Below are 47,929 nucleotides of genomic sequence, written 5' to 3' on the forward strand. Positions count from 1 at the left end.
TCTGGAGTTAGAAGTCGACCATCGCTTCGGCGTAACTCAACGCTCACCGGCCGGCGGCTCGGTTAAACAGCGTCCTCCCAACCACGCCACACCGCTCGAAGATCCGCCGTTCCCTCCCCATTAGCGTGACATTGGGATGCGTGACATTGGGATGCGTGGCACTCGGATGGCGTGACAACGTCCTGATGGGATGGGCCTGCAATCGGTTTGGGCGCGGTGGGGTCAACCTGCTGGGCCAAGATGGCCCGCTGTTGGAGCGGCTGCAGGGGCGTCACTCCGTTTTGGGCACCAGCTTCAGTGAGATCGAGTTGATGCAGTACCGCTGGTCGGTCGGGGTGGGATACCCCTCGCCTTCGAACACGTGCCCCAGGTGGCTGTGGCAGTTCGCGCACAGCACCTCGACACGGCGCATCCCCAATGACGTGTCCGATCGCAGAATCACCGCAGCGGAATCGGCCGGATCGAAGAAGGACGGCCAGCCGCAATGGGATTCGAACTTCTCGGTGCTGCGGAACAACTCGGCACCGCAGGCCCGGCACTCGTACACACCCTCGGTCTTGGTGTCGGTGTACTCGCCGGTGAAGGGCCGCTCCGTGCCCGCGCGGCGCAGCACCGCGAACTCCTCGGGGGTCAGCTTCTCGCGCCACTCGTCGTCGGTGAGCTGCAGCTTGGGGCCGTCGGTTGTCATATCCCCAAGTTACGTTCTGCTCGGTGGTCAGCGCCACCGATCCCGGGCAGACCGCCGTTACGCCCACACCAGGTCTCGGCTCGCCGCACTCGGCGAGAGGCCGAACATCTCATGGCACACCCGATTGGCGTGTGCGCTGTCGGTGAACCCGGCCGCATGTGCCGCGTCGGTGAGTGACGCGCCATCCCGCACCGCCTCGACGGCGCAGCGCAACCGTGCCCAGCGCACGTACGTCGGAATCGACTGTCCCACCTGATCATTGAACAACCGGCCAAGTCGCCCCGGGGACAGGGCCGCCTGTCTTGCGACGTCGGTGAGCCGGACCTGGCCCGGAAGCAGGCGCGGGATCAGCTCGACCGCGGCGAGCACGCTGGGATGCCAGATGTCCGCCGTCGGCCGGGCATACCCGTCGGGCGGTGCGGCCATCAGCTCGTCGAGTAGTTGTTCTGGAGGTAGCGGGCTTGTCCAGCAGGGCAGTTGGCGGCCGGCCGACACCCACTCGGCCACATCGTCACTGACGGGGCCGGTGCGGCCGAACACGGTCGGGTCGAGGAAGACCAGTACACCGGAGGTGGGTTCGAGAATGCGGATGCCGTGGTCAACTCCGGGCGGAATGACAGCGGCCGAGGTGACGGCGCGGCGTCCGCGCGCATCGGACAGCTCGAACGTACCCGCGAAGGCCCGCACCACCTGCGCGGCGACGTGGTGGTGTGGTCGCGCGTCGGACAATGTGCCGGTGTAGCAGAGCGCGCCCGCGACGACCGCCACCGCGCCCGACCATGCCCCGTCGCGATCGCCGCTCACCCGCTCAATCTCTCATACGGCCGATCTGTACAAGCTGCGTCCGTCACGGATCGGCCATGCTGGAAGTCCACCAAGACAAGGGAGCTCAGATGCCGGCAATGTCACAGATCGAGCGTGCCTTCTGTCAGACCGCGTTGTGGCGCGGCGGGACCGGCAAGGCGGTGTTCGGCAGCATTCCACTGGATCGACTGGGCCGTGATGTTCTCGAAATCGGTTCGGGCAGTGGAGATATCGCGGAGCGCCTGCGGCGGGCCAATCCTGAGCTTGCCATCACCGCGACCGATTTCGACCCGGTGATGGTGCGTACCGCGGCCCAGCGGCTGCAGTCCTATCCGGAGGTGACCGTGCGCGGCGCGGACGCCACCGACCTGCCGTTCGCCGACGACTCGTTCGATTCGGTGCTCAGCTGCCTGATGCTGCACCACATCGTCGAGTGGGAGCAGGCGATCGCCGAGATCGCCCGGGTGCTGCGGCCCGGCGGGGTGTTCACCGGCTACGACCTGACCCGCACCCCGATGGCGACGGCGATCCACCGGCTGGACCGGTCACCGTTTCGGCTGGTGAATCCCGACGAACTCGATCAGGTGTGTGCGCGGCACGGTCTGGCGATGCGGACCCGGACCCGGCTGGCGGGACAGGTCATGCAGTTCACCTCAGACTGATTCGGCTTCTTTGGCCCGGCTCAGCCACGGCGGGTCGATGCCATCGTCGAGCCGGCCGTCCTGCTTGGCGTCCAGATAACGGAAATACAGCACACAGAACACCACGACCAGCATGAGCGACCAGCCGTAGGTGATCTTCATGTACTCCAGGAACCGGCCGGTGGTGGGCCACCTCCACAACAGCCAGCGGTCCATGGTCATGAACCCGTAGACCGCCAGCCACGCCGGCCAGTTGCGGATCACCGAGTTCGGTAGCACCACCGTCATCAGGAACGGGAACAGCATCATCGAGTAGTAGCCCTGAGCGAGTCCGAGCACCAGCCACGAACCGATCAGCAGCACACCCGACGAGGTGAGCATCCAGAACAATTGGTCGCGTTCGCGGTAGTAGCGGTACAGCAGCCACAGGCTGATGACCGTCAGCACCACCGCCGCCACCCGGAACACGATGATCAACCACATCGGCAACCCGTAGTAGATGCCGTTGCCCAGGATCGAGGAGTTGAAGTAGTCCCGCGTCTGCAGGATGTAGGGCGCGGTGTTGCGCACGAAGCCCATCGGGTCCGCGGACAGCGGCCAGGCCACCGCGTTGAACACCAGGGGTACCCCGAACGCGGTGATCATCGTGCGCCACTGACGGTTGAGCAACGGCAACAAGAGCAAGGGCGCCAGCGACGGTTTCACCACCAGCGTCAGGCCGATCGCCGCCCCGGCCAGCAGTTCGTTGCGGCTGCCGGATTTGAGAAGGAACCAGAAGAACAGCACCTCACCCAGCAGAATGCAGCCGTTGATGTTGGTGAAAACCAGTGTGTTGGTGACGGATTCGGTGCAGAACATGGCCAGCAGCAGGGCCGGGAGCGCAACCGAGGTGAGCGAGAACTTGAAGAGCCGCACCAGAACGGCGGCCGCGATGATGACGGCCACGGCGTTGATCGCCACGAACCAGAACCGGGAGGCGAACTCCGGCAGGAAGCCGAACGGCGCCAGGAGCAACGTGCCGCCGGGCGGGTACAGATAGTGCGGGTCGACGTAGCTGAAATGCTCGTTGTAGATGGCCCAGTGCCGCCGGAAGTTGGACACCGCGCGGTACACCGGACCGAAGTCGTCGGTGATGTAGCCGTTGGTGGCCAGCACGTAGCTGCGGTGGATGATCGACAGGATCGCGAGCGGCCACAGCACCGAGCGCAGCACCGTGGCGGTGCTCGGCGCAGAGGTGCGGGGACGGAAAATATTCAGAAGACCGACTCTGGCGGCATTGGTCGGGGATTCTGCTTCGGCCACCAGCGAACCTTATACCGACGCCGATCGCGCCCGGCGTCAGGCAGGACAGTACGTGTCGGTCTCGGGCAGGTTGCCGCTGTCGAGATAACCGGTCAGCGGGGGCAATGCGCACGCGGTGTAGATGCTGGCCCCGTGGCCGACGCCTTGCCACATCACCCGACGGTTGTTGGAGCCGGCGTTGATGACGGTCGCGGCCACGGCCGCGACGCCCTCGTTGCCGACGATCGGGTCATTGCGCACGCCGAGCAGCAGCACCGGAATCTTGAGGTCCTTCGGGTCTTTCGGTGCCGTGCTGCTGGGCCAGTTGAGGCATTTGACGAGGTTCAGCGCGCCGACCGCGCCGAACTGCGGGTAGAGCTTGCCCCAGGCGACCACGAGTTCGCGAACGCGGTCCGGGGTCGGTCGGTTCAGCGCGTCGCTGCAGGAGTTGACGAACTGGCCGTCGGTCTGGCGCAGGTTTTCGGCCTGGGTGATCAAGCCCGAGATCGGGCCGGCGTCACCGGCGCGAGCCGCGGCGAGTGCGGTCGCCAAATTGTTGGTGGCGGCCAGCCGGTCGCCCTGAGGGAAGCCCATTCCGGTGGTGATGGCGTCGGCCAGCGTGGCCACCGAGGCCCCGGCGGGCCCTCGGCCGGCGCGCGCATCGGCCAGCAGGGAGTCGACGGCACCCTTGGGGTCGGGCGCCAGTGGGCAGTTGGTGGCCACGCACTGCGCGGCGAACGCGTCCAGTGCGGCCTGCTGGCCTTTGACCCGCTGCTCGGCAGCCGCCTCGGCGCCGATTGCCAGCGGCAGCGGGGAGTCCAGGACCAGTCGCGACACTTTGTTGGGGTGCGAACCGGCGTAGGCCAGGGCCACCTGGGCGCCGTTGCCGACACCGAGCAGGGCCAGGGTGGGCACGTCCCAGGTGCTGCGCAGCCGCTCCAGGTCTTCGGCGGCATGCGCGTTGTCGTAAGCCGAGTCGCCCGGGGCAATGGTGTCGGTGCAACTGGTGGTGGCGGTCATGGTGACTTCGCGCAGATTGGCCACCGGATCGTCGCCGGCCTGAAACTGGGTCTGGTCCTGCATTTCCTGGCGGTCGTAGACGTCGCGGCAATCGAGTGCGTCGGACATGCCGATGCCGCGCCGGTCCACGGCGACGATGGGATGGGTCTTGAGGATGTCGGTTCCCGAGCGCGCCAGCCAGGTCGGCAGCTGCACCGAGGTGGGGATGTCGGTCCCGGTGGTCATCACCAGCGGGCCGGCGTCGGGCGGGGTCTGCGTCGAGCGGGCCCGCACGACGCCGATGCTGACCGTGCCGGTGGCCCCGCTGATCGGGTCGAGATCGGCGTCGTAGGTCGCGCAGTCCAGCGTGACGCCGGTGGGCGGTTGCACGCCGGCCCCGCTGAACACCCGAGGCGTGCAGTCGCGCCAGGACAGGTCGTTCTTGGGGGCTTCGATGCCGGGCGGACCGGGTGGGGCCGCCGACGTGCTCACGGGTTGTCCCTGCGGGTGAGCGCCGGAATCGGTGGCATACCGCGGATCTGCGGCGAACAGCGGTGCGCAAGCGGTGAGCACTCCCAGTGACAGAACGGGCGCGGCGACCGCGGACCTTCTCAGGGCTTTCACCAGCTGATGACGCATGCTGACCACAGTAGCGACAGACAGTGCCGATGCTCCTCGCGCCAGCGCTCGTCGGCGCATCTACCCGCGGACGTAGCGGGTGTACAGGTAGCCGTCGTCATCGGTGAGCAGGTGTGACGGCCGCATCCGGGTGTGTGCCTGGCCCGGGCCGGTGGCGATGCGCCGTGCCACGCCGCCGACCAGGATCGGAGCCACCGTCAGGCACAACTCGTCGAGCAGGTCCTGCTCGATCAGCAGGCTCAGTAGTTGGGGACCGCCCTCGGTCAACACCCGGAAGAGTTTGCGTTCGGCGAGGATTCGCAGTGCCACCGCCGGGTCCACTCGGGTTGGATCGGCACCGGAGGCGTCGAGTACCTCGGCGACGGTACCCAGCCGGTGCCGTGCCTCGCCGACGGTCTTGGTGGCGGTGAGGATCAGTGGTGCCACCTCGGTGCGGGTGAAGAACTTGGCGTCATGCTCGAGATCGGCCGACGCGGTGACGACGGCGATCGGCGGCACCTCGGCCTGGCCGCGACGTTGCCGCTCCTGGCGTTGTGCGACCGTCAGCTGGACGCCCGAATAGTTCTCGATCCGTACGGTGGCGGCGCCCATCAGGATGACGTCGGCGGTGTGGCGCATGAGATTGAACACAGCCCGGTCACCCGGACCGCCCAGTCCGCCGGACTTGCCGTCGTCGGTGGCGCCGCCGTCCAGACTGCTGATCATGTTGCCGCGAACCCAGCATCTCTGCAGGTCATCGGGATAGGCGTAGTAATCGGCCAGCCGGCCGTCGGTGATTTTGTCGACATTTCCCAGCACGGTCAGGTCTGTTCCGGCGGTGTCATCGGACATGAACTGAATTGGAGCACGTCGTTACGCTGCCTCCATGCACGGGTCCAGCGGCGTCGCTCATCTTGCCGATCGTCATCCCACCGTCACGCCCGAGCGGCTGGTCGCACAGTTGGTTCCGCCGCCGACGTTCGCCGACGTCAGCTATGACAGCTATCGCCCGGACCCGTCCGAACCGTCTCAGGCCGCCGCGGTGCAGTCGTGCCGCGATTTCTGTGAGCAGGCAGCGCTGAGGCGGGCCGGCAAGAAGAAGCTGTTCGGCAAGCGCGAGGTGCTGCCCGGGGTCGGGTTGTACCTGGACGGCGGGTTCGGCGTCGGCAAGACCCACCTGTTGGCCTCGACCTATTACACACTTTCCAAGGACGAGGCGGCCGCGGGATATCCGGCGGCGTTCGCGACGTTCGGCGAGCTGACCCAATTGGCCGGGGTGTTCGGCTACAACGAGTGCATCGACCTGCTTTCCGAGTATGTCGTTGTGTGCATCGACGAGTTCGAGCTGGACGACCCGGGTAACACGACGTTGATCTCGCGGTTGCTCTCGGCGTTGGTGGAGCGTGGGGTGTCGATCGCGGCCACCTCCAACACCCTGCCCGAACAGTTGGGTGAGGGCCGGTTCGCCGCGCAGGACTTCCTGCGCGAGATCAACACGCTGGCCCAGATTTTCACCACGGTCCGCATCGAGGGCCCCGACTATCGGCATCGCGATCTGCCGCCGGCGCCCGAGCCGCTCTCCGATGAGGAGGTGGCACAGCGGGCCGAGGGTGTCGACGGCGCGACGCTCGACGACTTCGATGCGCTGTGCGCGCATCTGGCCACCATGCACCCGTCGCGCTATCACGCTTTGGTCGAAGGGGTGACCGAGGTGTTCATCACCGGGGTGCATCCGATCGAGGATCAGAGTGTGGCACTGCGGCTCGTGGCGTTGACCGACCGCCTGTACGACGCGGGTGTTCCGGTGCTGGCGTCAGGGACCAAGCTGGACACCATTTTCAGTCCGGAGATGGTGGCCGGTGGGTTCCGGAAGAAGTACCTGAGGGCCACCTCGCGGCTGCTCGCCTTGACCGCCGCGGCGCAGAGGACCGTTTAGACCGGCCGGGTCATCACGTAGTCGTCCTCGGTGCGGGTGCCGAGCCGGAAGGTCTTGGTGCCGCTGATGGTGAAGCCGTTCTTGGTGTAGAAGCGCTGGGCGCGGTGGTTGTGCTGGTTGACCCCCAGCCACATGCAGCCGGCCCCGGATTCGGTCCCGGCCTCCAGGGCCGCCGACATCAACGCCTGGGCCACACCTTCGCCGTGCCGGCCGGGCAGCACGTAGATCTTCGACAGTTCCAGTGCGGGCCGCAAAGTCACCGCCCGCTGGACATCGTGGTCGTCGGGCACACCGTGGATCAGCATGGCGTATCCCGTGATCGAATCCTCCCGCGTCACCAGCACGATCCGGTTCGGATCGGTGAGGTACTCGCCGAAGCGTTCCTCGGACAGGTTTTCGGCGATGAATGCGGCGACGTTTTCCGGGGTCACCGACGGGGGACAAGCCAAGGGAAATGTGGCGGCCGCGACCGCGGCGAGTTCCGGAAGATCAGCTGCCGTGGCGGGCGCTACCTGCATGGCTCCGTACGCGGCCGCTCGTCGGTGATCACGGCAGGGGAGCGCCCGGCTGCCACAGATTCCATTGCGCCAGGTGCTTTCCCGACTTGGTGTCGGTCAACACCACATTGGTGACCAGTGCGCGGTAGACGTCCCAGTAGACGTCGCCGTTGACGGTGGCGCCCGGGGGCGCGTTGCGCAGAGCCGCTTCGAGCCGGTTGGGCGCATCGGTGTGCTTGGGCTCGTACGCGTCGGCGTAAGGGGTGACGCCGTTGAACGTGAACGCCAGTGCCATCGCGTACGGGTTGGGCGCAGCGATGGTGGTCACCGTGACCGGGGCCCGCCACGGGCCGCCCTGGGCGCGCCAGCGGGGCGAACCATTCCAGCCCCAGCCTGGCGGAACGTCGCTGGCGAGCACGTCGTGCACGGTGACGTCGGCGACGATGCCGTTGTCGGTCTGCACCCGCAGGGTCTGGCCGATGTTGCCGATGGGTGTGCCTTCGGCCGAGGCCGCCGGCGGAGCCACAAAGGCGGTAACCGACACCACCAGGGCCGTGAACATGAGCGCAAACCAGCGAGGCATGCCAGGCATGATCGCACAGACTGAAACGTGTTACAGCCGGTTGGGTCAGGACACCCACGGCCCGACGCCGCCGACCTTGTCGATCCGGATGCGGGTGAGCCACCCCGGCGGCGCATCCTTCGGCGGGAACGAAACGTCGGGAGCGGCCAGGGTTTGCGCCAGGTCCTTGAGGAGTTCCGGTGCGCCGCCTTCGAAGATGCGGGCGGTGCCGGTGATCGCCAGATAGGGGCGCATCACCTCGCCCACCCGGCCCGGGTCGAGGATCGTCACCGCGACACGGGGATCGCGGCGGACATTGCGGACCTTCTTGTGTTCGGACAGGTGTGCTGTGACGAGCTCGTCACCGTCGGGAGTGGACTGCAACGCCACCCAGACGAGGGTGACCTGTGGGCTGCCGTCCGGGTTCAGCGTGACGAGCGTGGCGTCGGCCCCTGCGCCGATCAGTTCGCGTGCGGCGTCGTTGAGTATCACGGTTGGTTCTACGGATGGGTGACCGCTTTCATTCCCGGCTCATTCCCCTTCGGTGTCCTCGGCCGTCGTCATGAACGGTGCCAGTGCTTCGGCCAGTTCGGTCTCGAACCGCTGCGGGTCGGCACCGAGGTGGTGCAGTGGCCCGTCGGAGTCCTCGGCCTCGGTCAGGGCGAGCAGGATGTGTTCGGTGCCGATGTAGTTGTGGCCGAGTCGAAGTGCTTGCCGGAACGTCAGTTCCAGCGCTTTCTTGGCGCCCCCGTTGAACGGGATCAGTGCCGGAACCTCGCCTGCCGGTGGCGGAAGGGTGATGGCAGCACGAGCGGCTTCTTCGGTGATGCCTTGACTCACAAGGAGTTTGGCGGCAATCCCGTCGGGTTCGGCGAACAGGGCCAGCAGTAGGTGCTCGGGGGCGATTTCGGCATTGCCTGCCGCGTGGGCGGTGTTCTGCGCGGCGACGACGACGTTTCTGGCCCTTGGGGTGAACCGGCCGAATCCGGCACTCGGGTCGAGCGCGGCGGGGTCGAAATCGGGGACCTTGGGGACGAAGCGTTTCTGGGCGGCTTGCTTGGTGACACCCATTGCCTGGCCGATGTCGGTCCAGGAGGCGCCTGAGCGCCGCGCTTGGTCGACGAAATGTCCGATGAGGTGGTCGGCGATGTCGCCGAGGGCATCGGCGGCGATCATCGCGTCGATCAACTGCTCGAGGGGTTCGGTATGGGCCTTCTTGATTGCGCTGATGAGGTCGTCGAGGCGGACGGGGTTGGTGAGGGTGACGTTTTGGACCATGCGTCAACCCTAGGTTGACGATGCTGATGCGTCAACCACAAGTTGACGGCGGCGAGTGGGGGGTGGCGCGGTGCCCGGGGACCCGCCCTCGCGGATCGGGCAAGATAGCGCCGGTGAATCTTGAAGAGCGCGTGCTCAACCTGTTGCGGCCCGTGCTGCGGCCGGTGATGCGGGTGCTGTCGCTGCGCACGATCGTCATCGTCGGTGCGCTGTCGGTGGTGGTCACCGTGATCACGCTGGGAACCTGGGTGTGGATCGGCGTCACCAATGACCAGTACAGCCAGCTCGACCGGCGCCTGGATTCGCTGAGCAGCCTCGGCGACGTGAGCACGCTGCTCAGTGCGACGAAGCAAGGTGCGGCGGACAACTCCACGCATGACGACGGTGGCTTGGTCCGCACCGCGCACATCGGCGGCGTCAGCGTCTCGGTCCCCAGTGACATCGTCTTGCCGAGACTGGAAAACGGCTATGCCAACACCACGATCGACGGGGTCGAGTACCGGGTGCGGACGTTCACTGCCGGGCCGGCCAGCATCGCACTCGGTGCACCGCTGGCCGAGACGCAGCGCCGGATCGACGAGCTGCACCTGCGGGTGTTGCTGATCTGTGGCGGCGTCATCGGCAGCACCATCGTGGTGGGTTGGATGATCTCGCTGGTGATGATCACGCCGTTCCGCCTGCTCGCGCAGCAGGCACGTGCCATCAACGCCCAGTCCAAACCCGATGAGGTGCAGGTGCGCGGTGTACGGGAGGCCGTGCAGATCGCCGAGGCGGTCGAGGGCATGCTCGCGCGCATCGGCAATGAGCAGGAGCGCACCAAGGCCGCGCTGGAATCGGCCCGCGACTTCGCCGCTGTCGCTTCCCACGAGCTGCGCACCCCCCTGACGGCGATGCGTACCAACCTGGAGGTGCTGTCCACCCTGGACATGACCGCCGAGCAGCGTCAAGAGGTGATCGGCGACGTGCTGCGTACCCAGAGCCGCATCGAGGGCACCCTGACCGCATTGGAGCGGTTGGCGCAGGGGGAGTTGACCACCGTCGAGGACTTCGTGCCGATGGATGTCACCGAACTGCTCGATCGCGCGGCCCACGACGCGCTGCGCACCTACCCGGGCTTGCGGGCCACCTTGATGCCCTCTCCGACGGTGCTGATGCTCGGCATGCCCGCGGGCCTGCGTCTGGTGATCGACAACGCCATCGCCAACGCCGTCAAACACGGTGGTGCCACCGAGATCCGGCTCAGTGCGGTCAGTTCGGCCGATGACGTGCAGATCGTCGTCGACGACAACGGTTCAGGGGTGCCCGAGGCCGAGCGCGCCGAGGTGTTCGAGCGGTTCGCCCGCGGCACTACCGCGTCGCGTTCGGGATCTGGGCTGGGCTTGGCCCTGGTGGCTCAGCAGGCCGAATTGCACGGCGGCACAGCGGCTTTGCTGGAGAGTCCACTGGGCGGTGCACGGCTGTTGTTGCGGCTGCCGCTCAGGCCGGCCCGGGTGGAGGATGCGCCGTTCTGACCTGACGGCGGCTCAGCAATCCTGAATCGGTGTCCGCGCCAGGAGCTCGTCGAGGAAGCCCGCGGCCTCGCGTGCGGCGCGCTCCACATCTCCGGCAGCGATCGCCTCGACCAGCTCGTCGTGCGGGAACATGCCGCCGGGGGCGGCGCTGGCGGTCGCGACGCTGGCCGTGATCGCCTCGAGTAGCCCGCGGTAGATCTCGATCAGCACCGGGTTGTGCGATGCACGCACGACTGCCAGGTGGAACTCGGTGTCGGACTGGGTGAACTGCGCGTGATCGGTGGTGTCGGTGTGTGCCAGGTGAGCGCGTAGCTCGGCAAGGTCTTCTTCGGTGCGGGCGGTCGCGGCCAGCCGGGCACCCTCCACCTCGAGGCAGCGCCGGACCTGTAGCACATCGCGCAGCTCGGATCCGCACAGCCGGCGCAGCGCTGCCGACACCTCGCTGGTGGCCCGCACGTAGGTGCCGTCGCCCTGGCGGACTTCGAAAATGCCGTTGTGTGCCAGCGCCCGAATGGCTTCCCGCACCGTGTTGCGCCCGACTCCGAGCGCCTCGACCAGTTCGGGTTCGGTGGGAATCCGGCTGTCCACCGGCCATTCGCCCGAGGTGACCAGGGTGCGCAACTGCTCGATGACCTGGTCGACCAGGCCCGTGCGCCGTGTTGTGGCCAGAGGCACTTTTGGCCCTTCCTTTCTCGGCCTTTCATCCAATCATAGGATGTATGGCATCATAGCCGGGTGAGTAGGACCCTGCGCAACGAATCCACGGACAGCTACGAGCACGATCTGGAGCTCGAGCTGGACGGTGCGGTAGAGGTCCGTCCCGGTGCGATGGCGGCAGGCGGAGCGCTCCTGGTCGTCGCGGTGATCCTGACGGCGCTGAACCTGCGCCCGGCGATCACCAGCATCGGACCGGTCCTCGGCGAGATGCGTGAATCTCTCGGCGCCTCGGCCGTCTGGGCCGGCGTGTTGACCACGCTGCCCGGGCTGTGTTTTGCCGCCGCGGGCCTGACCGCGCCCTGGTTGGCCCGCCGCGTCGGGCTGGGCCGGGCGATCTCGATCGCCCTGGTGATCCTCAGCATCGGCCTGGTGGTCCGCGTGCTCGACGGCCCCTACGTGGTGATCGGCGGGACGCTGGTGGCCACGGGCGGCATCGCGCTGGTCAATGTGCTCATCCCGGTGGTGATCAAGGGTTCGTTTCCCGCCCAGATCGGTCTGATGACCGGTGTTTACACGGCTGCCCTGCAGGGCGGCGGCGCGCTGGGATCCGCGGTCACCCCGCCGCTGGAGCCTCTGCTCGGCGGCTGGCGCGGTGCGCTGGGCTCCTGGGCGCTGGTGGCGGTTGTCGCGCTGCTGTTCTGGCTCGTCGGCTCTCGGGGTATCAGTCAGGCCCGCACCGAGGAAGCCACCTCCGGGAGTTCGGCACGGTCCCTGTTGCGCAGTCCGCTGGCCTGGACCATCACGTTGTTCTTCGGCTGCCAGTCGTTCCTGGCCTACGTGGTGATGGGCTGGCTACCCGAGGTGTTCATCGACAACGGGGTCAGCAAGACCGACGCGGGCCTGTTGCTCGGGCTGGTGTCGATCCTCGCGGTGCCGATCAGCCTGATCGTGCCGCCGCTGGCGGCCAAGCAGAAGAACCAGAGCGGGTGGATCGTCGGCCTCGGCGTGATCGGGATGGTCGGCATGATCGGTCTGCTCGTCGATCCGGGAGCGGCGCCGCTGCTGTGGAGCTTCTTCGTCGGCATCGGGATGAGCGTGTTCTCGTTGGCGCTCACGGTGATCGCGCTGCGGGCACGCAACGCCGAGGACACCGCGAGGCTGTCGGGGATGGCCCAGGGCTTCGGGTACCTGCTGGCCGGCGTGGGGCCGTTCACGTTCGGGTTGCTCCACGACATGTCCGCGGGCTGGACCGCGCCGTTCGTCATGGTTCTGGCGGTCTATCTGGTGCAGATGGTGGCGGGTGCGCTCGCCGGCCGTAACCGCTACGTCTGAGTCACAAGCCCACATTGTGACGCCACAACATCGCGGCGCCTACCGGTGATCGGAACCGACCACCAGCATTGGTGAGGTGACCACGTGTACCGCGCCCTATACCGCGGAGAGGCCGTTCCACACCGCGCTGCTGGCCGAATTGGACAGTGCGGGTTCGGCCTTCGGGCACATCACCCCGAACTGGTTCGCTTCGGTGATGGGCACCGGCATCGTCGCGACCGCCGCCGCCACCCTGCCGCTGCAGCTGCCCGGCCTACATGGATTCGCCACCGCAGTGTGGATCCTCGCAGGCACGGTGTTGGTGGTGCTGACCGCGGCGTTCACCGTGCACTGGATCCGCCATCGCGAGCAGGCCAAGGCCTATGCCGCCCATCAGGTGGTGGGTCAGTTCTACGGCGCACCGGCCATGGCACTGCTCACTGTCGGTGCGGGGGCGCTGCTGCTGGGCCCCCCGATCATCGGTCCGGCCGCGGCGCTGGCCCTGGACGTGATGCTGTGGACCGCGGGCACGGCGCTGGGATTGGTTGTTGCCCTGTGGCTTCCGTTCGCGATGATCACCCGTGAGGATCATGCCGACGTCGAGGCGGTCCCGGCCTGGATGATGCCGGTGGTGTCGCCGATGGTCTCGGCCTCCACCGGCGCCCTGCTGCTGTCGCATCTCGGACCCGGGCAGGCCGGAATGACCTTGTTGGTGGCCTGCTACGCGATGTTCGGCCTGAGCCTGCTGGCCGGACTGATCACCACCACCATGGTGTATTCGCGGCTCATGCACGGCGGCTTCAGCCAGGTGCAGGCGGTCCCCACGGTGTGGATCGTGCTGGGTGTCGTCGGCCAGTCGATCACCGCGGCCAATCTGCTGGCCGCCCATGCCAGTTCGGTGCTCACCGACCCCGCCACGGTGTCGGCCCTGCGCGCCTTCGGCATCGTGTACGGCCTGGTGATGGGGGGCTTCGGAGCGTTCGTGTTCTGCCTCGCGGCGGCGCTGACCGTGCATGCCGCGCGACGGGGGTTGTCGTTCAGCCTGACGTGGTGGAGCTTCACCTTCCCGGTGGGTACGTGTGTGACGGGTGCCTCCGCGCTGGGCGCGGCCACGGGTGCCGTTGCGATCTCCTGGCTTGCGGTCGCGTTGTACGTGCTGTTGTTGGGCGCCTGGGCGACGGTCGCCACCAACACCATGCGCGGTGTGCGGTCCGGCCGGCTGCTGCGCGGCTGATGCACAAAGGTGGCGCCGAGTGCGACGCAGGGCTCGTAGATCCTTCGCGGCAACGACCTTTGCGTCACTCTCGGCGGTGTTGATGGGACCCGATGTGACCGAGCAGCTCGCGCACCGCCCCCGCCGGTGGGGTGCGGCCTCCCGACCAGATCGCCCGCAGTTCCCGGCACAGGTCCAGCCCGGTGATGGGCACCGCGCACAGCTGGCCGAGGGTGAGGTCGTCGTCGACGGCCAGCCTGCTCATCACGGCCGGTCCGGCACCGGCCAGCACCGCGGCGCGCATGGCGGCCGCAGAGGACAGTTCGATCACCGGATCGGCTTGCCGGCTCGAGGGGCCCAGCGTGGACCGCAGCGCGGAGCTGAGGGCTTCCCGTGTGCCCGAACCGGGTTCGCGGGACACCAGCGCGGTCGCGTTGAGTTCGCCGGGGTCCACCGGTGCCGACCGGCGTGCCCACTTGTGCTCCGGCGGCACCACGGTCACCAGTTCGTCATGGGCGATCACCCGGCTGCGTAAACCGGCTGGGGCTCCAGGGGATTCGATGAACCCGAGGTCGGCGGACCCGTCACGCACCGCGGCGATCACCTGATCGCTGTTGGTCGCGGTGAGGATGACTTGCGGTGCGGCGACGCCTCGGCGTGCCGCGTCGGCCTGCAGCGACACCAACCACCGTGGCATGAGTTGCTCGGCGATCGTCAGGCTGGCCGCGACGGTGATCCGGCTGTGGCTTTCGTTGCGCATCGCGGCCAATCCGGCGTCCACGCGTCCGGCGACATCGAGCAATTGATCGGCCCACTCGGCGACGACCGCCCCGGCCGCGGTCAGCCGCGAGCCACGGGGACTGCGCTGCACCAGCCGCACCCCGGTTTGGGCTTCGATGGAGGCCAGGCGGGCCGATACCGCTTGCTGGGTGAGGCCCAGTTCCCGGCCGGCGGCGCCGAGGCTGCCGGTGCGCGCGATCGACAGCAGCACTTCGAACGCTGCCAGCTCGGGCATCCGTGCGCTCAGCGGCATGTTCAGGATCGTAGGTCGCGGTCACAAACCACGCCTGTGAACGCCCGGTTGTGGACTGCGTGCGGCCGTGGTGTAGCCTGGCCGACGTGACTATCGGTGTGTGTGCCAGCTATTGGCGCTTTATCAAGGCTCCGGGCGGAGCCGATAAAGCGCAGCACTAAGCACGCATCCACCCGGAGCCCAGGCAGTGACCATCGGTCGCTGCCTTTCGTCGTTACAGGGCGCCGGACCTCTGACAGGTGCCCACCACCAGGAAGGCACCTGAAAATGAATTTGGCGCAGATCGCCAACGCCCCCGCCACATCGGATCGACGGGTCCGCAGTTTCAGCGCGATTCCCAGCCCGCACGACGTGCTGTCCGAGTTCCCGCTCGGGGAACGGCGTGCCGAGCGGGTGGCCCGCGACCGCGACCAGATCGCCGACATCCTGGCCGGCCGGGACGACCGGCTGCTGGTGGTCGTCGGTCCGTGTTCGGTGCACGATCCCGCCGCCGCGCTGGAGTACGCCAGCCGGTTGGTCAAGGTGGCCGACGAGCTCAAAGACCAGCTCAAGATCGTGATGCGGGTGTACTTCGAAAAGCCGCGCACCACCATCGGCTGGAAGGGTCTGATCAACGACCCGGGCATGGACGGCACCTACGACGTCGCGCGTGGCCTGCGGGTGGCCCGCCAACTGCTGCTCGACATCATCGACATCGGGCTGCCGGTCGGGTGCGAGTTCCTGGAGCCGACCAGCCCGCAGTACATCGCCGACGCCGTCGCCTGGGGTGCGATCGGCGCTCGCACCACCGAGTCGCAGGTGCACCGCCAGTTGGCGTCGGGCCTGTCGATGCCGGTCGGGTTCAAGAACGGCACCGACGGCAACATCCAGGTCGCCGTCGACGGCGTGAAAGCTGCTGCAGCTCAGCATGTTTTCTTCGGTATGGACGATATGGGCCGGGGCGCGCTGGTCAGCACGGTGGGCAACGAGGACTGCCATGTGATCCTGCGTGGCGGCACCGGCGGACCGAACTACGGGGCTGACGCGGTGGCCGAGACCGCGACCAAGCTGGCCGGTGCCGGGCTGCCAGGCCGTGTGGTGATCGATTGCAGCCATGCCAATTCCGGCAAGGATCACATCCGTCAGGCATCGGTGGCAGCCGAGGTCGCCCAGTTGGTTCGGGACGGGTTGCCGGTCAGCGGGGTGATGCTGGAGAGCTTCCTGATCGCCGGTGCGCAGTCGCCCGACGCCCGCCCGCTGACCTACGGTCAGTCGGTCACCGACAAGTGCATGGATTGGGACGCAACGGATCTGGTGCTGCGGGAGTTGGCCAAGCGCGACGGCTAGGTCCCGCTCGGCTTGCGGTACCGGCCGCCGGGATCGCGGTCGAACTTGGGCGGGTTGGCGGGGTCGAGTTCGATGAGGACATCGTCATCGGCGTCGCGAGGCGCACTGAAGACCACGACGTGGGACCCCGCCAGCGGAACCCGGGCGTGAGCGGCCACCATGTTGGCGGTCACCACTCGGCGCCCGGCCGGCCCCTCGAATGTGACGGTGACGCTGAACTGCGGGTCCTCGGCGGTCCAGCGCTTCAGGAATTCCACGTTGCTCAACACGCCCGGTGAGCGAACACCATGACTGCGCAGGGTCGCCATCCGGTGTTGGCGCCGCCGGATGTATCGCACACCCCGCCACGCCGCGAGGGTGGCGGTCGCCGCGCCGGCGGAACAGGCCACGCTGGCCAGGGCGACGACCCCGCCGCTGAAATCCCTGAACCACAGGGCGGCGCCGAGCAATCCGACCGCGACACCGGCCAAGGTAGGTATCAGGGCGATCCAATTGCCGGTCCTGCGTTGCCCGAACGTGTCGCGGGCCTCGTCGGCAACGATGCTCGCCAGGATGGCCGGCAGAAACGAACCGATGATCGCGGCGATGCCCAACCATGGTGACGGGCCGTGGCTCGGCTGGTCGTGGCTGTGCAGGCTGCGAAACCAGAAGGCGGCCGCGACCGCGATCGGCACCCACAGGATGAACGTCAGCACAGCGAAGAATCGCAGCGTCTCCGATGGCTGGGAGGCCGGCACGGTGATGCGGCTGTGCTTCTCCACGGTCGAGAAGTGGGGGAGCGAACCTTCCCAGCTGTCCGGCTGGACGGTGGTATCGCCGGTCATGAGGTGCTCCCTTCACTCGGAGTCACCAGTATCGGCTACGTGTCCGAGCCTTCGGGTAGGTCGTCTGCGTCGCGCTGCCAGCTTCCGGGCATCATCGGGGTAGTGGTTCCGCTGCCGAACGTGTCATCGGCGAGCGTGGTCAGCCCGGCCGGACCGGCAACGGCGGATTTCACTGCGGTGCCGGTGAATCCGAGGTTGCCGGCGCCGCTGCCGGAAGCACGGGTGGCGGTTTGCTCAGGCGGTGCCGTGGTGGCGTCACCGTCTGCGGTCATGAACTCGTAGCGGTAGCCGCGATCTTTGGCTGTCCCGCCGCGACGCTTGCGCGCCTGCGCCCGTCGCTGGTTGATCGCGGCCGCTGTTGCCGCGGCTGCGGCTGATGCGCCGACGGAGTCCGAGGCCTTGGCGGTGGCGCTGTACTTCGACGTCGCGCCGAAACCGTATCCTGCACCGCCGCCGGGCACTGCATAGAGGGTGGTCTCGGCCCCGGTAGGCATCGGAGTGGGAGGTGACGGTGCAGGCCCGGCGGGCGCCGAGGCAGGTGTGCTCGTCGGTGCGGCGCCCGCAGCCACTGACCCGGGTGCCGGCGAGCCGGGCAGCGCGGCGGCCGCGGGTTGTTCGGCGTTTGGGGCGATGTCCTCGGCGGGCGCGTCGATCGGAACGTCGTAGGCCTGTGCCAGCCCGACGAGTCCGAGCATGCCCAGCATCGCAGGTGAGGCGGCGGCGACCGCCGCGGCGTACAACGGGGTTCCGAGTACGGCGAACACCGCTGTGTAGGCGCCGAGGAAGAACACGTTGATGTAGGTGCTGAACAACAACGACGGATCGGCGATGATCTCGGCGAGGACCTGCGGAATCCGCCATGGTTCGAGGATGAATTCCCTGAGCTGGTCGTACATTCCGTAAAAGTGCTCAGACTCTCCGGCCAACCAGTTCCCGATCGGATCGTTTGCCTTGATCCACTCGATGAACTCCTCATACGAACTGATCACGTCACTCAAGCTGAGGGACGAGCCAGACTCGGTGGCCCGAGCGACCGCCGCGGACTGCGCCATGGTGGCTGACGCCGAACGGGCCTCGGCCACACCGGGAGCCAGCAGCATCGGTGCCGCCGTGGAGGCCGGTGTGGTTGCCACGGCGACGTCGGACGCGGCTTGGTAGACGGTCATCGTGGTGGCGGCCTGGACCCACATTCGGACGTAATCGGCCTCGTTGACGGCGATAGGAACGGTGTTGATGCCGAAGAAGTTCGTCGCCACCAGCACGCCGAGGGTGGCACGGTTGGCGGCCAGCTCGGCGGTCGTCGGCATCGCCGCGAGTGCGGCGGCGTAGGAGGCGGCGGCGGTCTCGATCTGCGCGGCGACCCCGGCAGTGCTCGCACTGGTCTCACTCAGCCAGGCCAGGTAGGGGAGATGCGCCGAGGTGTAACGGTCGGCACTCGGGCCCTCCCAGGCACCGGCCCGCACGGTGCCCATCAGCGCGGTCAATTCATTTGCGGCCAAGGAGTATTCGGTGCTCAGCGAGTTCCACGCGCCGGCGGCGGCCAGCAGCGGCCCAGCGCCGGGTCCGCTGCTGAGAAGCGCCGAGTGGATTTCGGGGGGAACGGCCATCCAGACGGGGGCGGTCATCGCGCACCTCGCGGGAAGCCGCTACGTGACGTGGCGGGGCTATTTGCTGTGGTGGGGGTGGGGTCGCAGGTGGTCATCGGTGTTGTTCCGGGTGCGGTGCATGCAGGCGGCCCGGCGTCTCCTTTCAATCACTTCGCCCCCCGGTAGCTAGGTATGGTTAGCATAAGCTAACTTCATCGTATTTAGGGTATTAAGTTCCTATGTCTTGACTGTCTTGGCGGAATCGTCGTCGCGGGCCAGCTGGCCGGGCTCAGCGACGGTAGGCGGGCAGCTTCTCGGCGAGCTCGTCGAAGACGCGCTGGTTGAGCCCGAAGGCGAGTTTCACCTCGCCGACCACGCGGTCGATCTGCTTCTCGTCGAGGTCGAGTCCGTCGAGGCGGGCCCGGTAGGCGTCCTTGTACGGCTTGGGCCGCATCGGAAAGTCGTAGAATGCAAGGCCTTTGGATTCGAGGCCGAACGAGCGCGCCAGAATTCGGCCGATGGTCTGGCCGCCGGAAAGGTCGCCGAGATAGCGCGTGTAGTGGTGGGCCACCAGTGCGCCTCCCCATGGGGAGTTGGCGAACCGATCGCAATACGCGCGTACCGCGGGGGAATCGACATCACGGTCCGCGCCGGGTGCCCAGTGGGTCAGATCGGCGTCGATGGCATCTAGCCGCTCGAGTGCCGGGTCGTAAACCGCGCCGACCAGTGGGTCGTGGCGGTGCTCCCGGACGGCGGACTCCAGGGCGGCGTAGATCGCCCGCAACCGCAGCAGGTAGTCGACGTAGCCCTGTTCGTTGACCCGGCCGTTCAGCAGTTCGGTGACGAACGGCGACTGCTCGGCGGCGTCGTGCTGGTCGGTCGAGTCCTGACGCATTGCCGCGGACAGCGATCGGACGGACTCGGTTGCGACGGCGCTCGGCGGCATATTTGGCTCCACTTGGTAGGGCTCAACTTTGACAGCTTGTCAGCATCATGCTGACAAGCTGTCGGAAACCTAACACGGTGCCGACGGGTTCGGGGGCCTACGGATTCAAGGCGGGTCGCGCTTAGGCGGTCGCGCCCAGGGCGCGCAGGACAAATCGTTCGATTGCCTCGACCGGGAGATGCCGGGGCGCCAAGCAAGCGTGAATCAACGACATGGTGGCGGGCTCATCGTCGATGACGAACTGCCCGGTGGCCACCCCCTGGGCCAGGATCTCGCGCAGCACGTCCTCGACCGCCACTACGTGGTCGCGGATGGCCAGCATGGTTTCGGCAGACAACGCGCCGTACAGCTGCATGCCCATGCCCATGTGGAATTCCTGGCCCGCCTCCAGCTGATGGCGGATGTAGATGCCCAGGCGCCCGACCGGATCGTCGACCTCGGACAGGGCAGCCCGCAACCCGTCGAGGTACCGGGTGGTCTCATGGGAGGCGAAGGCGATCACCACGGATTCCTTGTCGGGGAAGTGGTGATAGATCGCGGTCCGGCCGATGCCGGCCTCGGCCGCCAGCTTGGCCATCGTGATCGCGTCGAAGCTGTGCTCGGCCATGAGCGTGGCGAACGCTTCGAAGATGCGCTGTTGGACCAGCTCGCGGTGTTCTCCTACCGATGAGGCACTGATCCTGGGCACGCTCGACTCTAACGCCCTCCACACAATCCGAAGCCGTTGGTCCAGCCGTAGAAGGAGATTTCCGAGTAGGGCACTACTCTATTGCGGCCGCAACCACCGGACGATGATTCGATCAGTCGACCAGTACCTATGAGTGGGGTGGCGAATGAAGGTGGCGAGCACGGCCGACCGTCGAGGGGTTCATTCAGCTGTCCGCGACGTCTGCGGTGGGTGACGGTCATGGACGACGCCGGCGTGGCATTACGGGTCCTGGGCCCGTTTCAGGTCTGCAAGTGGGGGCGGCCGGTGCCGCTGCGGTCCGGGGGCAAGGCCGAGAAACTGTTGAGCAGTTTGGCGATTCGGCACCGGTCCGGGATCGGCCGTGAGGCGCTGATCGAGACGATCTGGCCCGACAGCTCGCCCGAGCTGTCGACGCAGTGCCTGAACACCCTGGTTCACGGGCTCAAGACCCAGTTCGCCGATGCGCTCGGCGGCCAAGCGCCCGTCGTGCACCAGCACGGTCACTACGTGCTGAACTTGGACGGCGGACTGAAAGTCGACTCGCTGGAGTTCGAGTCCGCCGTCGACACCGGGCATCGTCTGCTGTTGACCGGGGCCACCGAAGCGGCCATCGAAGCGTACGAGCGGGCGGTCAACTTCTACCGCGGGGATCTGTCGTCGGAGCCGGGCATCGCCGGCCTGTTGGAGCGCGAGCGGTTGCGTGCGGTCTGCCTGGCCACCCTGGCCCGGTTGGCCGACGCCCACTTCGAGCTGGCCAACTACCAGCAGGCCCTGGCGTACGCCGCGCGACTGCTTGAAGTCGATCCGTGCCGCGAAGACGCGCACCGGATGACCATGCGGGCCTGCGTCCGCATCGGCGCCCGCTCGCAGGCGCTGCGTCAGTACTCGGTGTGCCGACGCCTTCTCGCCGACGAGTTCGACGCGGTGCCCGAGCCCGCTACCGAGCAGTTGTTCGCGGTCATCCGCACCGATCCGGGCGCCATCTAAACCTCATCTAAACCCACCTCAGCCACTGCCGCGCATGTCATTTGGCATGCGCGGCCGGCCTGTGTGCGGCGGCCCGGACGCACCTGTGGGAAAACTCAGTAAAACCTCATCGCCAGCTCACCGCCCGGCCCGGAAAGTCTCATCCGGCGCTGAGTGCCCAGGGCTACAACTGAATTGCCAATTCAATCCTATGAGGACATATGACGGAAGGTGACCAGGCCGACAAGCTTTCTGCCACACGTCAGTTCGTCGTCGTGGTGCGTGTCGCCATCGAGGGCAACGGGGAGGTGACGGGTGAGCTCGTCGACCCGATCTCGGAGCAGCGCCGGCGCTTCACCGAGCTTTCCGCTCTGGTCGATGAGGTCCATACCTGGATTGAGGATGTCGTGGGAAAGGGCATCGATGATCAGCACCACACCGAGTAACCGACCGGTCGGTATCGCCGGTCGCGCCTTCCCGCCCGGCGAGAGCCGCCACCGGGTCGCAGCAGTACGCCCACGTCGGACGTCTGCCGCGGACCACCAAGCCCCACGGAGGATTTCATGCCTGTACTAGTTGTCCCGGGAGTGTCTGTCGAGGCCAACTTCGATGTGCTGCCACCGCTACCAGCCGCGGCAGGCATCGTCGGTGTGGTCGGCATCGTCGACCGGCCTCCGACCACACCGCGCCTGGTCGGCGTCACTCGTGTCTCCGAACTGCAGGACCTGTGCGGTCCCGGAACCCTGGCCTCGATGCCCGACGCCGTCGCCGCGCTGTCGACCGGGGCCCGGGAGCTGGTGGTCTCGGCGGTGGCCGGTGGGGCGGCCGCCAGAGCCACCCTCGTCAACTCCGAGAACACCCCGGTGGTTCGATTGCGGGCCAGGGCGGCCGGGGCGTGGGCGAACCAGCTGACCGCTGACGTGCGGACGGTGACCAATGCCACCGGCGCCGTCGTCCGGGTCACGCTGAGGATCTTGCAGAACAACGCCGAAGTGGAACGGTTCGACGACCTGATCGTCGAACCAGGCCAGCCGCTGGACCTGTTCTCGGTCGTCAACTCACAGTCCAACTACGTGGTGGCGGTCGAACCCGGCTTCGAGGGCGACGATCCGGCACCCGGGGACTACCCGCTCACCGCCGAGGGCACTGCCGAGGTAGGTCAGGCCGGTGCCGCCGGCACGGTCCTGATGGATCTGAGACTGATCCCCGGCGCAAGTGGCGACGGCGTGGTGGTGCGGATCAGCGGGGCCGACGACGAGATCACTCTCGAGGTGCTACGCAACGGCGCCCGACAGGAGATCTTCGAAGACCTGACGATGGACCCGGATTCGGCGAACCACCTGCCCGCCGTGCTGTCGCGGCAAAGCCGGTTTGTGCGTGCGGTGCCGCGCAGTTCGTTGGCCGTCGAGGCCCGGTTGCCCAGAGCCACACCGGCCCCGGTCGCCTTCGCCGGCGGATCGTCGCCCAACGTCAACGCCTACCGCAATGCCATCGATTTGCTCACTGACGATCCCCGTATCGATCTGGTGATGGCCAGCTTCGACCCGGCCCTGGGGACAGCCGACGTGATCGCGATCCACCAGGCCCTGCTCGCCCACGCACTGGTGGCGAGCGACGCCGGTGCGCCGCGGATCGCGTTCGGTTCGATCCGCGCGGCCGATGCCGCCAATCTCGACGCGATCCGCGATCACGCAGCCGCAGTGCGTAACCGGCGTTTCGTCCTGGTGGCGCCGCCCGGGGCCACCGGTGCGGTCGTCGGTCTCATCGGCCGGCTGAACCCGGAGATATCGCCCACCTTCTCCTCGGCGCAACTGCTCGGGATCCCGCCGTCGCGGTACCGCGAAAGTGAACTGAACGTCCTGCTGGGCCCGGCGGTGAACCTGCTCGTCGTGCAGCAACGCGCGGGGCGTGGAGTGATCGTCCTCAAGGGCATCAACACGATCGGCGACCAGATCTCGGTCACCCGGGTAGCCGACCGGTGCATCCGGGAGACCAAGGCGATCAGTGAGAACTTCATCGGCCGGCTCAACTCCGCGGACGCCCGAGAAGCCCTGAAGCAGCAGTTAATCGCGACGTTCACCCGACTGGAACGTTCCGGGGCGCTGGTCCCGAGCACCGACGGGACCGATCCGGCGTTCATCGTCGACGTCTACTCGACCCAGCAGGACTTCGCGCAGGGCATCGTCCGCGTCGACATCGCGGTCCGGCCGGTCCGGGCAATCGACTACGTCTACGCAACCATCCGCGTCAAGAACTAGATCGGCCGAGAGGACTCCACCATGCCGACCATCTATGCCGCCTCCGAGAGCACCGTCCTGGTAGACGGTGAGCCCATCGAAGGAGTGCAGGGAATCGACTACCGGACCCGCCATGAGCGCACCAACATCTACGCGCTCGGCAGCACCGAACGCGTGGGTGTCGTCTCGGGTGCCTACGAGGTCCAGGGACGCATCCGCGTCACGTCGGCCAGCGCCAAACTGGATGCGCTCGGCGGCGAGCAGATTTTCCAGATCATCGCCAACCTCCGGCACGGAGACACCGAGGCAACCGTTACGTTCGACGATTGCTGCCTGACCGAGAAGACCTTCGACCTCTCGGTCAATGGTCAGGGTTCGGCGGTCTATGCATTCAGTGCCGCCCGGATGCGGTAGGGCCGAAGATGGCCGATCCGATCGTTGTGCTCGACCTGGCCGCGCGCCGGGCCTGGGTCGCCGGCGTGGCTGTGGCGGTACAGCCCAGGCCCGGAGGGGCACTGGCGTTCGGCGAGCACCTCATCCGGCCGCTGCGCTTCGGTGAACGGTGGCGGCTGCTCGAGGCGGCAGTCGACGCGGGCAACCGGATCGGGGCGACGGTGCTGGCCTGTGCCGGCGAGTCCGCGCCAACGCCGGAAAACGACACGATCGCCGAAGTTCTCGCCCTGCATCTGGCGGGGGCCCGCCCAGAGCGCAACACTCCTGGCTTCACCGCGCAGTTGGCGACGCTGACGGCGGCGGGGTGGGACGCCCGCGCGATATTCGACACCGATGCGGATCTGATCGACCTGCTCACCTGCGAGACGCCCGACGGCACCGCTGACGGGTGGACGAGCATCGTGCTCACCACCGCCGAGCGCGCGGCGGGCTCACCTGCGGAGGCGCTGCGCGTTCTCGAAGGTGAACTGCTGAGCCGGTTGGTGCCGGCACCAACCGATGCGCCGTCAAATCCCGACGCGCTCAACGAGCTTCGTTTCGGTGCCGGCACCGAACCGGTTCCACCCCTCAACCTTCGAGAGTCGGCCGTGGATCCCGCGGCCACCCTTGTCGCCGCACCGGTCTGCAAATCCGGTGGGGATGCGGATGCGGCGCCGCCGGCAACGGCAGGGTCGGACGTCAAGACGGAAAAGAGCCTGGGCGCCAAGCCGTTTGGTACACCGCGACCGGAGTCAACGCCCGACTCGCGCCCGGTCGTATCGCCGGAATTCCCGGTGCCCATCCGTGCCTCCCGGTCAGCCGGGTGGCCCGCGGTGAGCCCGCCGTTGCCGCCGGTCGACGATCCGGGCGTCGCCCCCTGCGCCGTCCCACACGCGGTGCCGGTAGACGGTTTTGCTGAACAGGGCTCGCCCGCGTGGGTCGAACGACCGGTCCACCGGGCCTCTTCGCCGGCTGCCACTGAAGCGTCGACCGCAGTGCGGGACGATCCCACCGCGTCACGCGCAGAGCGACTCGCCGCCCCGCCGGCCGTCGGCATCGACCCGTTCGACACGGCGAATCTTGTTGCCGTGCTGCTGAATGAGGAATCGGACCTGCGGGGGCTGTTGCCATGACCACACCCGCCGCACCGCCTCCGCCGATGCCGCTCATCGGCGACATAACGCTGAGTTCGGTCCAGCAGATCGACCACGTGATGAGCGCCGGGTTCCAGCGGGTCGCGGTACCCGGCCTGGACGGCGACGTGCTCCAACGCGCGGGCCGCGGATCCCACGGCATCTGGATCCGCGGGCTGCTGTCAGGTGACGCCGCATTGTCCGATCTGGCCCGACTGCAGAAGCTGGCCGCAGAAGGCGCGCCGGTACCGTTCTCGGCCGACATCACGAGTGCGTTGGAGCTCGAGCAGGTGGTGGTCACCGACCTGCGGGCACAGGCTGTGGCGGGCACCACCGGCATGGTCGGCTACGAACTGTGCCTCGTCGAAAGTCCGCCGCTGCCACCGCCCGCCGAGGTGAGTGGCTTCGGCGGTCTGGACGACTTCGGCGTCGGAGACCTCGGTTTCGACGCCGATATCGCGGGCGATCTCGCGGCTGTGGCCGGCGACGTCGCCGCCGCGGTTGACGCGGTGATGGAGGTGGCCGACCAGCTCACCGCGCTGGCGGCCATGGCCGACATCGACGTGGGCGGCCCACTGCAACCGCTCACCAAGGCTGTTTCCGGCGTGGACACGGCCGTCGGTACCTATACCGAGGTTTCCAAGTCACTGAGTCAACTCCTCGGTGGTGGCTGATGTCTGTGCTCAATTTCGGTGCCAGCGCCACCATCGGCTCGTTGCGCTACGAGGCCGGAATCGCCCAGGTCCGGATCGTGCAGTCGCTGGGTCCCGGAGTGGGCTCGGCCCGTATCAGCCTGCCGCGTGACCTGCGCGTCGATGCGGTACCGGGCGACGAGGTCGAGCTGGCCCTCGCCGGGGAAAATGCAACGGCGTCAACGGTATTCACCGGAACCGTGCTCGGAGTGCGCCGCGGATTGGACCAGAACACGGTGCACTGCGGCGATGCGTCCGTCGCGTTGGCGGCCGCCCGCAGCGGCAGCACGTTCGAACAGCAGGGGGTCAGCGCGATCATCGCCGCCCTGGCGGAGGAAGCCGGTGTGCGCACCGGCGCCGTCGACGCCGATCTCGACCTGGCTCGCTACATCGCCGACCAGGGCCGCACCGCCTGGGAGCACGTCAGCAGGCTCGCCGATTGGGCGGGCGCACTGGCGACCACCACCGCCGACGGCGACGTCGAGGTGCGGCCTGTCCCATCACCGCCGGCCACGGTGGCTCTTCGATATGGCCGGGAGATCGCTGAACTCGGTGTCACTGTCGCGGCACCCTCGGCCGCAGTGGTGTGGACCGGCAACGGACCAGCCGGCGACGCCTCGGATGCGCGGGCACCGCTGCAGACCATGGGCACGCTGCCCGAGTCCGCGCCCGGACCCGACGCCCGCACGATCCGCGTGGCCGCCGCCGCACTGCGTACGCCGTCGGGCGCGGAGTCGGCAGCCAAGTCCTACGCCCGACGCAACGGTGCGCCCCGGTTATGGGCGGCATGCTGGCTGGTGCCCCACGTGCGGCCCGGGATCATGGTGGAGATCGCCGATACCCCGACGCCGCAATCGACCGGCCCATGGCTGATTACCCGGGTCACCCATGTGGTGGGCCCGGGACCGAGGGGACGGACGACAGTGGAAGCGCTGGCAACCACCGGCGCGAGTGTTGGCCTGGCGGATCAGGTGACCGGAGCCGTGGGGAGCCTGCCGTGACCTCCGCATTGTTCGATTCCGTCAGCCGCATCGCCCGCCATGAGGCCGCAGCCCGCTCGATCGCGGCGATCGGTGTGGTGGTCGACGTATTCGACGGCACCGCCGAACCGGCCGACCATTCAGTGACCGTGCAGCTGCGCGAGACCGGGCTGGTATTGCCGAGGGTGCCCATCGCGGTCCCCGCCTTGGGACAGGCCGCCACCCCTGGCGCCGGGGACCTGGTGGTGGTGGTGTTCGCCGACGGCGACATCAACGCTCCCGTGATGATCGGCAGCCTGTACCACGCCGAGCTGGCCCCACCCGAGCACGGCGACGGCGACGTGGTTTTCGCGCTACCCGCAGGCGCGCAGGATCCGAACTTCCGAGCCGTGCTGCGCGGGGGCGACCCGGCGCTCACCATCACGATGGGCGCCGTGGAGCTCACCGCCGATGAAACGAAACTGCGTGTCAAGACCGGTGATGCGGAAGCCACCGTCGATTCGGCGGGCGGCGGCCGCATCGAACTGACCATCGGCGATGCCAGCCTGACGGTCACCGGGCGCGGTGACATCGCCCTGCAAACAACCGGGAAATTGAGCTTGCGTGCCACCGACATCGACATCAAAGGCGATGGCTCGGTGACCATTTCAGCCCCCCACGTGAAGGTGAACTGATGGGACAGCCAGCAGCCAACGCGGCCGCCACGGTCGTGGCGGTGGACACCCACATCGTGATGGTGCCGACACCGGGTGGACCCGTCCCGACACCGCTGCCGCATCCGTTCGCCGGACGATTCTCCGGTGGACTCGTCAACACCGTGCTGATCTCGGGCCAACCGGCCGCAGTTCTCGGCTCCGTCGCCGCCAACCAGCCACCGCACCTGCCCATGCCGCCCGGGGCCGCGTTCCAGAATCCGCCGGCCAACACCGGCACCGTTCACCTGGGCAGCACCGGAGTGCTGATCGGCGGGCAGCCGGCCGCCCGCAACGGCGATCCGGTCCGCACCTGCAATGACCCCGTTGAGGCGCCGGTCGGTCAGATCGTCGCCACCGTCCCCACCGTGCTGATCGGCTGATCCGATGACCACCACCGAATCCGTGCTCGGCACCGACCTGCGGGTCGTGGCCGGACCACCAGGAATGGCGGCCCACGATGCCGCCGGCCTCGACCTGCGCAGTCGTCCGACCCCCGTGCAACACGCGGCGCCGCGGCCGAGTTTCGCGGCAGTCAAACTTCCCGGAACCGAACCGCAGGGTTGGCAGCCGGAACCCGTTGGGGTCACTGAACTGAGCGATCTCGACACCGTGACGGGGCGCGAAAACTTGGCGCAAGCAATGATTCTGCGCCTGCTCACCCCCAAAGGCGCGTTGGCCGACCTGGGACATACCACGTACGGGTCGCGGCTCGGCGAACTGATCGGGCAGGGCAAGACCGAAGCCTTGCGGGGACTGTGCCGCGCGTACATCCTCGAGGCCGTCCGTGAGGAACCACGCGTCCAGGACAAGCCGCTGGCCATCGAATTCGACTCGGCACGAGAGCATCTCGATGACTTCGTCGTCGAGATCACGGTGGTACCCGTTGCCGGTGGCGACCCCGTCACGCTCGGTTTGGAGGTCGCGCTGTGAGCGACCTGGACTACACCCCGCGGCCGTACCCGGACATCGTGCGCGACCTGCTGACCACCCTGACCGGCGGAACGGTGCGCGAAGCGGTCACCGCCCCGGTTACCGGGCCACTGCAGCTGAACCGGTTGGCATCCCGCCCGATTCGGCGCGTCTCCCATCTCGAAGGGGTCACCGATGTCGCCGGAACACCGGTGCCGGTGCAGTTCACCAACGCCGACTTCGACCTCGCCGACGCCGACAACGACGGCAAACCGGACGTGGTGGTGTTCCGGGACAACGGTCGGAAGCCGATCCCGGGAACCACCGTCACGGTGAACTACTACCCGGTGCAGATCGCCAGACCGGTTCCGCTGACCGACCTCAATGTCGGCTCGGTGGTACGCACGGTGCTGGAGACGTTCGCCCGCGAAATCGCCCAGGACGAACAATATCTCGACCTCATCTACCGTTCGGCGTTCCTGGACACCGCAGAAGGGCCCGCCCTGGACAAGGTGGTGGCACTCATCGGCGTCACCCGGTTGCCCGCGCGCCATCCGCTCGTCGAAGTCCGGTTCGGCCGCAATGCGACGACGGGCGGCAAGATCACCATCCCCACAGGCACCGTCGTCACCGATGCGGCGACCCCGCCCGCGCGTTACCGCACGGTTGCCGACCTCACCCTGGAAGCAGGTGAACAGTCCCGCAGCGTGCTGGCCGCCGGAGCCACGGTGGATACCGCGATGGTCGCCGCCGGCGCCCTGGACCGGTTGGAGACCACCCTTGGAGGCATCTCCACCGCCACCAACCCCGCTGCGGCGTACCGAGAGTCGGCGGCCGAAACCGACGACGCGCTGCGGGTGCGGGCCAGGGGAGCGCTGCACGGAAGTGTGTGCGGCACGCTGGACGCACTGCGCTTCGGCATCTTGTCGATCCCCGGTGTCAAGGCGGTGGAACTCACCGAGTGGCCGGACGGCCAGGCCGGCGTCGTGCGGGCCGCTGTCGCCTACGACCGTCCCGATCCTGCGGTCGAGAAAGAGGTCCGCCGCCGGATCGACGAGCTACGGCCGGCCGGGATCCGAGTCGACACCCGCGCGGCAGGACGGCGTTCGGTACGGGTCAGCGTCGCGCTGGTGCTGGGTGGAACCGGGGTCACCGGCGCTGAACTCACCCGGCTGACCGGCGGCGTCGAGGAGCGCGTCGCGGCCAAGCTCGCCGCGCTGGAACCCGGCGCCGTGATCCGCCCCGCGGTGCTGACCGCGGCCGCGTTGGCCGATCCGTTGATCGCCGACGCCGCGATCACCGTGATGGACCCGTCCGCGCCCGGCGCGCCGGTGGTCCTGCAGCCCGGCGAGGTGCTCGATGTGTTGCGTCCCTTCGAGTTTCCAGCACCGAGCGCTGAACGCACCCCGACCGGTGTCGTGGCGACCACCGCAGAGGTGGACCTGGTCCTGCCGGTGCAGTTGCAGACCGGTGTCACACTCGAGGATGCGACGACCGCGATCCGACTGGCGGTCGACACCTATCTGGCCACGCTCGCTCCCGGTGCCTCGCTGACCCTGGCCGCGGTGGCGTCGGCGTTGCAGTCCAGCCCGCTGTTCGGCCTGGTTCGTGAACAGGCCCGCATCGTGATCGAGTCGGCAGGACAGTTCGCCCAACTGCTCGACGGCCAGGGCAGCTACAACGTGGTCGCGGGGGAGCAGTTGCGGCAGCGGACCTTGGATGTCCACGAGGTCGTGTCGTGACCTCCCATGCCGAAGCCATCGCCGCTCGCCTGCCCACGCTGTATCGCGACGGGGAGTTGGTCACCGGGCTGGCCGAAGTGGCCGGCCTGCAATTGGACGTCATCGACGAGATCGCGCGGATCATCCAGCGCGCGCACTGGTTTGACACCACCGTCGAGCTGTCGGAGGCCGCGGCTCTGGGTGCGTTGCTGGACATTCCGCCGCAGCCCTGGCATGGGCTGGACGAGTACCGCGGGTGGCTGCACGCGTTGCGTACCGCGCGACTCGAACACGGCGCCGTCAGCGTTCCCGCGCTCATGGCGTTCACGCGGCTGTATGCCGAGGATTTCGAGAAGGCCAACGGGATCGACGTGTTGCCGCCGTTCGGTACCTGGGCATCCGAGTTCAGGCGCAACGGGCATGCGTTCATCGAGAACCAGCCGCAGCTCCGCACGGTGCGACTCGGTGGACCCGGGGCGGTTGAACCGCTGACTCGGCAGGTCTGCCACGGCGGCTTGGATTCCGCCGCGCTGTCGGTGCTGTACGTCGGAGGCCGGCACACTGAGTACGTTCCCGTCCTGGTCAACGCGACCACAGGCGAGGGTCTGGCCTTCCTCGGCGAGTTGCGCCTCGGCGACCGGTTGTGGCTGCAGGCCCAGCCCGACGGCTCGATCACCGCGCAGCTCAACCGATCCGACGTCACCGCCCAGCTGTACGGCATCCGGCAGGTGGTCCCCGGCACCCCGTGGACGCCGGCCGATGTCGGAGTGCCACGGGCCCTGACCCTGCGGCCCGGGCCGAACGATCTGTGGTTCCTGCCGGTCGCCCACTTCGACGCCCCGGGACTCGACCGAGCACTGCTCGCGCTGGCCGGACTCGATCTGTCCGAGGGACGTTGGGAAACCTCCCATTTCGACCAAGCCCTGTTCTATCTGGACCCGGCCGCCTATCTGGATCTGAGTTGGTTCGAGCGGCGTCCCGCCACCCTTCGGGTCGACTTGGACGCTGCCGCCCTGGTCAGCGATAGCGGTCGCCTCGACGCCGCACTCGAGGCGCGTGAGCAGCTGTGCGGGTCGGTCGGTACCGGTGTCCGCGAACTGGCCGCTGCCGGCGTGAACGCCGAGGTGCGGTTCCGGCCACTGCACGACAGCCAACGCCAACTCGATCACCTGACCTGCATCAGCGGGCTGGCGCAACACGAAATCGGCACCGTGGGCATCGATCGACTGACCGACTCCGGCGGCCTGTTCGGGGTCACGGCATATGACGACAGCACCTACGCGTAGGGACAGGAGACGACATGCGAGCGCAGTTGAAGGTCGAACTCGTCGACCGGCACGGCACCGTGTTACAGAAGCGCGAAGCCCACAACACGGTGTTACGCACCGGCGGGCAACTGATCGCCGAGTTGTTCACCGGTGCAGGCGCCCCCATCACCCACATGGCCGTCGGCACCAGTGATGCCGACCCCACCGCCGTCACGGTGGCGGCGCTCGAAAACGACGACGGCGCCGGCCAACCCGGAATCACCGGCGACACCGTCGCGGCGATTCCTGCCGAGGCGTTCACCACCACGGTTGACGAGACGCGCAGTCGGGTTCTGGTCAAGGTGCGGGCCACCCTGCCCAATGCGGCCGGGGTCGGAACGCTACGCGAGGCCGCGCTGATGTCCCGGCGGGCCGGCGGTGACGTGCTCTACAACCGGGTGGTCTTCACCCCGGTGACCAAGGCAGCCGACCACGACCTGACGTTGTTCTGGGAAGTCGAGTTCCCGTTCGGAGACCTGCAGTGGCTGGCCCATTGAGGGCCGCGCCGAGACAAAGGAGACGCTGATGCCAGTCGCCAAGAGCAGCCTCAGCATCAGGCTGCAAGATTATCCGCCGGCCAACCGGGATGCCGTGGTCACTTTGACCAATCCGGTCACCGGCCAGACCCTGGAACGAAAACCGTTCCTGGACGGCACCCTGTTGGTCCGCGACCTCGATCCGGGTCAGTGGCAGATCGCGGTCAAACACCCCAACGTGATATCGCCGTTGTTCACCGGGGTGGTCACCACGTTGCCGGTGCCGCTGCCCACCTTCGTCCCGATTCCGATCCGGCCCGATGACTTCCGCGACACCCCGATCCAAGATGTGCCGGATGCCGACCTGGGCCCGGTTCAGCAGACTGTGAGCGCAGCCCGCACGAGCGCGACAGCGGTCGGTGGCAAGGCACCGGGGGAAGCGATCCGCGCCGGCGATTGGAACCAGCTGGTGAACGCGGTGGCGGACGTGGCCGGTGCGGTGCTCGAGCTGACCACGCTGGTCAGCCCGCGTGGACATGACCACCCCGAGATCGCCGCCAAGATCGACGAGGTGCAGGGAAACTTGCGCCGGTTCATCACCTCGTTCGGCAACAGCATGCTCGAACTGCGGCGCGACATCGAAAGTCAGAATCTGCGCCGGGTCACCACCAAGGTGCTCGACGTCGGGGGAGTCGTCGGGGCCGACCGCGACCGCATCCTGGCGCGGGTCGACGACCTCGAATTGGCCCGGCAGGTCAGCACTTTGGAGTATTCGAAGAAGTTGGCCGATGCGGGCGCGGTGCTGACCGCCGAGGTGCAGCACATCGCGCAGGCACAGGGTGCCGACGCCGACGCGTTCCTGAACAACGACAACGTCAAGACCATGGTCGGTATCACGCAGGCCTTCGCCGCCAGCGGTGGCGCCCTGAGTGCCGACCAGGAACTCGACACCTATCGACGTACCAGCCTGCTGCAGCGCACCACCAAGTTCGGGGGGAGTTAGGCGATGGCTACCGTCGCCGATATCGAGCGGCTGCAGGCACTCACGGACCGGCTGCTGCCGCTGTCGTCGCGGGCGCGCGGCGAAGTGATCGCCGCCGCCGACTGGAACACGGTGGTCGGTGCGTTGCTGGAGGTAGCCCGCGCAGTCGTCGCCGACGGCGCCGGGACCGCTGTGCCCGACCATGACCATCCCGACCAGGTCACCCTCGGGTGGCTGGATCCGCGGCTGCGGGCACTGATCGAAGGCGGACCGCTGTCCGATCCGGGGGCCACGGCCCGGGTCACATCGATCGAACGTCAGGCGGCGCTGGTCAGCGGGCGGCTCGATGACGTGAGTCGCGAGGTGCGCGAGCTGCGGACGGTCACCAGCCGGCAGGAGACCAACGATCTGGACCGGGCCTCGGCCCTGACCGTGTTGTCCCGCACCGTGTCTGGGATGAAAGACCCGCGCAACGAGATCGCGGCGCTGCGCTCCTCACTGGACGCCATCGGCACGAGTGTGTCGGAAGTCAGCGCGTTCGCGACCGGGCTCGGTGACATCACCCCGGCCGCCCTGCTCGAAGGCCTGAATCAGGTCGACCAACTCAGGCAACGCCTGACCACGCCGACCGGGACGCTGTTGGATGCCGCCGAGTTCGAACGCCGCCTTACCGAGCTGCAGACCACTCTGGTGACCGAACAGGAGCTCACCGCCGCGATCAAGAGCCGGCCGGCGCGGCTGACTGCCGCCGTCAAAGCCGAATTGTTGGACGAGACCAGGGTGACCGCTCAACGCCAGGCTGAAGACAGTGCACGGACGCTGACCGAAGCGATGCAAACCCAGCTCAGTACCCGCATCGACGAGGTGGTCCAGTCCGCGGTGCAGGCCGCCCGCAATGCCGCGGCCGACTTCCGCGGTGAGCTGCAGGCGACCATCACCACCGACCTGACCGAGCTGATCAAGCAGGGGCAGACGGCGAGCGACGGCCGGCTCGCCGAGCGGGTCGATGAGGCCACGTCCGCTTTGCGTGCCGCCGTGGATCAGCGCATCACCGAACTGCAAGGGGCACTGGACGACCGGGTGAGCGCCGCGATCACCGCGGCCCGCCCCGAATTGCTGGCCGCGTTCACCGCGACGGTCGACGACCGGATCCGCGGGCTTACCCAGCAGCTCGGCACGTTTCAAACCGGACTCGACGAGATGCGGGTCGGACTGAACGCCACCAGCACCGAACTGGCCGCGATTCAACAGCGCACCAACGCCGCACTCGACGGCCGCGACGCCGCGCTGCGGGCCGAGATGGCTACAGAACGCCGCCGGGTGGACGGGCAGCTGGCCGACATTCAACGTCAAGTCACCCCGCGTCCGACCGGTATCACCCGGGAGGAGTTGCTGGCCGAGCTGGGGCGCAACAACGACCAGTTGCGTTCGGAGATGACCACATTGGTGACACATGTCAATCCGGGCCAGGGTGTGGTGCTGGGCCCGATAGTACGGCCGCGCGGATAGGGCCAACGCATGATCGCCGACTTGGAGACCCGACTCGCCGACGTTCTCGGCAGTCGGCTCGCCGCGCCGCTGGCAGGCCGGGTGTTCGTCACGCCGGGACCTGCCAACGCCAACCAGATCGCCGTGCTGGTCGGGGTGAGTCGCGCCGAGGTGATCGGCGAGAAGTTCGGGGCCGGTCGGCGGCCCGAGCAGGTTCCCGGTGCCGACGACCCCCGGCGCGTGGTGCGGTTGAGTTGCGCGATTCGCGTCGAGGTCCGGCCCGGCGCCAACGGCACCCGTGCGCAGACTACGGCCGCGCTGGACGCACTACTCTACGAACTGGACAGCCAGGACCTACGCAGCGGCCGGGCGTTGACCGCCCCTGGGGACCCCGGGTTTGTTGTGGATTACCTATTGCCCGAGGTGCTTTCGGCTCTCCCCGGCCCGGATCCCGACGCGTTGCCCGCCATCGAGATGCGTGCCGACGGCTGGTTCTGGCCGCCGAACGCGCCCGGCGTCACCGGGGTCGAGATCACCGCCGCGCTGGTACGGACCGCGACCCTGCCCGTCGCGCTGCAGCCGTGGCCGCTGCTGATCCGGGCCGGAGATCCGTTGGTTCCGTTGACCATCCGGGTCGGTGCTGGGGGCACGTCACGGCTCACCGGTGCCTCGCCGACCGTCAGCCCGTTCGGTGAGCTCGCGGTGCGGGTGGTCGACGCCGGCGGCAGGCCCGGCGCAGGCAACCTGTCCGGTGGCGCGGTGGGGCCCGATGGTACCCGGTTGATCACAGTCGCCGACGACGTCGCGGAGTTCGGCTACCAGCCCCCGGCAGCACCCGCCGACGACCACCTGGTGGTCTACGTGGCCCACGACGGTGCGTCCCCGTCCATCGGAATCGAACTGGCCCGATTCCCGTTGGCGGTGTCCGGATGATCGCCGACGTGCTCACCTTGCTCTCGCCGGACCAGAAGGCGGTGCGGTTGGACACCGTCGCCGCCGTCGGCGCACGGGTCGAGCAGTTCTTCGTACTGCCCCCGGTCGTCGAAGTCCCCACCGATGGGCTGGAGTTCAAATTCGACTGGGGGACGCCATTACCTGGTTCCGACCGGGCCGAGCTGGCTCCGGTGACCGTCGAGGTGCAGGCCGCCCGGGTACCCGAATTCGCGGGCTATTTCATCGGCGAGCTCGCCACCGCGCCGGGCACCGAACTGACCGTGAACGTGCCGGCCGGCCGACGGATCCGGGCGCTCAAGCTCACCGGGTTGAGGGCCGACGGCTCCGCGTTGCGCTCCGATGACGATCTGGGCGGTCGCCGGATCACCGTCAGCCGGCAGGATCCGCGGGGCGGTTGGGCGGCGGTTGCGGCGGTGCCCCCTGTTTACGGGAACGGCCACGTGCCGACCACGCTGACCGGGGCCACCTTCGACAGCGCGGTGCTGCGACTTCCCGACTTGCCTGGGCCGCTGCGCATTTCCGTGGTCACGGGCGATACACCCGCCGAGTTCAAGGCCGTCCCGCTGACCGTGCAGCGGGTGTACGGATGGGCCGCGCCGACTCCGGTCGACCTCACTGTGACCGGTCCGGACGGGGCGACGTTGTGGAGCTTTCCGGGTCCGTTGCCCGAGGGCAGTGCGCAGCAGCAGGACGTCACAGTGGCACTGGCCGCCGCGGTCGAGAAGTTGCGGGCCTCGGGTTCACCAGTGGCCGGCACCGTCAAGCTCACCAGCAAGTTCCCGTGCCAGGTGCGGTTCCGGCTCTCCGCGGCCACCGGGGATCTGATTCGCGAACTTCCCGGCACCACCACCGTCGAACTGGCCGGCGAGCCGGTCGGGTTGCCCGTTGATCCCCCGTTGCCGCCGGCTGTCCCGGCGACGGTGCTGGCTGATGTGCAGGTCACCTACAACGGCTGTCGGCTGGCCGATGTGTCCGATCCGATGCCCGCCCCGGGTGCGCAGCATGGTGCGGTGGTCCGCCAGGAGGCGGTGCGGCGGGTGCTACCGCCGCTGGCGTTGCGCGGTGAGCAGATCAGCCGCATCGGCCTGGTCGGCTACTGCCCGCAGCCGAGCGCGCTGCTGGTCCGCCTGGTGGCGGCGGCACCTACCGAGACCGCAACTCCCGCAAAGGCACTCGGCGAGCCCGGCACCGTCACCGTCGATGCATCCAGCGCGGTCGGCGTGATCTGGATCGACCTCCCGGCGCCGGTCCGCGTCGAGGAAGCCGCTGCGATCGAGGTCAGCGCCGGCACCGGGACGCTGCACTGGGTCGCCGCCCCAGATCCGCTGGTGCGCATCGTGGTAATCGATCCCGACCCCGCCGGTCGGCCGATCCAGCTGGGCGGGCAGACCTTGCTGACTGTCGACCAGCCGAGGATCGCGGCGGTGCGGGTCGCGCTGCCCGCCGCGGCGTTCCTCGGCTCGGCACCGGTGTTGGCCAGCGCCCTGTTCTGCACCGTCGAGATCACCGACGCCCGGCTGAGCTACCCGCGGGGGACATGATGGCCACCTTCGAAGCTGAGATCAACGCCCTGGACTTCGCGGGGATCGACAGTGCCCTCACTCGGGCCAGAAATGCGTTCGAGCAGGCTCAGCAGCTGTCGCTGGCCGACCTCGACCCGACGGTCCTGCTGGGTGACCTGGGGTCGGCCCTGACCGCGGCCGGTGCGGTGAAGTTGGATCCGGCGCTCGTCAACGACCTTGGCGGGCAAGCACTTCACGCGTTGTCCGAGTTGGTCGAGCTGCCCGGCTTGAGTGGTGTCGCAGAGATTGTCGGCGGGTTCGAGCAGATCACCGCGCGGCTGACCGTCCTGACCGAGGTGTTCCGCGGCGGCGGCGGCGACGGCACCGTGGTGCTGGACCGGATCTTCGCCGCGCTGGGCGGTTCGCTGAACCTCGAGACGATGCTGCGGGAGGTCACCGACCAGGCCGCACGCACGCTGCAGATCGACCTTCCCGACGAGTTCGCCGGCCCACTACAGGCGTTGTCGGCGTTGGCCGGCGATCCGGGCCCCGCGGAGCTTCTCGACGTCCTCGGCACCGTCCTGACCGGGCTGGACCTCACCGCGGTCCACCAGTTGGTGGACGGCGCCGGGCACATACTCACTCTGGTCGCCGACGCCGGCGACGCGGGACCGCTGCAGGCTGCGATCGCGACCGTCGGCCTGCGTCTGGATGCGGGTTACGCACTGATGGCGGCCCCGACGCCGGACATTCCCGCACTGCTGGCGGTGATCGAAGAGGTCGGGGCCGCCGTCGACGCTGTGGGCGTCGCGGTGTCCGGATTCGCCGACGGGCTGGCCACCGATCTGCGCACGGCGGCCAACGCGCTGCCCGATCTCGACCTGGCCGCCGCGTTGGACCGGCTGGCCGCGGCACTGCCGTTGCCCGGCGAGGACATCCCGCGCCAACTCGTCGAATCGTTGGACGGGATGGCCGATGCGCTCGAAGAGCTCACTCCGGAGGCTGCGGCAGCAGCCATGGCGGCGATGAAGGATGAACTGCTGGCCGCCTCGGGGTTGGACCGGCTGGCCGATCTGCTCTCGGGGTTGGACCGCGGATTCGACGAAGCCGCCAGGGTTTTGGACCGGTTGCCGGTACGCGCGCTGCGCGACGATGCGGTCGCCGCGGTGGTCGCCGCCCAGCAGAAGGTACTGGCCTTCGACGGGTTCGATTTCCTCGACGAGGCCATCGCGCCGATCCGCGAGCTGAACGCCACAATCGCGGCCCTGGATCCGACGACAGTCACCGACGGCGTCGACGCTCTGGTGGCGCAGGTGAACGGCCTGCTCGCGGACATCGACATCACTCCGGTGCGCGATGCGGTGAGCGCCGTCATCGATCCGCTCGGCGGCATCGTGGACCGGCTGGTGCCGTTCGTTCAGCAGGTCGCCGAACAACTCGCCCGAGTCGTCGACGAGTTGAACGGCGTCGACTTCGAGGCGGCGGGCACCGCGACCCTGGACCTGCTCCACGGCATCCGCAATCAGGTGACCGAGGCGGTCAGTGGCGGAGACGTGCCGGAACCGGTCAAGGTCGCCGTCTCGACGGCCGCCGCTGTGCTCCGCGAAATCGACATCGCGGGCGAGATCACGCGCCCGTTCGAAAAGTCCGTCGCGGTCATCGATGTCGGAGCGCTGATCGCCCCTGTCGGAGGTATCTGGCAGGTGGCCGGCGACGCGCTGGCCAAGGCGACGCCGGCGGCGTTGATCGGCGAACTCGACCCGCCCTACCAACAGTTCGTCGGTGCGGTGGACCGGCTCAGCCTGCAACCGTTGATCGACGCCGTGCAACGGCTGTTCGACGACGTGATCGCGCAACTCGGCCACCTCGATCCCCGCACCCTGGTCGCACCGCTGGAGCGGGGGTTCCAGGACCTGATCGGCGCTTTGACGGCCGCGCTGGACCCGGCGCCGCTGTTCGCGCCGCTGCGGGCCGCCTACGGTGAACTGCGAGACGTGTTGGACCGCATAGACATTGCGGCCACGCTGCACGCGGTGTTGGGTGGGCTTGCCGATATGCCCCATCAGATGTCCAGCCGGTTGGGTCAGCGGCTGCAGACCGGTCTGTCCGGTGCGGCGCCCGTACCGGTGCCCGGCGATGGGTTCCAGCTCGGTGACGTGCTGCGCCCGCTGGCGCTTTTTCTCGGTGAGGTGCGGGACCGGCTGGCGGAACTGGCCGGAGGTGCTCTGGAACCGGCGCTGGCCGGACTTGCCACGGCGACAAGGGGTTTGCGCGCATTGACCGATCCGGCCAGCGGATTCGCGGTCACGCTCGGCGATGCCCTCGACTCCCGGCTGAGCTGGCTGGACCCGAACACCGGTGACGGTCCGCTGGCGCGGCTGCGTCGTGACCTGGAGTCGTTCCGGCTGGCGGTGGCCGCACTCGACGTCGACGCCGCGGCGGGAGTCCAGCTGAATGCGGCGGCGGGCAGCGTGCAGTTTGATGTACGGGTCAGCGCGGCGGTCGCGCCCGAGGTCACGACACACGCCGCTCGGCTGCGGCAGACATCGGACTCGGCCACGTTGGGCCGTAGCCTCCGGGTGCTGGCCCGCGCACTCGACGCGGCGCTTCCGGGCGAGTTGGTGTCCGGAACCTTGGACCCCACGACCGCCGCCGCGGCGTTCCTGGACGCGGTGTTCGATCGGATCGATCCCAGCGCGCTGGCCGACCAACTCGACGCCATCGGCGCCCGCATCGAGTCCCGGTTCGTCGCGTTGTCCTCCGCGCTGGCCGACGGCCTGTTTCAACTGGTCAACGGCCTGTTCGCCGGCATCGAGCCGTTGATGCCGGAGTCGGTGATCAACCGGTTGCAGGCTGGTCTGGACAGGGTGCTCGCGAGCGTCGAGGTGCTCGACCCGGCGGTGATCGAGGATGCGGTGCGCGGCGTCGTCCACGCCGCGATCTCCCTGCTTGGTCTGCACTCACCGGCAGCACTGGCGGCCGAACTCGGGCACGTGTTCGACACCTGTATCGCGCAGCTCCGGTCGATCTCTCCGGCCACCCTGTTCGCCGGCGCCGATCCGTTCGCGCCGATCAAGGCGCAGCTGGAAACCATGCGGCCCAGCGCGGTCTTGGCCCCGCTGGTCGACAAGACCAAACCGTTCGAGACGGCACTGGACACCATCGCCGCCATCGATCTGCAGTTCGCGCTGGGGATCGTCGACGAGCTCAGGCAGACGTTCACCGCCGTGCTCGACGGTGTGCAACGCGAGTGGGACTCGCTGCTCGACGAACTGGCCCGGATCTCCGAGGGAGCATCCGTGAGCGTGAGCGTGGGATGAGGTCGAGATGACGACGATGGATGACCGGACAGACGAGGACCTCGTCGAAGTCTTCGACGACCCCGCGCGCGGACGGCGACGCATGTGGCGCACCGGCGACGGCCACCCCGTGCGCGTCGAAATGGCCGACGGTACAACGCTGACGGTGCACCGCGATGATGCCAACGGAACCCTACGTATCGTCGGCGACGACGACGACACCGTGCTGGTCGGGCTGGCCGCCGGCGGTGCCACCGTGCCCGCAGCCCTGCGCGCCATGGGGCTGACGCCGGCACAGGCCGCCGAGATCGACCGCACCCACCGGTTGACCGCAACCGATCCAGGCGGCATCACACGCACCGAACTGTCCGAACGGACCGTGCGGGTGCAGCGCGGTGCAACGGTGCTGCGGATCGATACCGACGACCAGGGCCGGCCACGCCGAATCACCGTGCCCGGCTACGACGATCTGATCTGCCGATGGGCCGACGGCCACTGGGTGGTGCACCGGCTCGACGGCCCGGACCTGCTGACCATCAGCGAATCCCACGGTTCGGTGCGATTCGAAACGGCGGCACTGCGGTGGTCGGAGCAGGTCACCGAACGGGGCACCCGATGGTCGGATCAGGATGAAATCCCGCTTGTCGATACCGAACTGGACATCGCTGGCCGGATCACCCGCCGCATCTGGCACGGTGGAAGGACCATCGACTACACCCGCGACGATCAGGGTGCACTGTCCGGATGGACGGAAACCAATGACGAACAACGGAGTACCCATCGTCGGCAGTACTGCGCCCGCGAGCTGCGCGCTCAGGACACTGACGGCGCCCGCACGGTAGTGCGCACCGATGACGGCGGCCGGGTGCGCAAGCTGGTCGGGCCACAGCACACCGTGACCTACGACTACGACGCGAACGGCCGACGCACCGCCCGGGCCAGTCGCGGGCACCGCACCGACTACCGGTACGACCCACTGGGTCAACTGCGTGCGGTCACCACCCCGGAGCGCACCGTCGAGTACGACTGGGACGCGTTGGGACGACGTATCTCCGTGACCGCGGACGGCACCGAATACCGCGAGCATCGCGATCCGACCGGGCGACTGTGGTCGGTCACCACCGCCTCGGGGGAGCCGGTATGCCGATTCCTGTGGTGGAACGGCCGGGTGATCGCCCGCTGCGATGCCGACGACGAGATCGACGAGGTCTATGTGACCGATCTGCTCGGCACGTTGCTTGGGGTGGCGAGCGCGGCCGCCGCGTGGCGATTCGAGGATGCGATGCAGCCGCCGTTCGGCGCGGTGGCGATCGGGGCCGGATGGCGGCCGACGCTGTTCGGGCACATGGCCGACGGCTGCAGCGGCCTGATCTGTTTCGGCGCACGCGAGTTGGACCCGGAGACCGGTAGTTTCCTGACACCCGACCCCTGGCATGGTGACCCTGACGATCCCCGTCGGCTTGCGGGCCAGCCCGCCGCTACGCTGCCGGTCGAGATGCCCGCCGCCGGTGTTCACGCCTATGCGCTGAGCCAGTACGACCCACTGGGACGGCCAGACCGCGACGGCCACTTCTCGGGATGGAACTTCTTCCTGACCCTGGTCTTGGGACCCACCTGGGGTGCGCCGCTCACCTCGCTGTCGGTGTTCCTGTTCGCCCCGCTGAATTTCTACTTCGAGATCATCAACCTCTTCGGCCTGGTCTGGCCGCAGCACTCGATGTTCGATCTGCGCGGGCTCAGCGGCAGCAGCCGGCTGGCCACCGCGGCCCTGGCGCTCAACGGATTCTGGCCGCGGTGCGTCACAGGCCTCAGCGGCGACCGCTGCATCACCATCGGGCACGTGGTGTGGGAGAGTCGCCACTACTTCCACATGCTCGACCGGCCCCGCATCATCGAACTCGACGACATCGGTGGGAGCCCCGGTGCCGACGGTAAGCCGAGCCTGGATGGGCGCCGATTCTCCGGCCAGGCCGGCGGTTCCATACTGGTGATCACCAGCACCGACGACGACCATCGCGAATGGGTGCACGCCAGCTTCTGGACTCGCGGTCCGGGCAACGCCGTGGGTACGCGCGGCGGGCAGCAGACTTTTGAGGACCGCGTGAAACCCGGTGTGGCGCATGCGCGGGGGACTGTTGTGCTGGCGGCACCGATGCCGCCCGTGATGCCCGCGCCCACCGAGGACGACGATGACGAGACGCTTCGGGTGGACGAATATCTGGGCGCTGGAGGCCAGACCAGTACCGCCGACCTGATCCCGCGGGTGTGGTTCGCGATCAACGTGCCCGGCGATGCAGGCATTTCGACCGGCACGGTGATCGGAGTGTCCGCCGGCAACCTCACCGCGGCGTACGGCGCGGTGCTGACTGTCGTCCCGGGCGCACATCCGGTCGCCGTGCTCGACCACGATCTGCCGGCCCGGTTCACCGCCAAACCCGATCTGCGTGACGACATCACCGTGCAGAAGCTGACCGCCTCGACCGCCAGCAGTGCCGGTTGGGTGATTCGCCCGGGCGCGGCCGGCACCCAGCAGATCGATCTCGCCGCACCCGGCCACACCGTGGCCGTCGGCGATGTATTCCGCTGTGCACCAACAACACCGGACCCGGCAACGCCCGAACGCGCCGATGCGTACACCAAGGTGGAAGCCGTGTCGGTCGCGGTCACGGTAACTCCGACCCTTGGCGGCGCCGCCGTTGCCGGGGCCACCCTCTACCGGCTGGCGCCCGAAGGGACCGCGGCCAACGGGCAGTACCCGGGGCCGCCGGATCAACCGGCGCAGGTGACGTTCAGCGGCGATCAGCCGTTCGCTGTCGGTGATCTGGTCCAGGTCATCTCGGGTACGGCGTCCGGGTACGGCCGGGTGAACAAGGTTGATGCGGCGGTCCCCGCGGGCCCGCCGGGGCCGGAGGGAGAGCCGGGCACTGCGGCGGTCCCGGCGTCGATCACCCTGGATGAACCACTCACCGGACTGGCTGTCGGTGCCGTCCGGGTCGCCCGGCTGAAGGAGACCAATCGGGAGATCGACAAGGGCACCGGGACAACGCAGGCCGCCGATGTGCTGACCGTCAAGGTCACCTCCACCGCTTTGATGTCGGCCAAGCAGCCGGTGCTCATCGACGATGGTGCAGACCCACGGGTTCGGGAAATCTCGGCGATCGGCACAGTCAGCGTCGACACCGTCGATCCGCTGATCGGAACTGGGCCTTTCACCCTGACCAGGTATACGCCGGAGGGCTCCACGATCGGCACCAAGATGTCCGCGGCGCGGTTCATCCGGCACACCGGTGGCGGCCTGCCGTCCGCTTACGGAGCCTGGCCGACGTCGATCATGGGTGTGGTGCCGGTGGACGGGACCGGTTCCGGCAACTACAGCCTCGCTCGGCAGCCCAGCGGCTGGCGCTACTTCCTGCAGGCCACTCCGCGACCGGCCGCCATGCACCCCGACTTCAACGACTACTGGCAGCCGGTATCGGTCGCCGGAAGCCATTACTGGCTGTTGTCCTCACAGCTGAAAATCGTCGAGGAGGACGGCAAATTCTATTGGGAGCCGGATGCTTTCGACAATCGACCACGTCGGTACCGCCAGCAGATCACGCCGGACCCCAACGGCGCGTTCCAGGTGGTGGTGCGGGAGTTCGTCAAGTCAGCGGTAACCCGCCCGGATGCCGGCGGCGGGAAGGTGTTCGCGTTCCCCGGGGAGGTGCAGGTACCCGAGGAGCCCCGAGCCCGTTGGACCATGGCCGACGCCCTGGCCGATCACGAACTCGTGCACACGTTGCAGAACACGTGGTGGGGACCGATCCTCGGCGCGCTGCCGCTGCAAGGAGTGTTCCGCAGCATCCGCGACGTGCTGGTCGCCAACGACGCGGATCATGAAGACGTCAGCTGGATGGACCACGGGCCCAACGACGTGGGCGACGTCAGCGGGCTCGACACGAACTGGTTCGAGCTGGTCAGCATCGGTGGTCTGATGCAGATCATCTGGAGCTTCGTGATCCTCGCTCCGGCGCTGCCCGACGACGACGCACGAAAGGCGATCCTGTCCACCAACTTCGACGACTGGGCGGCGGTGTTCAATCCGCTCAACCAGGCGATCATCAACGCGATCCCGCAAGTGCGTGCCTCTGACGACGAGTCCAAGGATTGGCGGGTGGTGCTCGGTCGCCTGCTGACCAGGGCGCTGGACCTGAAGGCGTGGACCCCGCTGGTGGGGTTCATCAAGCTGATTCTTCCCGACAGCGAGCGAAACTTCCTCGAACAGCAGGCGAGTCGCAAGAGTGGCAACCTGTACTCGAACATCTTGTCCGTCGATGACAAGTTCAACGCCGATCTGACCAACGCGCCCGATATTGCCGATGCGAATGTCACGGCCCCGCTGGGGGATGCCGTTCGGTTGATGTCCTTCTACGACGGTTGGCAGAGCCGGAACACCGCGATGGGCCGCTGCGACGCCGACGGCTCCGGGCTGGTCACCTGCGTCGATTACTACGACAGCTCCGATTTCTACGGCATCCTGCAATTCACTCCGGCCGCCGGCACGGCGCTGTTGCCGGCCGAGCTCTACGAAAGGGTAAGCGGGGCAGTGCCGACGACGCTGCGGGTCGACGGCCCACCCGTAGCAGGCGGTGGGGCAACGACCGTCACCGAACTGCTCGAGGTCTCGGCCGGCACGGTCATGCGGCCGCGCCTGCGGGCCGTCGTGCCCATCCCGCCGCGGGTCTTCAGCGGGGTCGGGTGTTACCTGCTCCCCGCAGGGCCGGGCGCCTGGCAGGCGAACATTCCGCCCGTGCGGCTTCCGCTGCCCGCGACTCCGTCAGAGGACCGGGCCAATACCGACATCGCCATCATCACCATCGATTCGACCGTCACTCTCGGTGACGATCCGGTGGCCTGGAGCACCCCCGCGGCCAGCGGCGCCGCGCCGACCGGGCCCGGTATCGCGCGGTTCATCGCCGAGAAACAGACTCTCAAGGTTGCCGGCCGCAACACCACTGCCTGGCAAGCCGCCGCGGGTGCCGGCGTCACCGTCACTCCCCGTCCTGCCGGGGCCGGGTGGGACCTGACCGTCGACCCGCCGGCGGCCGGCACGACCTTGCCGACCGATGTGCGGGTCCGCATCTGGGCACCGGTCCGGCCCACCGATGCAGACCTGTTCGACCTCGACCACCCTGACGCCCCGACGTTGACCGGCAAACGCAGCTATCTCGACGACGAGTTCTGGATTCCGGTGCGTGACTTCCTGATCACCGTCACCGACCTACCGGCGCTGCCGCCCGGCGGTGGGGCGGCGACGATGGCCGCGGCAGGTTCCTTCGATCTCGAGCTACCGACCAGGGTGGCCGGACCGGCCAGCATCGTCCCAGCCGGAAAGCTGTTGCAGGCCAAGCGTGAGGGCGATGTCGCGCCGCGAGGGGAGCGATGGCGGTTCACCGCGGCAAAAGACAAGTTCGTAGAGTCCGCCCAGAACGTGGACGTGGTGGTGCGGTTCGGAGCCGGTGTCGAGCGGAAGTTCACCATCACGGTCAACCCGAACTTCACCTTGGATGCCGCCGCGTTCGAGGTGACCGCCGCGGCGCCGCTCGACCTGACGATCACCGGGGGGAGTGGGCCGTTCGAACTCGTCGATGACCCGCCTGGTGCATCGCGTGCCCGCGTCGACGTCGCCGGAACCACCGTCACCGTCACCATCGCGCCGCTGCCGCCGGTACCACCCGGCGCGCCGGCGCCCCCTGCGATTGCACCGATCACGTGGTCGCTCAAGATTCGTGACCATGACGGCAAACTCGGCGTGCATACCGTGACCCTGCGGCCGTAGTGGCCGTCAGGGCAGGTAGGGCCGTCGAGCGGATGACGGGATTCGAACCCGCGACCCTCACCTTGGCAAGGTGATGCGCTACCAACTGCGCTACATCCGCGCGCCACGTGCGAGATCGTCGCCCGTCGCGATGCGGAAGATTAACCCACCGGTGCGTGCAGACACAAATCCATGCTTCTGACTTGCATTGTGGGGCAACGTAAACAGCGCGGAGGTCAGTTCGTAGGATTCGTGGATGCCGCTCAACGTCGATGAGACGTTCTCCGTCTTCCGGATCGTTCGACTGCTGGGGTCAGGCGGGGCCGGGGAGGTCTACCTCGCGCAGCATCCCAGACGTCCTGACCGCGAGGTGCTGACGGTGCCACCCGACGAATGGTCCGGCGACCCCGAGTACCGGGAGAGGTTTCACCGCGAGGCAGATGTGGCCGCCACGTTGTGGCATCCCAGCATCGCCAAGGTCCGCGGTCACGGGGAGCGCAACGGTCAGCTCTGGATCTCGACCGACTTCGTCGACGGGGTGAATCTCGCCGGCCTCCTCGATCAGCGGTATCCCAACGGCCTGCCGCGCGAACAGGTTTTCGGCATCGTCATCGCGGTTGCCGGGGCACTCGACTACGCTCACAAGCACGGTTTGCCGCACCGCGACGTCAGCCCGGCCAACATCATCCTCAGTGATGCCACCGGTGGCACCGGGCCGCGTGCCGTTCTGGTTCGCCTCGGAGTCGCTCGCAACGTCGGGGCTGCCGGCAACCCCGGCTATGCCGCACCGGAACAACTGGTGGGGGAGGATGTCGACGGCCGCGCCGACCAGTACGCCTTGGCCTGCACCGCATACCACCTGCTGACCGGGACACAACTGTTCGCGCATGCCAACCCCGCCGTCGTAGTCAGCCGCCACGTCAATTCGAAGCGGCCGGAGTTGGCCGTCACCCGGCCCGAATTGGCCGATCTCGATGCGGTGTTTGCCAGAGCCCTCGCCAAGAACCCGGCTGATCGATTCGCCAGCTGTGGTGCCTTCGCGCATGCCCTTGCTGATGAAACCCCGGTGCCCGCTCTGACTTTGGCGCCGCCGGCACCACCGGCACCCGCCTCCAGCCGAAACCTGCCCGGCTATCGGCTGCCGCACACGCCGGCTTGGGCACCGGTGGCGGCGATCGCCGCCGTCGGTGTCGTCCTCGGTGTCGGGGCGTGGCAGCTGTGGCCATCTGCTGGGGCCGCGGCCAGTGAGCCGCCGAGCCCACCGCCGAGCACGGCGATTGCGAGCGCCACCAACGCGGCGACCGCCGCACCACCTGCGGACCCGGTGTTCGACGGCCTCTACCGCCTCGACTACGACAACCCGCACGCCACCCTCAACGGCGGCCCGTGGCCGGCGGCGGGAAACCAGATCGCAAGCTACTGGTGGGCATTCCGGTCGGCCTGCAAACCCTCGGGATGTGTTGCGACCTCGACGCGCATGGATGGCACCAACCACGCCGTGGCATACACCGAAGGTGGCGGCATGACCGCTGTCTTCCGCTTCCTCAACAATGCATGGCAAGGCGATCCCGGGAACGGCTCGCTGCCCTGTGAAGCGCCGAATCTCGGGCAAGCGCAGACCATGGAGACGGCATTGGCGTTGGCGCCGCAGCCCGATGGTGGGCTGGCCGGCGCGCAAACCACCACCATCCTGTCCAACGAGTGCGGACTACAAGGCGCGGTGATCAGCGTGCCCGTACACGCCACGCGGCTCGACGGCGTTCCACCGGGCAGCCCGATCGCCGACCCGGTCGCGGTCGCAGACCCGCTGCCGCCCGCTCCGCAGCTGCCTCCGCCATTGCCACTGCCACCTGGCCCACCGGTTGCTGCGCCGCCGCCGCCCGCTGTGCCTGCGTTGGCGCCGCCGGTGATCGCCCCGATCGTGCCGCCGCCCGGGGCACCCGCCGCCCCGGTGCCACCC

Annotated in this window: 41 protein-coding genes and 1 tRNA gene; 26 read left to right on the plus strand and 16 right to left on the minus strand. The window is 68.1% G+C overall.

Going from position 1 to position 47,929, the window contains the following annotated elements:
• Window positions 1-271: 271 nt before the first annotated feature.
• Both msrB and E0T84_RS26560 read right to left on the minus strand, forming a co-directional pair.
• Complete coding sequence (gene msrB, locus E0T84_RS26555; protein WP_138745975.1) at window positions 272-688, minus strand: peptide-methionine (R)-S-oxide reductase MsrB; 417 nt, start codon at window positions 686-688, stop codon at window positions 272-274.
• Between the two features lie 57 nt (window positions 689-745).
• Window positions 746-1,492 carry an AraC family transcriptional regulator gene (locus E0T84_RS26560; RefSeq protein ID WP_138745976.1) on the minus strand — a complete coding sequence of 249 codons (747 nt, stop codon included), beginning with the start codon at window positions 1,490-1,492 and terminating at the stop codon, window positions 746-748.
• An 89-nt stretch (window positions 1,493-1,581) separates the two neighbouring features.
• Between E0T84_RS26560 and E0T84_RS26565 the strand changes: the two genes are divergently transcribed.
• On the plus strand, window positions 1,582-2,154 hold the full coding sequence (locus E0T84_RS26565) for a class I SAM-dependent methyltransferase (protein WP_138745977.1): 573 nt from the start codon (window positions 1,582-1,584) through the stop codon (window positions 2,152-2,154).
• Here E0T84_RS26565 and aftC read toward each other — a convergent pair.
• Genes aftC through E0T84_RS26580 form a run of 3 tightly spaced genes read right to left on the minus strand, consistent with a single transcriptional unit; the run spans window position 2,146 to window position 5,883 of the window.
• The gene (gene aftC, locus E0T84_RS26570) at window positions 2,146-3,438 is read right to left on the minus strand and encodes an arabinofuranan 3-O-arabinosyltransferase (protein ID WP_070185648.1); all 1,293 of its coding nucleotides are present in this window, start codon (window positions 3,436-3,438) and stop codon (window positions 2,146-2,148) included. The two genes, E0T84_RS26565 and aftC, sit on opposite strands and share 9 nt — an antisense overlap.
• A gap of 33 nt (window positions 3,439-3,471) precedes the next feature.
• A complete protein-coding gene (locus tag E0T84_RS26575; RefSeq protein WP_171055192.1) occupies window positions 3,472-5,052 on the minus strand; it encodes an alpha/beta hydrolase in 1,581 nt (526 codons plus the stop codon).
• Between the two features lie 60 nt (window positions 5,053-5,112).
• Window positions 5,113-5,883: a pyrimidine reductase family protein gene (locus E0T84_RS26580; RefSeq protein WP_138745979.1), complete on the minus strand. Its 771-nt coding sequence runs from the start codon at window positions 5,881-5,883 to the stop codon at window positions 5,113-5,115.
• Between the two features lie 34 nt (window positions 5,884-5,917).
• On the opposite strand from E0T84_RS26580, the gene zapE reads away from it, so the two are divergent.
• Window positions 5,918-6,967, plus strand: coding sequence for a cell division protein ZapE (zapE, locus tag E0T84_RS26585; protein ID WP_138745980.1), 1,050 nt, complete (start codon window positions 5,918-5,920; stop codon window positions 6,965-6,967).
• On the opposite strand, the gene E0T84_RS26590 is transcribed toward zapE, so the two are convergent.
• The 4 genes from E0T84_RS26590 to E0T84_RS26605 are packed head-to-tail and all read right to left on the minus strand — an operon-like array spanning window position 6,964 to window position 9,304.
• Window positions 6,964-7,485 (minus strand): GNAT family N-acetyltransferase, encoded by a 522-nt coding sequence (locus E0T84_RS26590; RefSeq protein WP_138745981.1) that lies wholly within the window; start codon window positions 7,483-7,485, stop codon window positions 6,964-6,966. The genes zapE and E0T84_RS26590 overlap by 4 nt on opposite strands.
• 28 nt (window positions 7,486-7,513) lie before the next feature.
• Window positions 7,514-8,047 carry a hypothetical protein gene (locus tag E0T84_RS26595; RefSeq protein ID WP_138745982.1) on the minus strand — a complete coding sequence of 178 codons (534 nt, stop codon included), beginning with the start codon at window positions 8,045-8,047 and terminating at the stop codon, window positions 7,514-7,516.
• Between the two features lie 45 nt (window positions 8,048-8,092).
• On the minus strand, window positions 8,093-8,518 hold the full coding sequence (locus E0T84_RS26600) for a PPOX class F420-dependent oxidoreductase (protein ID WP_138745983.1): 426 nt from the start codon (window positions 8,516-8,518) through the stop codon (window positions 8,093-8,095).
• Between the two features lie 39 nt (window positions 8,519-8,557).
• A complete protein-coding gene (locus E0T84_RS26605) occupies window positions 8,558-9,304 on the minus strand; it encodes a Clp protease N-terminal domain-containing protein (protein ID WP_138745984.1) in 747 nt (248 codons plus the stop codon).
• Window positions 9,305-9,471: 167 nt separating this feature from the next.
• Here E0T84_RS26605 and E0T84_RS26610 point away from each other — a divergent pair, with 167 nt between their 5' ends.
• On the plus strand, window positions 9,472-10,815 hold the full coding sequence (locus E0T84_RS26610) for a HAMP domain-containing sensor histidine kinase (protein WP_070185652.1): 1,344 nt from the start codon (window positions 9,472-9,474) through the stop codon (window positions 10,813-10,815).
• Between the two features lie 12 nt (window positions 10,816-10,827).
• Here the strand turns inward: E0T84_RS26610 and E0T84_RS26615 are convergent, their stop codons facing one another.
• Window positions 10,828-11,490: a FadR/GntR family transcriptional regulator gene (locus tag E0T84_RS26615; protein WP_070943968.1), complete on the minus strand. Its 663-nt coding sequence runs from the start codon at window positions 11,488-11,490 to the stop codon at window positions 10,828-10,830.
• 60 nt (window positions 11,491-11,550) lie between these two features.
• Here E0T84_RS26615 and E0T84_RS26620 point away from each other — a divergent pair, with 60 nt between their 5' ends.
• On the plus strand, window positions 11,551-12,804 hold the full coding sequence (locus E0T84_RS26620) for a CynX/NimT family MFS transporter (protein ID WP_371726376.1): 1,254 nt from the start codon (window positions 11,551-11,553) through the stop codon (window positions 12,802-12,804).
• Between the two features lie 76 nt (window positions 12,805-12,880).
• Window positions 12,881-14,017: a TDT family transporter gene (locus E0T84_RS26625; protein WP_371726377.1), complete on the plus strand. Its 1,137-nt coding sequence runs from the start codon at window positions 12,881-12,883 to the stop codon at window positions 14,015-14,017.
• 64 nt (window positions 14,018-14,081) lie between these two features.
• Here the strand turns inward: E0T84_RS26625 and E0T84_RS26630 are convergent, their stop codons facing one another.
• Complete coding sequence (locus tag E0T84_RS26630) at window positions 14,082-15,029, minus strand: LysR family transcriptional regulator (protein ID WP_138745986.1); 948 nt, start codon at window positions 15,027-15,029, stop codon at window positions 14,082-14,084.
• A gap of 267 nt (window positions 15,030-15,296) precedes the next feature.
• Here E0T84_RS26630 and E0T84_RS26635 point away from each other — a divergent pair, with 267 nt between their 5' ends.
• Window positions 15,297-16,355, plus strand: coding sequence for a 3-deoxy-7-phosphoheptulonate synthase (locus E0T84_RS26635; protein WP_138745987.1), 1,059 nt, complete (start codon window positions 15,297-15,299; stop codon window positions 16,353-16,355).
• Here the strand turns inward: E0T84_RS26635 and E0T84_RS26640 are convergent.
• The 4 genes from E0T84_RS26640 to E0T84_RS26655 form a co-directional block, all read right to left on the minus strand.
• Window positions 16,352-17,179, minus strand: coding sequence for a cytochrome d ubiquinol oxidase subunit II (locus E0T84_RS26640; protein WP_138745988.1), 828 nt, complete (start codon window positions 17,177-17,179; stop codon window positions 16,352-16,354). The genes E0T84_RS26635 and E0T84_RS26640 overlap by 4 nt on opposite strands.
• 35 nt (window positions 17,180-17,214) lie before the next feature.
• A complete protein-coding gene (locus E0T84_RS26645; RefSeq protein ID WP_138745989.1) occupies window positions 17,215-18,804 on the minus strand; it encodes a PPE family protein in 1,590 nt (529 codons plus the stop codon).
• Between the two features lie 250 nt (window positions 18,805-19,054).
• Window positions 19,055-19,711 (minus strand): heme oxygenase (biliverdin-producing), encoded by a 657-nt coding sequence (locus E0T84_RS26650; protein ID WP_138745990.1) that lies wholly within the window; start codon window positions 19,709-19,711, stop codon window positions 19,055-19,057.
• Window positions 19,712-19,832: 121 nt separating this feature from the next.
• On the minus strand, window positions 19,833-20,399 hold the full coding sequence (locus E0T84_RS26655) for a TetR/AcrR family transcriptional regulator (RefSeq protein WP_138745991.1): 567 nt from the start codon (window positions 20,397-20,399) through the stop codon (window positions 19,833-19,835).
• A gap of 219 nt (window positions 20,400-20,618) precedes the next feature.
• Here E0T84_RS26655 and E0T84_RS26660 point away from each other — a divergent pair, with 219 nt between their 5' ends.
• The 19 genes from E0T84_RS26660 (at window position 20,619) to E0T84_RS26750 (ending at window position 45,990) form a co-directional block, all read left to right on the plus strand.
• Window positions 20,619-21,386 carry a bacterial transcriptional activator domain-containing protein gene (locus E0T84_RS26660; RefSeq protein WP_171055193.1) on the plus strand — a complete coding sequence of 256 codons (768 nt, stop codon included), beginning with the start codon at window positions 20,619-20,621 and terminating at the stop codon, window positions 21,384-21,386.
• Window positions 21,387-21,586: 200 nt separating this feature from the next.
• Entirely contained in the window at window positions 21,587-21,811 is a 225-nt protein-coding gene (locus E0T84_RS26665; RefSeq protein WP_138745993.1) for a hypothetical protein, read from the plus strand.
• A 117-nt stretch (window positions 21,812-21,928) separates the two neighbouring features.
• Window positions 21,929-23,623: a phage tail sheath C-terminal domain-containing protein gene (locus E0T84_RS26670; protein ID WP_138745994.1), complete on the plus strand. Its 1,695-nt coding sequence runs from the start codon at window positions 21,929-21,931 to the stop codon at window positions 23,621-23,623.
• A gap of 21 nt (window positions 23,624-23,644) precedes the next feature.
• Window positions 23,645-24,016, plus strand: coding sequence for a hypothetical protein (locus tag E0T84_RS26675; protein WP_138745995.1), 372 nt, complete (start codon window positions 23,645-23,647; stop codon window positions 24,014-24,016).
• An 8-nt stretch (window positions 24,017-24,024) separates the two neighbouring features.
• Entirely contained in the window at window positions 24,025-25,167 is a 1,143-nt protein-coding gene (locus tag E0T84_RS26680) for a hypothetical protein (protein WP_138745996.1), read from the plus strand.
• Window positions 25,164-25,841 (plus strand): hypothetical protein, encoded by a 678-nt coding sequence (locus E0T84_RS26685; protein WP_138745997.1) that lies wholly within the window; start codon window positions 25,164-25,166, stop codon window positions 25,839-25,841. Before E0T84_RS26680 ends, E0T84_RS26685 begins: the two co-directional genes overlap by 4 nt.
• On the plus strand, window positions 25,841-26,860 hold the full coding sequence (locus tag E0T84_RS26690; RefSeq protein WP_138745998.1) for a hypothetical protein: 1,020 nt from the start codon (window positions 25,841-25,843) through the stop codon (window positions 26,858-26,860). The genes E0T84_RS26685 and E0T84_RS26690 overlap by 1 nt, the downstream gene beginning before the upstream one ends.
• On the plus strand, window positions 26,857-27,513 hold the full coding sequence (locus tag E0T84_RS26695; protein WP_138745999.1) for a phage baseplate assembly protein V: 657 nt from the start codon (window positions 26,857-26,859) through the stop codon (window positions 27,511-27,513). The genes E0T84_RS26690 and E0T84_RS26695 overlap by 4 nt, the downstream gene beginning before the upstream one ends.
• Complete coding sequence (locus E0T84_RS26700; RefSeq protein ID WP_138746000.1) at window positions 27,513-27,914, plus strand: PAAR domain-containing protein; 402 nt, start codon at window positions 27,513-27,515, stop codon at window positions 27,912-27,914. The genes E0T84_RS26695 and E0T84_RS26700 overlap by 1 nt, the downstream gene beginning before the upstream one ends.
• A gap of 4 nt (window positions 27,915-27,918) precedes the next feature.
• A complete protein-coding gene (locus tag E0T84_RS26705; protein WP_138746001.1) occupies window positions 27,919-28,464 on the plus strand; it encodes a hypothetical protein in 546 nt (181 codons plus the stop codon).
• A complete protein-coding gene (locus E0T84_RS26710; protein WP_138746002.1) occupies window positions 28,461-30,185 on the plus strand; it encodes a baseplate J/gp47 family protein in 1,725 nt (574 codons plus the stop codon). Before E0T84_RS26705 ends, E0T84_RS26710 begins: the two co-directional genes overlap by 4 nt.
• Window positions 30,182-31,450: a hypothetical protein gene (locus E0T84_RS26715; RefSeq protein ID WP_138746003.1), complete on the plus strand. Its 1,269-nt coding sequence runs from the start codon at window positions 30,182-30,184 to the stop codon at window positions 31,448-31,450. Before E0T84_RS26710 ends, E0T84_RS26715 begins: the two co-directional genes overlap by 4 nt.
• A gap of 14 nt (window positions 31,451-31,464) precedes the next feature.
• Complete coding sequence (locus E0T84_RS26720) at window positions 31,465-31,968, plus strand: hypothetical protein (protein ID WP_138746004.1); 504 nt, start codon at window positions 31,465-31,467, stop codon at window positions 31,966-31,968.
• Between the two features lie 28 nt (window positions 31,969-31,996).
• Entirely contained in the window at window positions 31,997-32,950 is a 954-nt protein-coding gene (locus E0T84_RS26725; protein ID WP_138746005.1) for a hypothetical protein, read from the plus strand.
• Between the two features lie 3 nt (window positions 32,951-32,953).
• Window positions 32,954-34,438 (plus strand): hypothetical protein, encoded by a 1,485-nt coding sequence (locus tag E0T84_RS26730; RefSeq protein ID WP_138746006.1) that lies wholly within the window; start codon window positions 32,954-32,956, stop codon window positions 34,436-34,438.
• A gap of 9 nt (window positions 34,439-34,447) precedes the next feature.
• The gene (locus E0T84_RS26735; RefSeq protein ID WP_138746007.1) at window positions 34,448-35,350 is read left to right on the plus strand and encodes a hypothetical protein; all 903 of its coding nucleotides are present in this window, start codon (window positions 34,448-34,450) and stop codon (window positions 35,348-35,350) included.
• Window positions 35,347-36,912 (plus strand): hypothetical protein, encoded by a 1,566-nt coding sequence (locus E0T84_RS26740; protein WP_138746008.1) that lies wholly within the window; start codon window positions 35,347-35,349, stop codon window positions 36,910-36,912. Before E0T84_RS26735 ends, E0T84_RS26740 begins: the two co-directional genes overlap by 4 nt.
• Complete coding sequence (locus tag E0T84_RS26745) at window positions 36,912-40,193, plus strand: hypothetical protein (protein ID WP_138746009.1); 3,282 nt, start codon at window positions 36,912-36,914, stop codon at window positions 40,191-40,193. Before E0T84_RS26740 ends, E0T84_RS26745 begins: the two co-directional genes overlap by 1 nt.
• A gap of 16 nt (window positions 40,194-40,209) precedes the next feature.
• The gene (locus E0T84_RS26750) at window positions 40,210-45,990 is read left to right on the plus strand and encodes an RHS repeat protein (protein WP_138746010.1); all 5,781 of its coding nucleotides are present in this window, start codon (window positions 40,210-40,212) and stop codon (window positions 45,988-45,990) included.
• 27 nt (window positions 45,991-46,017) lie between these two features.
• On the opposite strand, the gene E0T84_RS26755 is transcribed toward E0T84_RS26750, so the two are convergent.
• A tRNA-Gly gene (locus E0T84_RS26755) sits at window positions 46,018-46,090 on the minus strand.
• 135 nt (window positions 46,091-46,225) lie between these two features.
• Between E0T84_RS26755 and E0T84_RS26760 the strand changes: the two genes are divergently transcribed.
• A partial coding sequence (locus E0T84_RS26760; protein WP_138746011.1) for a serine/threonine-protein kinase occupies window positions 46,226-47,929 on the plus strand: 1,704 nt, incomplete at its 3' end.

This window comes from Mycobacterium sp. DBP42, assembly GCF_005924235.1.
GTDB classification, from domain to species: Bacteria; Actinomycetota; Actinomycetes; order Mycobacteriales; family Mycobacteriaceae; genus Mycobacterium; species Mycobacterium syngnathidarum.

Bases quoted from the DNA above. Each gene is read 5' to 3' on its own strand.
- msrB (WP_138745975.1), bottom strand. From the start codon at position 688: ATGACAACCGACGGCCCCAAGCTGCAGCTCACCGACGACGAGTGGCGC.
- E0T84_RS26565 (WP_138745977.1), top strand. From the start codon at position 1,582: ATGCCGGCAATGTCACAGATCGAGCGTGCCTTCTGTCAGACCGCGTTG.
- E0T84_RS26575 (WP_171055192.1), bottom strand. From the start codon at position 5,052: ATGCGTCATCAGCTGGTGAAAGCCCTGAGAAGGTCCGCGGTCGCCGCG.
- E0T84_RS26580 (WP_138745979.1), bottom strand. From the start codon at position 5,883: ATGTCCGATGACACCGCCGGAACAGACCTGACCGTGCTGGGAAATGTC.
- zapE (WP_138745980.1), top strand. From the start codon at position 5,918: ATGCACGGGTCCAGCGGCGTCGCTCATCTTGCCGATCGTCATCCCACC.
- E0T84_RS26590 (WP_138745981.1), bottom strand. From the start codon at position 7,485: ATGCAGGTAGCGCCCGCCACGGCAGCTGATCTTCCGGAACTCGCCGCG.
- E0T84_RS26595 (WP_138745982.1), bottom strand. From the start codon at position 8,047: ATGCCTCGCTGGTTTGCGCTCATGTTCACGGCCCTGGTGGTGTCGGTT.
- E0T84_RS26605 (WP_138745984.1), bottom strand. From the start codon at position 9,304: ATGGTCCAAAACGTCACCCTCACCAACCCCGTCCGCCTCGACGACCTC.
- E0T84_RS26610 (WP_070185652.1), top strand. From the start codon at position 9,472: ATGCGGGTGCTGTCGCTGCGCACGATCGTCATCGTCGGTGCGCTGTCG.
- E0T84_RS26630 (WP_138745986.1), bottom strand. From the start codon at position 15,029: ATGCCGCTGAGCGCACGGATGCCCGAGCTGGCAGCGTTCGAAGTGCTG.
- E0T84_RS26635 (WP_138745987.1), top strand. From the start codon at position 15,297: ATGAATTTGGCGCAGATCGCCAACGCCCCCGCCACATCGGATCGACGG.
- E0T84_RS26640 (WP_138745988.1), bottom strand. From the start codon at position 17,179: ATGACCGGCGATACCACCGTCCAGCCGGACAGCTGGGAAGGTTCGCTC.
- E0T84_RS26645 (WP_138745989.1), bottom strand. From the start codon at position 18,804: ATGACCGCCCCCGTCTGGATGGCCGTTCCCCCCGAAATCCACTCGGCG.
- E0T84_RS26650 (WP_138745990.1), bottom strand. From the start codon at position 19,711: ATGCCGCCGAGCGCCGTCGCAACCGAGTCCGTCCGATCGCTGTCCGCG.
- E0T84_RS26660 (WP_171055193.1), top strand. From the start codon at position 20,619: ATGGACGACGCCGGCGTGGCATTACGGGTCCTGGGCCCGTTTCAGGTC.
- E0T84_RS26665 (WP_138745993.1), top strand. From the start codon at position 21,587: ATGACGGAAGGTGACCAGGCCGACAAGCTTTCTGCCACACGTCAGTTC.
- E0T84_RS26670 (WP_138745994.1), top strand. From the start codon at position 21,929: ATGCCTGTACTAGTTGTCCCGGGAGTGTCTGTCGAGGCCAACTTCGAT.
- E0T84_RS26675 (WP_138745995.1), top strand. From the start codon at position 23,645: ATGCCGACCATCTATGCCGCCTCCGAGAGCACCGTCCTGGTAGACGGT.
- E0T84_RS26680 (WP_138745996.1), top strand. From the start codon at position 24,025: ATGGCCGATCCGATCGTTGTGCTCGACCTGGCCGCGCGCCGGGCCTGG.
- E0T84_RS26685 (WP_138745997.1), top strand. From the start codon at position 25,164: ATGACCACACCCGCCGCACCGCCTCCGCCGATGCCGCTCATCGGCGAC.
- E0T84_RS26690 (WP_138745998.1), top strand. From the start codon at position 25,841: ATGTCTGTGCTCAATTTCGGTGCCAGCGCCACCATCGGCTCGTTGCGC.
- E0T84_RS26700 (WP_138746000.1), top strand. From the start codon at position 27,513: ATGGGACAGCCAGCAGCCAACGCGGCCGCCACGGTCGTGGCGGTGGAC.
- E0T84_RS26705 (WP_138746001.1), top strand. From the start codon at position 27,919: ATGACCACCACCGAATCCGTGCTCGGCACCGACCTGCGGGTCGTGGCC.
- E0T84_RS26720 (WP_138746004.1), top strand. From the start codon at position 31,465: ATGCGAGCGCAGTTGAAGGTCGAACTCGTCGACCGGCACGGCACCGTG.
- E0T84_RS26725 (WP_138746005.1), top strand. From the start codon at position 31,997: ATGCCAGTCGCCAAGAGCAGCCTCAGCATCAGGCTGCAAGATTATCCG.
- E0T84_RS26730 (WP_138746006.1), top strand. From the start codon at position 32,954: ATGGCTACCGTCGCCGATATCGAGCGGCTGCAGGCACTCACGGACCGG.
- E0T84_RS26735 (WP_138746007.1), top strand. From the start codon at position 34,448: ATGATCGCCGACTTGGAGACCCGACTCGCCGACGTTCTCGGCAGTCGG.
- E0T84_RS26740 (WP_138746008.1), top strand. From the start codon at position 35,347: ATGATCGCCGACGTGCTCACCTTGCTCTCGCCGGACCAGAAGGCGGTG.
- E0T84_RS26745 (WP_138746009.1), top strand. From the start codon at position 36,912: ATGGCCACCTTCGAAGCTGAGATCAACGCCCTGGACTTCGCGGGGATC.
- E0T84_RS26750 (WP_138746010.1), top strand. From the start codon at position 40,210: ATGGATGACCGGACAGACGAGGACCTCGTCGAAGTCTTCGACGACCCC.